Origin of the sequence: Leucobacter musarum subsp. musarum, assembly GCF_001273845.1 — a bacterium.
GTDB lineage: Bacteria > Actinomycetota > Actinomycetes > Actinomycetales > Microbacteriaceae > Leucobacter > Leucobacter musarum.
Genome location: NZ_JHBW01000065.1, coordinates 115,076 through 171,620 on the forward strand (window position 1 = coordinate 115,076; position 56,545 = coordinate 171,620).

The 56,545-nt window shown below is 68.1% G+C and carries 56 protein-coding genes (2 of these 56 cut by a window edge); 31 read left to right on the forward strand and 25 right to left on the reverse strand.

The window, feature by feature from the left end; all coding sequences use genetic code 11:
* On the reverse strand, positions 1–296 hold the 5' end (the start) of the coding sequence (locus CH42_RS03385) for an MFS transporter (protein ID WP_053351807.1). It extends 997 nt beyond the left edge of the window; only the first 296 of its 1,293 coding nucleotides appear in the window; it begins with the start codon at positions 294–296; the stop codon falls past the left edge of the window.
* A gap of 204 nt (positions 297–500) precedes the next feature.
* Between CH42_RS03385 and CH42_RS03395 the strand changes: the two genes are divergently transcribed.
* Both CH42_RS03395 and CH42_RS03400 read left to right on the forward strand, forming a co-directional pair.
* Positions 501–965, forward strand: coding sequence for an Lrp/AsnC family transcriptional regulator (locus CH42_RS03395; RefSeq protein ID WP_053351809.1), 465 nt, complete (start codon positions 501–503; stop codon positions 963–965).
* A 22-nt stretch (positions 966–987) separates the two neighbouring features.
* A complete protein-coding gene (locus CH42_RS03400; RefSeq protein WP_053351810.1) occupies positions 988–2,163 on the forward strand; it encodes an acyl-CoA dehydrogenase family protein in 1,176 nt (391 codons plus the stop codon).
* Between the two features lie 45 nt (positions 2,164–2,208).
* Here the strand turns inward: CH42_RS03400 and CH42_RS03405 are convergent, their stop codons facing one another.
* Entirely contained in the window at positions 2,209–2,718 is a 510-nt protein-coding gene (locus CH42_RS03405) for a GNAT family N-acetyltransferase (RefSeq protein WP_053351811.1), read from the reverse strand.
* Positions 2,719–2,981: 263 nt separating this feature from the next.
* Here CH42_RS03405 and CH42_RS03410 point away from each other — a divergent pair, with 263 nt between their 5' ends.
* Positions 2,982–4,358 (forward strand): M23 family metallopeptidase, encoded by a 1,377-nt coding sequence (locus tag CH42_RS03410; protein ID WP_082309272.1) that lies wholly within the window; start codon positions 2,982–2,984, stop codon positions 4,356–4,358.
* 96 nt (positions 4,359–4,454) lie between these two features.
* On the opposite strand, the gene ppa is transcribed toward CH42_RS03410, so the two are convergent.
* Positions 4,455–4,949, reverse strand: a complete 495-nt coding sequence (ppa, locus tag CH42_RS03415; protein ID WP_053351812.1) for an inorganic diphosphatase — start codon at positions 4,947–4,949, stop codon at positions 4,455–4,457.
* A 110-nt stretch (positions 4,950–5,059) separates the two neighbouring features.
* Here ppa and tilS point away from each other — a divergent pair, with 110 nt between their 5' ends.
* The 14 genes from tilS (at position 5,060) to CH42_RS03485 (ending at position 18,966) form a co-directional block, all read left to right on the forward strand.
* The gene (gene tilS / locus CH42_RS03420; RefSeq protein ID WP_053351813.1) at positions 5,060–6,145 is read left to right on the forward strand and encodes a tRNA lysidine(34) synthetase TilS; all 1,086 of its coding nucleotides are present in this window, start codon (positions 5,060–5,062) and stop codon (positions 6,143–6,145) included.
* Positions 6,146–6,149: 4 nt separating this feature from the next.
* Positions 6,150–6,707, forward strand: coding sequence for a hypoxanthine phosphoribosyltransferase (hpt, locus tag CH42_RS03425; RefSeq protein ID WP_053351814.1), 558 nt, complete (start codon positions 6,150–6,152; stop codon positions 6,705–6,707).
* A 159-nt stretch (positions 6,708–6,866) separates the two neighbouring features.
* A complete protein-coding gene (gene ftsH, locus CH42_RS03430) occupies positions 6,867–9,080 on the forward strand; it encodes an ATP-dependent zinc metalloprotease FtsH (RefSeq protein WP_053351815.1) in 2,214 nt (737 codons plus the stop codon).
* Positions 9,081–9,085: 5 nt separating this feature from the next.
* On the forward strand, positions 9,086–9,673 hold the full coding sequence (folE, locus tag CH42_RS03435; RefSeq protein ID WP_053351816.1) for a GTP cyclohydrolase I: 588 nt from the start codon (positions 9,086–9,088) through the stop codon (positions 9,671–9,673).
* Positions 9,670–10,980: a dihydropteroate synthase gene (gene folP, locus CH42_RS03440; protein ID WP_239683932.1), complete on the forward strand. Its 1,311-nt coding sequence runs from the start codon at positions 9,670–9,672 to the stop codon at positions 10,978–10,980. Before folE ends, folP begins: the two co-directional genes overlap by 4 nt.
* Positions 10,977–11,546, forward strand: coding sequence for a 2-amino-4-hydroxy-6-hydroxymethyldihydropteridine diphosphokinase (gene folK, locus CH42_RS03445; RefSeq protein ID WP_082309273.1), 570 nt, complete (start codon positions 10,977–10,979; stop codon positions 11,544–11,546). Before folP ends, folK begins: the two co-directional genes overlap by 4 nt.
* Positions 11,533–12,051 carry a DUF3180 family protein gene (locus tag CH42_RS03450; protein ID WP_053351817.1) on the forward strand — a complete coding sequence of 173 codons (519 nt, stop codon included), beginning with the start codon at positions 11,533–11,535 and terminating at the stop codon, positions 12,049–12,051. Before folK ends, CH42_RS03450 begins: the two co-directional genes overlap by 14 nt.
* A 106-nt stretch (positions 12,052–12,157) precedes the next feature.
* A complete protein-coding gene (locus CH42_RS03455; RefSeq protein ID WP_053351818.1) occupies positions 12,158–12,682 on the forward strand; it encodes a PH domain-containing protein in 525 nt (174 codons plus the stop codon).
* Complete coding sequence (locus tag CH42_RS03460) at positions 12,679–14,442, forward strand: PH domain-containing protein (protein WP_239683933.1); 1,764 nt, start codon at positions 12,679–12,681, stop codon at positions 14,440–14,442. The genes CH42_RS03455 and CH42_RS03460 overlap by 4 nt, the downstream gene beginning before the upstream one ends.
* Positions 14,439–15,143: a Rossmann-like and DUF2520 domain-containing protein gene (locus tag CH42_RS03465; RefSeq protein ID WP_053351819.1), complete on the forward strand. Its 705-nt coding sequence runs from the start codon at positions 14,439–14,441 to the stop codon at positions 15,141–15,143. Before CH42_RS03460 ends, CH42_RS03465 begins: the two co-directional genes overlap by 4 nt.
* Positions 15,144–15,198: 55 nt before the next feature.
* Complete coding sequence (gene lysS / locus CH42_RS03470) at positions 15,199–16,746, forward strand: lysine--tRNA ligase (RefSeq protein ID WP_053351820.1); 1,548 nt, start codon at positions 15,199–15,201, stop codon at positions 16,744–16,746.
* 55 nt (positions 16,747–16,801) lie between these two features.
* Positions 16,802–16,981 (forward strand): hypothetical protein, encoded by a 180-nt coding sequence (locus CH42_RS03475; protein ID WP_053351821.1) that lies wholly within the window; start codon positions 16,802–16,804, stop codon positions 16,979–16,981.
* A gap of 66 nt (positions 16,982–17,047) precedes the next feature.
* Positions 17,048–18,529: a cardiolipin synthase gene (gene cls, locus CH42_RS03480; protein WP_053351822.1), complete on the forward strand. Its 1,482-nt coding sequence runs from the start codon at positions 17,048–17,050 to the stop codon at positions 18,527–18,529.
* 77 nt (positions 18,530–18,606) lie between these two features.
* A complete protein-coding gene (locus CH42_RS03485; protein ID WP_156322456.1) occupies positions 18,607–18,966 on the forward strand; it encodes a YbjQ family protein in 360 nt (119 codons plus the stop codon).
* An 18-nt stretch (positions 18,967–18,984) separates the two neighbouring features.
* Here CH42_RS03485 and CH42_RS03490 read toward each other — a convergent pair whose 3' ends face one another.
* From CH42_RS03490 to CH42_RS03520, 7 genes are all read right to left on the reverse strand, one after another.
* Positions 18,985–19,590: a histidine phosphatase family protein gene (locus tag CH42_RS03490; protein WP_053351824.1), complete on the reverse strand. Its 606-nt coding sequence runs from the start codon at positions 19,588–19,590 to the stop codon at positions 18,985–18,987.
* A complete protein-coding gene (locus CH42_RS03495) occupies positions 19,587–20,738 on the reverse strand; it encodes an ABC transporter ATP-binding protein (RefSeq protein ID WP_053351825.1) in 1,152 nt (383 codons plus the stop codon). Before CH42_RS03495 ends, CH42_RS03490 begins: the two co-directional genes overlap by 4 nt.
* 8 nt (positions 20,739–20,746) lie before the next feature.
* Positions 20,747–22,438: an ABC transporter permease gene (locus CH42_RS03500; RefSeq protein ID WP_082309274.1), complete on the reverse strand. Its 1,692-nt coding sequence runs from the start codon at positions 22,436–22,438 to the stop codon at positions 20,747–20,749.
* Complete coding sequence (locus CH42_RS03505) at positions 22,422–23,450, reverse strand: ABC transporter substrate-binding protein (RefSeq protein ID WP_053351826.1); 1,029 nt, start codon at positions 23,448–23,450, stop codon at positions 22,422–22,424. Before CH42_RS03505 ends, CH42_RS03500 begins: the two co-directional genes overlap by 17 nt.
* Positions 23,440–24,255 carry a metallophosphoesterase family protein gene (locus CH42_RS03510; protein WP_053351827.1) on the reverse strand — a complete coding sequence of 272 codons (816 nt, stop codon included), beginning with the start codon at positions 24,253–24,255 and terminating at the stop codon, positions 23,440–23,442. The genes CH42_RS03505 and CH42_RS03510 overlap by 11 nt, the downstream gene beginning before the upstream one ends.
* A complete protein-coding gene (locus tag CH42_RS03515) occupies positions 24,252–24,971 on the reverse strand; it encodes a tyrosine-protein phosphatase (protein ID WP_053351828.1) in 720 nt (239 codons plus the stop codon). Before CH42_RS03515 ends, CH42_RS03510 begins: the two co-directional genes overlap by 4 nt.
* 155 nt (positions 24,972–25,126) lie before the next feature.
* Positions 25,127–26,011, reverse strand: coding sequence for a MurR/RpiR family transcriptional regulator (locus tag CH42_RS03520; protein ID WP_053352040.1), 885 nt, complete (start codon positions 26,009–26,011; stop codon positions 25,127–25,129).
* Between the two features lie 210 nt (positions 26,012–26,221).
* Between CH42_RS03520 and CH42_RS03525 the strand changes: the two genes are divergently transcribed.
* The 4 genes from CH42_RS03525 to CH42_RS16325 all read left to right on the forward strand — a co-directional run bounded on the left by CH42_RS03525 (position 26,222) and on the right by CH42_RS16325 (position 30,407).
* Positions 26,222–28,747, forward strand: coding sequence for an ATP-dependent Clp protease ATP-binding subunit (locus CH42_RS03525; RefSeq protein ID WP_053351829.1), 2,526 nt, complete (start codon positions 26,222–26,224; stop codon positions 28,745–28,747).
* A gap of 207 nt (positions 28,748–28,954) precedes the next feature.
* A complete protein-coding gene (locus CH42_RS03530; protein ID WP_053351830.1) occupies positions 28,955–29,473 on the forward strand; it encodes an amino-acid N-acetyltransferase in 519 nt (172 codons plus the stop codon).
* A 26-nt stretch (positions 29,474–29,499) separates the two neighbouring features.
* Positions 29,500–30,138: a hypothetical protein gene (locus CH42_RS03535; RefSeq protein WP_053351831.1), complete on the forward strand. Its 639-nt coding sequence runs from the start codon at positions 29,500–29,502 to the stop codon at positions 30,136–30,138.
* 86 nt (positions 30,139–30,224) lie between these two features.
* On the forward strand, positions 30,225–30,407 hold the full coding sequence (locus tag CH42_RS16325; protein ID WP_156316552.1) for a hypothetical protein: 183 nt from the start codon (positions 30,225–30,227) through the stop codon (positions 30,405–30,407).
* 36 nt (positions 30,408–30,443) lie between these two features.
* Here CH42_RS16325 and CH42_RS03540 read toward each other — a convergent pair whose 3' ends face one another.
* Positions 30,444–32,027, reverse strand: a complete 1,584-nt coding sequence (locus tag CH42_RS03540) for a PucR family transcriptional regulator (protein ID WP_053351832.1) — start codon at positions 32,025–32,027, stop codon at positions 30,444–30,446.
* Positions 32,028–32,166: 139 nt separating this feature from the next.
* Here CH42_RS03540 and CH42_RS03545 point away from each other — a divergent pair, with 139 nt between their 5' ends.
* From CH42_RS03545 to CH42_RS03565, 5 genes are all read left to right on the forward strand, one after another.
* Positions 32,167–33,399, forward strand: a complete 1,233-nt coding sequence (locus CH42_RS03545) for a CaiB/BaiF CoA transferase family protein (protein WP_075205236.1) — start codon at positions 32,167–32,169, stop codon at positions 33,397–33,399.
* Positions 33,400–33,472: 73 nt separating this feature from the next.
* Positions 33,473–34,636: an acyl-CoA dehydrogenase family protein gene (locus tag CH42_RS03550; RefSeq protein ID WP_053351833.1), complete on the forward strand. Its 1,164-nt coding sequence runs from the start codon at positions 33,473–33,475 to the stop codon at positions 34,634–34,636.
* A 203-nt stretch (positions 34,637–34,839) separates the two neighbouring features.
* Positions 34,840–35,277, forward strand: a complete 438-nt coding sequence (locus CH42_RS03555) for a GntR family transcriptional regulator (protein ID WP_075205222.1) — start codon at positions 34,840–34,842, stop codon at positions 35,275–35,277.
* A complete protein-coding gene (locus tag CH42_RS03560) occupies positions 35,274–36,434 on the forward strand; it encodes a DUF1648 domain-containing protein (RefSeq protein ID WP_053351834.1) in 1,161 nt (386 codons plus the stop codon). The genes CH42_RS03555 and CH42_RS03560 overlap by 4 nt, the downstream gene beginning before the upstream one ends.
* Positions 36,427–37,479: a CPBP family intramembrane glutamic endopeptidase gene (locus tag CH42_RS03565; RefSeq protein WP_075205223.1), complete on the forward strand. Its 1,053-nt coding sequence runs from the start codon at positions 36,427–36,429 to the stop codon at positions 37,477–37,479. Before CH42_RS03560 ends, CH42_RS03565 begins: the two co-directional genes overlap by 8 nt.
* On the opposite strand, the gene CH42_RS03570 is transcribed toward CH42_RS03565, so the two are convergent.
* The 6 genes from CH42_RS03570 to mtnA all read right to left on the reverse strand — a co-directional run bounded on the left by CH42_RS03570 (position 37,457) and on the right by mtnA (position 43,971).
* Positions 37,457–37,924 (reverse strand): cupin domain-containing protein, encoded by a 468-nt coding sequence (locus tag CH42_RS03570; RefSeq protein WP_053352042.1) that lies wholly within the window; start codon positions 37,922–37,924, stop codon positions 37,457–37,459. The two genes, CH42_RS03565 and CH42_RS03570, sit on opposite strands and share 23 nt — an antisense overlap.
* Entirely contained in the window at positions 37,924–38,838 is a 915-nt protein-coding gene (locus CH42_RS03575) for an ABC transporter permease (RefSeq protein ID WP_053351835.1), read from the reverse strand. The genes CH42_RS03570 and CH42_RS03575 overlap by 1 nt, the downstream gene beginning before the upstream one ends.
* Positions 38,835–40,112: an ABC transporter permease gene (locus CH42_RS03580; protein ID WP_075205224.1), complete on the reverse strand. Its 1,278-nt coding sequence runs from the start codon at positions 40,110–40,112 to the stop codon at positions 38,835–38,837. The genes CH42_RS03575 and CH42_RS03580 overlap by 4 nt, the downstream gene beginning before the upstream one ends.
* On the reverse strand, positions 40,109–41,710 hold the full coding sequence (locus CH42_RS03585) for an ABC transporter ATP-binding protein (RefSeq protein ID WP_053351836.1): 1,602 nt from the start codon (positions 41,708–41,710) through the stop codon (positions 40,109–40,111). Before CH42_RS03585 ends, CH42_RS03580 begins: the two co-directional genes overlap by 4 nt.
* Before the next feature lie 123 nt (positions 41,711–41,833).
* Entirely contained in the window at positions 41,834–42,889 is a 1,056-nt protein-coding gene (locus tag CH42_RS03590; RefSeq protein ID WP_053351837.1) for a BMP family ABC transporter substrate-binding protein, read from the reverse strand.
* A 38-nt stretch (positions 42,890–42,927) separates the two neighbouring features.
* Positions 42,928–43,971: an S-methyl-5-thioribose-1-phosphate isomerase gene (gene mtnA / locus CH42_RS03595; RefSeq protein ID WP_053352043.1), complete on the reverse strand. Its 1,044-nt coding sequence runs from the start codon at positions 43,969–43,971 to the stop codon at positions 42,928–42,930.
* A gap of 348 nt (positions 43,972–44,319) precedes the next feature.
* On the opposite strand from mtnA, the gene CH42_RS03600 reads away from it, so the two are divergent.
* Positions 44,320–45,720, forward strand: coding sequence for a PhoH family protein (locus CH42_RS03600; RefSeq protein ID WP_193392068.1), 1,401 nt, complete (start codon positions 44,320–44,322; stop codon positions 45,718–45,720).
* Positions 45,721–45,777: 57 nt separating this feature from the next.
* On the opposite strand, the gene CH42_RS03605 is transcribed toward CH42_RS03600, so the two are convergent.
* Complete coding sequence (locus CH42_RS03605; protein ID WP_053351839.1) at positions 45,778–46,272, reverse strand: tetratricopeptide repeat protein; 495 nt, start codon at positions 46,270–46,272, stop codon at positions 45,778–45,780.
* Positions 46,273–46,387: 115 nt separating this feature from the next.
* Between CH42_RS03605 and CH42_RS03610 the strand changes: the two genes are divergently transcribed.
* Entirely contained in the window at positions 46,388–47,011 is a 624-nt protein-coding gene (locus tag CH42_RS03610; protein WP_156322457.1) for a DUF4166 domain-containing protein, read from the forward strand.
* Positions 47,008–47,967, forward strand: a complete 960-nt coding sequence (locus CH42_RS03615) for an epimerase (RefSeq protein WP_053351841.1) — start codon at positions 47,008–47,010, stop codon at positions 47,965–47,967. The genes CH42_RS03610 and CH42_RS03615 overlap by 4 nt, the downstream gene beginning before the upstream one ends.
* Positions 47,968–48,069: 102 nt before the next feature.
* Here the strand turns inward: CH42_RS03615 and CH42_RS03620 are convergent, their stop codons facing one another.
* From CH42_RS03620 to CH42_RS03635, 4 genes are read right to left on the reverse strand one after another with little or no spacing between them, the layout of a single operon-like run.
* Positions 48,070–49,497, reverse strand: a complete 1,428-nt coding sequence (locus CH42_RS03620) for a class II fumarate hydratase (protein WP_275575610.1) — start codon at positions 49,495–49,497, stop codon at positions 48,070–48,072.
* A gap of 57 nt (positions 49,498–49,554) precedes the next feature.
* A complete protein-coding gene (locus CH42_RS03625; RefSeq protein WP_053351843.1) occupies positions 49,555–50,235 on the reverse strand; it encodes a carbonic anhydrase in 681 nt (226 codons plus the stop codon).
* Complete coding sequence (locus CH42_RS03630; protein ID WP_053351844.1) at positions 50,232–50,918, reverse strand: DUF4245 family protein; 687 nt, start codon at positions 50,916–50,918, stop codon at positions 50,232–50,234. Before CH42_RS03630 ends, CH42_RS03625 begins: the two co-directional genes overlap by 4 nt.
* A 3-nt stretch (positions 50,919–50,921) precedes the next feature.
* Positions 50,922–51,167 carry an exodeoxyribonuclease VII small subunit gene (locus CH42_RS03635; RefSeq protein ID WP_053351845.1) on the reverse strand — a complete coding sequence of 82 codons (246 nt, stop codon included), beginning with the start codon at positions 51,165–51,167 and terminating at the stop codon, positions 50,922–50,924.
* Positions 51,168–51,274: 107 nt separating this feature from the next.
* Here CH42_RS03635 and CH42_RS03640 point away from each other — a divergent pair, with 107 nt between their 5' ends.
* A complete protein-coding gene (locus CH42_RS03640; RefSeq protein ID WP_053351846.1) occupies positions 51,275–52,444 on the forward strand; it encodes a hypothetical protein in 1,170 nt (389 codons plus the stop codon).
* A gap of 44 nt (positions 52,445–52,488) precedes the next feature.
* On the opposite strand, the gene xseA is transcribed toward CH42_RS03640, so the two are convergent.
* Positions 52,489–53,724 carry an exodeoxyribonuclease VII large subunit gene (gene xseA, locus CH42_RS03645; RefSeq protein WP_053351847.1) on the reverse strand — a complete coding sequence of 412 codons (1,236 nt, stop codon included), beginning with the start codon at positions 53,722–53,724 and terminating at the stop codon, positions 52,489–52,491.
* Positions 53,725–53,891: 167 nt separating this feature from the next.
* Between xseA and CH42_RS03650 the strand changes: the two genes are divergently transcribed.
* A complete protein-coding gene (locus tag CH42_RS03650; protein WP_053352044.1) occupies positions 53,892–54,923 on the forward strand; it encodes a 4-hydroxy-3-methylbut-2-enyl diphosphate reductase in 1,032 nt (343 codons plus the stop codon).
* A gap of 110 nt (positions 54,924–55,033) precedes the next feature.
* Here the strand turns inward: CH42_RS03650 and CH42_RS03655 are convergent, their stop codons facing one another.
* On the reverse strand, positions 55,034–55,792 hold the full coding sequence (locus CH42_RS03655) for a DUF6264 family protein (RefSeq protein ID WP_053351848.1): 759 nt from the start codon (positions 55,790–55,792) through the stop codon (positions 55,034–55,036).
* Positions 55,792–56,545 carry the 3' portion of a class II fructose-bisphosphate aldolase gene (gene fbaA / locus CH42_RS03660; protein ID WP_053351849.1) on the reverse strand. Its footprint extends 275 nt past the window's final position, so only the last 754 of its 1,029 coding nucleotides appear in the window; its start codon lies beyond the right edge, outside the window; its stop codon occupies positions 55,792–55,794. The genes CH42_RS03655 and fbaA overlap by 1 nt, the downstream gene beginning before the upstream one ends.

A 56,545-nucleotide genomic window follows, 5' to 3' on the forward strand; every position in this document is an offset into this window, starting at 1 on the left:
GCGACGTGGCGAAACAGGAGCAGCCCGACGATCAGCGCGAGCACATAGCTCGAGAACGCGATCGTGACGCCGAGCGAGTCGATGCCCAACTGCGTCTCGAGCAGCGGGAACAGCGGCGTGCTGAGGTTGGCGCTCACCAGCAGTGTAAACAGTGCGAGTGCGGTGAGCAAGACCCGGGCGCGCGGTCGGTGCAGTGCCGGGTGGGGGAGGCCAGGGCGGGCCTGCCGGGAGGGGGCGTTCGGGGTGGTGAGCGCTGGGGTGCGGTGCGCGAGCGGCGCCGCGGGTGCCTGGGACATGGCGGTCTCCTTCTGCGAACGCAAGGGTGGCGCGTTCGGGTGTATCGCCCGCGGGGTGGTGCGGGAGGGATCCACGTGCGGCGGGGGTGTCCACCGGCACGTGTATGAGTTCATCGTATGCGAGTCGATCTGCGCAAGCGACGCGATCTGAATTGATCGATATGATCAATATTAAGAACATGAGTCGGGCAGAAAGTGGGCAATATGAGCGTCATTGACGCGACGGACCGGCGCATCCTGCATCTGCTTGATCAGGATGCTCGAATGCCGACCGCCATGATCGCGACGAAATTGGGCCTCGCGCGCGGCACCGTGCAGGCCCGGCTCGAGAAGCTGCGCGATTCGGGCGCCCTGCGTCTGCACAGTTCCCGCGTCGCACCCGCCGCTCTGGGGCGCCCCGTCGCCGCCAGTGTGCAGGTGGAACTCGACCAGCATCTGATCGGTGACGCGATCGCGGCGCTCGCCGGCATCCCGGAGGTGCTTGAGTGCTTCGCACCCGCCGGCAGCACCGACCTCTTGCTGCGCGTCGTCGCCCGAGACCCCGACGACCTGTACCGGGTGAGTGAAGAGATTCGCCTCTGCCCGGGCATTACCCGCACCTCGACGAGCCTCTTCTTGCGCGAGGTGATCCCGTATCGCGTGACCGGTTTGCTCGATGCCGGCAATTGAGCCTGGCTCATAGACTGGGTCCATGAATGATCGGGAGACCCGTCACGCCGAACTCGCCGAGCACTACCTGCCCGCCGACTTGCTCGCCCGCTTCCGTGCGCGCGCCGCTGAGTACGACCGCGAGAACCGGTTCTTCGACGAAGACCTCGCGGAGCTGATTGACCGCGGTTACTTGCAGGTCTTCGTGCCCGCCGAGTTCGGAGGCCCCTGCCTGACCCTCCACGAGGTGTCACGGTTGCAGCAGCGACTGGCCGGCGCGGCACCCGCGACGGCACTGGCCGTCAACATGCACCTGCTGTGCACGGGCGTTGCGGCGGCGCTGCTCGCCCGCGGTGACCGGTCCCTCGTGCGGGTACTCGACGGAGCGGGAGCCGGCGAGATCTTCGCATTCGGCATCAGCGAGCCCGGCAATGACTGGGTGCTGCAGGGCTCGAATACGGTGGCGGATCCCCAGCCCGACGGCAGCTACCGCCTGTCGGGGGTGAAGATCTTCACCTCGTTGTCGCCCGCCTGGACGCGCCTCATCGCGCACGGCCTCGACGCGAGCGACCCCGAGAGCCCGCAACTCGTCTTCGGGTTCATCGAGCGAGGCGACGCCGGCGTCACGGTCTCCGAGCACTGGGACGTGCTCGGCATGCGCGCGTCGCAGAGCCGCGCCACGACCCTCGACGCCGCAGTCATGCCGGCCGACCGGGTGGTGCGACGGGTGGAACCCGGCCGCGTGCCCGACCTGCTTACCTTCGCGATCGCCGCGCAGTTCCAGCTGCTCGTGGGCTCGGTCTACGCCGGCGTCGCCCGGCGCTGCCTGGAGCTGGGGGCCGAAGCGCTGCGCCGTCGCCGGTCGGCAGCCCGCGATCTGGCCCTGGCTGAGGCCCCCGAGTGGCGGGCGAGGATCGCCGAGGCCCACCGCGCATTCCTTTCGGTACCCGCACTCCTCGACAGCGCGACCCGCGACTTCGACGAGCAGATCGATCACGGTGCGGCGTGGCCGCTGAAGTTCGTGACCGCGCGCATTGCAGCCGGTGACGCCGCGCGGAGCGCCGCCGAGACGGCGCTCGCCTGCTCAGGCGGGGCAGGGTTCGACGGGGCGAGCGAGGCGAGCCGCCTCTACCGTGACGCCGCGGCCAGTCTCTTCCATCCGCCGAGCGCCGAGGCGGCACAAGCGATGTACGCCGCGGCACTGCTCGACGATCACTGACGTACGCCGCGCGGCCAGAGGCACCGTGCGGTTCACGGACTCCGATCAGGCGTCGAGCGGTGCGAGCCGATGTTCCATGCAGACGAGTCGCGGGCGCTCGTCCCAGGAGTCGACGCGGGTGAAACCACGGCGCTCGTAGAGCGCGATTGCGGGGGAGCGCCACTCCCACACCGACAGGCGCAGCGCCCGCGTGCCGATCGATCGGGCGTGGGTCGCGGCGGTGTCCACCAGCGCCGACGCGACGCCTCGACCTCGCGCGGCCGGATCAGCCCACAACCGTGTGAGCTCCGAGACGCCGGATCGCGGTGCCCTCAGCACGATGCACCCGACCGCGGTGCCGCGATCGATCGCCACGAGCACGCGATCATCCGCGAATGCGCGGGCGGGGTCGTGTACCTCGCGCCGATAGCGATCCGGCAACGCATCGACGTCTGCGACAGGCATTCCTTTTTCGCGCTCGGTCTCCAGGTGATAGTCGGCGAGCAGCGCTCGCAGCGCACGGTCGGCGTCGTCGGAACCGGGTGTCCACGTGAATACGATGATGTCAGCGGCCATACATCTAGCCTGCCGCACGTGCGTGACGTGCGCATTTCAGGAGAGGACGAGGCCCCTGCAGCGCGGCTGGGGCGAAAGTTTAGGCGACCGGCGACGCCGTTGTCGGCGGTCACCGGCCACGATAGCCCCACTTGTGACGGATGTGAACCCGATGCAATTGCACTGGTGACCGAATCGTTATCGGACGGCTCGCCTCGCCGAGATCGCGAGCGACGATGCTAGCGTATTCGTGGATAGCAGTCGAAGCAGGACGTGGGGGCAGGATGCGGAAACGACGGACGAGCGCGGTCAGGCGCCTGCTCGGGGCATTCGCCGTGTGCACGATTGCCGCGGGTGCGCTGGTCGGTGGGCAGCTCGGCGCTGCTCCGGCGCAGGCACTCGATCTCCCGACCTGGGACGACGTGCAGGCCGCCAAGCAGAACCAGTCGGCGGCTTCGGCCAAGGTGAAAGAGATCGAGAATCTCATCGCCGAGGGCGAGAAGGAGCTCGACCGTCTGCGGAATCTGCACGCCACCACGATCGACGATCTGCGCGCTGCCGAGGACGCGCTCGCCGCAGCTTCGGCGAAGGCCGACACGCTCGCGCAGCAGGCGGAGCAGAGTCGCAAGGACGCCGAAGACGCCGCCGATCGCGCGGGCGCGCTGGTCGCGCAGATGTACCGCTCAGGCGGGGTGGATCGCAGCGTCGAGATGTTCCTCGACGCCGACGGCAGCACCGCCGACGCGCTGCTCGATCGCATGGCGTCGATGTCGAAGGCGACCGAGCGCAACACCTCGCTCTCCCAGGAAGCCGAGCAGGCTTCGAACACCGCGGCCACGCTCGGCCAGCAGGCCGAATCCGCTGCGCAGGAGCGCGAGGAACTGCGCCAGGTGCAGGAGGAGAAGGAACAGGCCGCCGCAACGGCGGTCGCGGGTCAGGGTGAAAAGGTGCAGGCGCAAGAGGCGCAGCAGAAGACCCTCGAGACGCAGCTCGCGGCACTGAAAGACACGACGACCAAGACGGTCAAGGGCTACGAGGAGCGGCTCCGCATCGAAGAGGAGCAGCGCAAGGCCGAAGAAGAGCGCCTGCGCAAAGCAGCCGAAGCTGCGGCGAAGGCGGCTGCCGAAGAAGCGGCCCGCCAGGCCGAAGAGAACGCCAACAACGGCGGCGGTGGCGGTGGAGGCACCGGCGGTGGCTCTGGCGGCTCCGGCGGCGGCGACACCGGTGGCGGCTCTGGCGGTGGCGGTGGTGGCACCGGCGGGTCGAACGGCTGGGTCTACCCGACCTCGGGCTTCTACGTCTCCGAAGGCTTCCGCCCACCCGGGCGCCCCGACCACACGGGTATCGACCTCGCAACGAACTGCTGGACCCCGATCGTCGCCGCGGCTGCGGGCACGGTGCAGATGGTCTACTGGGACGGTGGCGGCGGTGGCAACATGGTCAACGTCAACCACACCAACGGCTGGCAGACCCGCTACGCGCACATGGTGCAGTGGGGCAGCGTGTATCAGGGGCAGTGGGTCGAAGCCGGCCAACTGCTCGGCTACGTCGGCTCGACCGGCGCGAGCACCGGGTGCCACCTCCACTTCGAGATGCGCCCGAACCAAGACAGCGGGTGGTACGACTTCGTCGACCCGGCCGGTGTGATGAGCTTCTACTAAGGAGCAATCGACGGGCAACGCAGAGGGGCTCGGGATCATGGTGATCCCGAGCCCCTCTGCGTGCGCGGCGAGGTACTCGCCGATGCCGCTCCTGGGTCAGTGGCCCTCGGTCTTCAGACGCTCCTGCGCCTCGACAATCAGTTGCTCGGCATCGGCTGCCGAACCCCACGCATCGACCTTGACCCACTTGTTCGGCTCAAGATCCTTGTAGTGCTCGAAGAAGTGCTCGATCTCCTTGCGGGTGTACTCGGGGATAGCGGCGACATCCTGGATGTGCGCCCAGCGCGGATCCTTGTGCTGCACCGCGATGACCTTGTCGTCGCCGCCGGCCTCATCGCTCATCTTGAGCACTCCGACGGGGCGCACCTTGACGCCGACGCCCGGGAACACCGGGTAATCGAGCAGCACGAGCACGTCGAGCGGATCGCCGTCTTCGCCCAGCGTCTCCTCGAAGAAGCCGTAGTCAGTCGGATAGACGAAGCCCGTGTAGAGCACGCGGTCGAGATAGACCCGTCCGGTCTCGTGATCGACCTCGTACTTGTTGCGGCTCCCCTTGGGGATCTCGATGACGGCATCGAATGCAGCGGCCATGCGCTCCTCCGTGCTTTCTGTGACGGGCCGCGTGACGGCCGTTGAGCATTTGCGCCCCCAGGCTACCCGAACGCGGGGGAGGCGGGCGCGGTGCCGGGTACGGTGGAGTCATGCTGCAGACCGACGTTCTTGCCACTCGTCACGCCGTGCGCCGTGCGCTGCAGGCCGAATTCGGGGCGCTCGATGCGGCCGCGAACGCCGCGAACGCGCCGCTCGTGCTCGTCGCACTGTCGGGCGGCGCCGACTCGCTGGCACTCGCGGCGGCGACGGCCTTCGTTGCCCCGCGTGCCGGGCTGCGGGCCGGGGCGGTCATCGTCGATCACGGTCTGCAACCGGGGTCTGCAGATGTGGCGTCGCGCGCCGCGCAGCAGGCCGCCGAGCTCGGCCTTGCGCCGGTGGTCGTGCGTCAGGCGAATGTCGAGGTGGTGCACGCGCGCGGTGACGGCCCCGAGGCCGCGGCTCGAGACGCCCGCTACGCGGAGTTCGCCGACGCTCTCGCCGAGACCGGAGCGTCTGTGCTGCTGACCGCGCACACCCGTGACGATCAGGCCGAGCAAGTGCTGCTGGGCCTTGCGCGAGGCTCGGGGGCGCGCAGTCTTGCCGGCATCCCGCCACGGCGCACGGTCGGTCACCGCATTCTGCTGCGGCCGTTTCTCGACGAATCGGCAGAAATCACCCGGGCGGTCACGGTCGGCGCCTGCCGCGAGGAAGGCCTCAAGGCGTGGCAGGATCCGCAGAACCTCGATCCGAGATTTACCCGCGTGCGGGTGCGCACCTCGGTGCTCCCGCACCTCGAGCGCGAACTCGGGCCGGGCGTCGCTGCGGCGCTCGCGCGGAGCGCAGATCTGGCCCGTGAAGATGCAGAGGCCTTCGACGTCATCATCGCCGAGCAGATCGAAGAGATCGTCGAACACGCCGAAGCGGGCATCGCCGTATCGGTGCGCGCCCTCGCCGCGAACCCGGCGGCGCTGCGTCACCGCATCATTCGTACAGTAGCGATGGCGGAGTTCGGCAGCGAACTCAGTCGTGAGCACACGCTCGCCATTGCCGCGCTGGTGACCGATTGGCGCGGACAGGGGCCGATCGAAGTGCCGGGCATCACCGTGACCCGATCCGGAGGGCGCATCGTGTACACCCGCAGGGTCGGATCGCCCCGCGACCGTGTCGCGGGCACCGGCGGCGCAGTGGAAGAATAGATGCATGGATGCGAAAGATCTGGGTAGTGACCTCTCCGTCGTACTGCACACCGAAGCCGAGCTGCACCAGCGACTCGCAGAGTTGGCCCGTGAAATCGAGGCCGATTACACCGAGGAGCCCCCGCTGCTCGTCGGCGTGCTGAAGGGCGCGGTCATGGTCATGGCCGACCTCGCGCGCGAGCTCCGATTCCACGCGCAGATGGACTGGATGGCGGTGTCGTCGTACGGCGCCAGCACCAAGTCGAGCGGCGTCGTGAAGATTCTCAAGGATCTCGACGCCGACATCACCGGCCGGGACGTGCTGATCGTCGAAGACATCATCGATTCGGGTCTGACACTGTCGTGGCTGAAGGAGAACCTGGAGAGCCGCGGGGCGAAGTCGGTGCGCATCTGCACGATGCTGCGCAAGCCCGAGGCGCTCAAGGTCGACGTCGACGTCGCCTATATCGGGTATGACATTCCCGTCGAGTTCGTCGTCGGTTACGGTCTCGACTACGCGGAGAACTACCGCAATCTTCGCGACGTCGCGGTGCTCGCACCGCACGTGTACGGCGGAGAGTAAGCCCGCGAGCGGCATCGAGGGCGTTGTTCGCGCGCCGATGCTGCTCCAACAGTGCGCCGAGAGCGGACAAGCCTCGTCGGCTCAGTCCGATGTCAGAGGCATTGGCTACGCTTACTCGTGCTGGATCTTCCCGGCACGTTCCTTCTGAAAGGTCCAGTCTTGGCAGAGAATTCGACGAAGAGCACCTCGAAGAGCCGTCGCTTGTTCCGCGGCCCGTTGCTCTACCTGATCCTCGCACCGGTCATCGTGCTGCTCGGGTGGTCGCTGCTCTCTGGCGGGAGCACGCGCGAAATTTCGACGGATCGCGGCCTCGATCTGCTTTCGAGCGGAAAGGCGCAGCACGCCGAGATCATCGACGGTGATCAGCGCGTCAACCTGAAGCTCGCGAAGGCCGACGAAAAGACCGGGTCGCAAGAGGTTTACTTCTACTACGTCGCGCCGCGCGGTGCCGACGTGGTTTCGGCGGTCGACGATGCGAAGCTCAAGGACGGCTTCACCGATCAGGTGCCTCAGGCGAACCCGATCTGGTCGATCCTGAGCTTCCTGCTGCCGCTCCTCATCATCGGTGTGCTGATCTGGTGGATGCTCTCGTCCATGCAGGGCGGCGGCCGAGGGGTCATGCAGTTCGGCAAGTCGAAGGCGAAGCTCGTCTCGAAAGAGACGCCGCAGGTCACGTTCGCGGATGTCGCCGGCGCCGATGAGGCCGTCGAAGAATTGCACGAGATCAAAGACTTCCTGCAAGACGCGACGCGCTTCCAGGCCGTCGGTGCGCGCATTCCGAAGGGCGTGCTGCTCTACGGCCCTCCCGGTACGGGCAAGACCCTGCTCGCCCGCGCAGTCGCGGGTGAGGCCGGAGTGCCCTTCTACTCGATTTCGGGCTCAGACTTCGTCGAAATGTTCGTGGGTGTCGGTGCCAGCCGTGTGCGCGATCTCTTCAAGGAGGCGAAGGCCAACGCGCCCGCCATTATCTTCGTCGACGAGATCGACGCGGTCGGCCAGCGCCGCGGCCAGGGTATGGGCGGCGGTCACGACGAGCGCGAGCAGACGCTGAACCAGCTGCTCGTCGAGATGGACGGCTTCGATCCCAAGACGAACGTGATCATGATCGCGGCGACGAACCGCCCCGACATGCTCGACCCGGCGCTGCTGCGCCCGGGCCGCTTCGACCGTCAGGTCGGCGTCGACGCCCCCGATATGCCGGGCCGACTCAAGATCCTGCAGGTGCACTCGAAGGGCAAGCCGCTTTCGAAGAACGTCGACCTTGAGGTCGTGGCGCGTAAAACCCCGGGCTTCTCGGGTGCTGATCTCGCGAATGTGCTCAACGAGGCGGCGCTGCTGACCGCTCGTTCAAACGCGCAGCTCATCGACAATCGCGCGCTCGACGAGGCGATCGACCGGTCGATCGCAGGCCCGCAGCGCCGCACTCGCCTGATGCGTGACCACGAGAAGTTGATCACGGCCTATCACGAGGGCGGGCACGCGCTCGTCGCCGCCGGGCTCAATCACACCGACCCGGTGACGAAGATCACGATTCTGCCTCGCGGTCGTGCACTCGGGTACACGATGGTGATTCCCCTCGAAGACAAGTACTCGGTCACTCGCAACGAGCTGCAAGACCAGCTCGCCTACGCGCTGGGCGGTCGTGTCGCCGAAGAACTGGTCTTCCACGACCCTACGACGGGTGCCGGCAACGACATCGAGAAGGCGACGGGCACTGCCCGCAAGATGGTCACCGAGTACGGCATGTCGGCGACCATCGGTCCGGTGAAGCTCGGGCAGGGGCAGCCGGGCGCCTTCATGGGCGAGTTCGGGCAGAACCGCGACTACTCCGAGGGCCTCGCGACGACCATCGACGCTGAAGTGCGCGAGCTCATGGAGCAGGCCCACAACGAGGCGTACGAAGTGCTCGTGAAGAACCGCGACATTCTCGACCGGCTCGCGCGCGAGCTGCTCGAGAAAGAAACGCTCGATCATATTCAGATCGCCGAGATCTTCCAAGACGTCGAGAAACTCGCCCCGCGCCCCACCTGGCTGTCGCACAACGGGCGCCCGGTCTCTGATCGCCCGCCGATCGAGGTGCCGGCCGCACTGCGCACCGACAACCGCCATGTCGGCGAGCCCGCACCTGCGGAGCCGTCGGATGCGGCTCCCGCGGAAGACGCCTCAACGCCCGACGCGCCGACGTATGACACTTCGGCGCCTCAGGCCTCGACTGCACCTCAGGGCGACTCCACAGCGTCGTCTCCTGAGAACCAGGCACCCGCGCCCTCGGCTCCGTCCGAACCGCAGGCACCCCTGGCTCCGGGCGAATCGAGTCAGCCGCCGCGCAACCTCGGCGTGCGCAGTGACGACGATCGCGACGACTCGAGGTAACGCGCATGGGGGAGACCGTGGATCGCGAGCGGATCGCTTCGGCGGTGCGCGAGCTCATCAGTGCGATCGGGGCGAACCCCGATAGCCCGGAGCTCGCGAGCACTCCGTTCCGTGTCGCCGACTCGTACGCCGAGTTCTTTGCCGGAATCGGCCGTGATCCGGCAGTGCTGCTCTCTGACTCGGTGCCGGTCGGCGATGACACTGGCGAACTGGTGCTCGTGCGCGACATCACGCTGCGTTCGATGTGCGAGCACCACCTGCTCCCGTTCCGCGGACGAGCTCACGTCGCGTATCGTCCGCGTGCGCGCGTCGTCGGCCTGAGCGCGATTCCGCGGGTTGTGGACACGCTCGCCGCGCGCCCCCAGATGCAGGAGCGGCTCGGCGAGCAGATCGCGCAAACGCTGCACGACGGCCTCGACCCCGAGGGGGTACTGGTCGTGCTCGAAGCCAGCCATGGCTGCGTCGCCGATCGTGGCGTGCGTCAGACCGAATCTCTCACGATCACGGTGGCATCGCGCGGGTCGCTCGCGGCCCCGGTCGAGCAGGCAGCCGTCTTCGCTCTGCTCGGCCGTTCCGAGAGCTCTGAGGCGTGAGCCCCGTCGACGCGGTCGCCGCCACGGTGGCACCGATCGTAATGGGCGTGCTCAACGTCACCCCCGATTCCTTCAGCGACGGAGGCCAGTTCCTCGCCGCCGATGCCGCGATTGCGCGCGGCCTCGAACTCGCGCGGAGCGGCGCCGACGTGGTCGATATCGGCGGCGAATCGACGCGGCCCGGAGCCGTCGCCGTCGCACCCGCCGAAGAACTGGAGCGCGTGCGTCCGGTCATCGCCGCCCTCGCATCGGCCGGCGTCGCAGTGTCGGTCGACACGCTGCACGCATCGACCGCGCGTGCCGCAGTCGAAGCCGGGGCGCGGTACATCAACGATGTCTCGGGCGGTCTCTTCGACGCCGACATGCTCGCGGTCGCCTCAGAGGCGAGCCGGCACCGCGCCGTGCATTTCATCATCGGCCACTGGCGCGGCATCCCCGACCCGGCGCACCTGCGATCGGACTACTCCGATGTGGTGCGCGACGTCTGCGAGGCACTCGCTGAGCGCGCCCGAGCAGCAATCGCGGCGGGAGTCGACGCCGCCCACATCGTGCTCGACCCGGGCCTCGGATTCGACAAGACCGCCGAGCAAGGTTGGCAGTTGCTCGCCCGGCTTGACCAACTGCGCGCTCTCGGGTTCCCGGTGCTCGTGGGAGCCTCGCGTAAGCGGATGCTGGGCGAGACCATCGAGTCGCTCGCCGCTCACGCGCCGGGCACCGAATCGACGCACCCGCGAGACCTGGCGACCGCCGTGGTGACTGCGCTCGCGGCGCAGGCCGGTGCCTGGGGAGTGCGTGTGCACGACGTGGTCGGTTCGCGTCAGGCGCTGGCCGTGCACGCGGCCTGGGAGTCCGGGCTGGGCACAGCCGGCCCACTGGCTCCACCGGCGCCGAGTCTCACGTCGAGCTCCGTGGCCGACGCAGTGGCGCACGCTGATCGCATCACGCTCATCGGCCTCGAAGTCTTCGCCCACCATGGAGTGTTCGATTTCGAGCGCGAGCAGGGTCAGCGATTCGTCATCGACGCAGAGGTCGCCGTCGATCTGGCGCCTGCGGCGGCGGGAGACGCCCTCGAACGCACCGTGCATTACGGCGAGCTCGCGGAAGCGATCGCAGCCGCGGTCGCCTCCGATCCGGTGGACCTGATCGAGACCGTCGCCGAACGTGTTGCCGCAGTGGCACTGGGCTTCTCGGCGGTGCGGTCGGCACGCATCACCGTACACAAGCCCGACGCGCCGATCACGGTGCCGTTTGTCGACGTCTCGGTGACCGTCGTGCGCGAGCGCTCTCGCAACGGAGAGCACGCATGATCGCCCAGGTGGTGCCCGTGCTGTTCGCCTTCGGAGCCAATCTCGGTGATCGTGGGGAGACGATTCGTGCGGCGCAGCGCGACCTCGCGGCGACGCCGGGCATCGATCACCTCGTGCCATCCGCGCTGCGCGAGACCATCGCGTTGACCGTGCACGGGCCTGACCCTGAGGCCCCGCGGTACCTCAACGGCGTGGCGACGGCATCGACGTCGCTCGATCCGCACACGCTGCTTGACCGTATGCAGGCGATCGAGGCCGCGCACGGGCGGGTGCGCGACGCGCGCTGGGGCGACCGCACGCTCGACATCGATCTGGTGCTCTTCGGGGGTCGCGTGATTCGCGACGATCGGCTCGAAGTGCCTCACCCCCGCGCGCACGAGCGCGACTTCGTGCTCGCCCCGTGGCTCGACCTCGACCCCAACGCCGTGCTCATGGGGCACGGTCGCGTCGCCGACCTCCTGGCGCGCATCGGCGACACCACGACGCCCGCGACGCACGCAGCGTCGTACGAGTCGAGCTCTTCCGTCATCGCGACCGAAACGGGGGAGCACCGTGCGCAAGATTGATCGCACCAATCCGCTCGCTATTGTCGCCGCTGCCGCCATGGGGGCGGCAGTCGGGCTCGTGGCGCAGTTCGCGCTCTCGAGCCGCGGCGCACCGCCGCTCGTGCCCCCGCTGTCGCTCGCGGCCTCACTCGCGATTCTGGCGGCGGTGCTGCTTATCTTCGGGCTTCGGCTGCACCGACAGGTGCGCAAGCGCCCGGGCGCGGTGAACCCGTTCCACGCCGTGCGCCTGCTGGTCACGGCACGCGCCGGGCAACTCGTCGGCGGGTGCTTCGGCGGCTTCGGTGCGGGGCTGCTGCTCTCGCTCGCCGGCCGCTCGATCGCTGCGCCGACCGCCACCTGGCTGCCGATGGTGTTCGTCGTCGTCGCGGCCGCCGCGCTCATCGCGTGCGCCGCGATTGCCGAGCATCTGTGCCGCGTGCCCCCGGGAGACGACGGCGCCGACGACGATTCAGGCATCGAACCTGGCCGTGGCCCGGCTGATCAGACGGCCTACCGCGAGCACTGACCCGCAGTGGAGAGCACTGACCCGAAGCGGTGAGCACTGACGCGCAGCGGCGAACGACCGCTTCGCGCCGCTGACTCCTCGACGGGTCGGGGCCTAAGCTGGGGGCATGACTCCGGATGGTGTGGATACGACTGAGACGTCGAGCGGTTGGCAGACCGAGCAGGTCGCCTGGAAGCGGGTTTCCCCGTCGTACGCCTGGGCCGACCTCGCGATGAATCTGCTCTTCGTCATCGCACTCGCGGCGGTGCTCGTGGTCATTCTGGTGCTGTCGCGCGGCGACGCCCCACTGTTCTTCCGCATCGCCTTGCCGGTGCTCATCGTCATTTTTCTGATCAACGCGATCTTCGCGTTCCGCCGGGTGCGCGCCATCGGGTATGTGCTGCGCGAAGACGACCTGCTCTTCCGCCGCGGCATCATGTTCGAGCGGGTCATCGCCGTACCCTACGGTCGGCTGCAGCTCGTCGATGTGACGCGTGGGCCGCTGCTGCGCGCGCTGGGGCTCGCAACCCTCAAGTTCGTCACCGCGTCTGCGGCGACCGGAGTGCACCTCCCGGGCCTGCCGCACGCCGAAGCCGAAGAGCTGCGCGACCGTCTGGTCTCGCTCGCGGAAGCGCGGAGGTCGGGCCTGTGACCCAGGAGTCCGACGGCGCCGTCGTCGATCCCTCGGTCGACGCGCGGTTGCCGGGCACCTCCGACGCCGACGGCTGGCGTCGCATGCATCCGCTCTCACCGCTGCTCCGCGGCGGCCTCGCCCTCATCGTCATCGCGGGCATTGTGATTGCGAACTTCCGCGATCACTTCGTGCAGTTCTTCTTCGCCGATCGCTTCGCGGTGCCCGGCGGGTCGGTCGATGTCTCGGGCGAGGGCGACCTCGTCGATGTGTACGAGTACCTCGCTGCGGAGGGGCTGCTGCTGCTCGTGCTCGGCGGCATCCTGCTCGTCATTCTGCTGATCGTGCTCTTCTCGTGGCTCGCGTGGCGGTTCGCGACCTACCGCATCACCGACGCCGCCGTCGAGGTGCGCAGCGGCGTGCTCTTCCGGTCGCACCGCCGCGCTCCGCTCGAGCGCATTCAGAGCGTGAACCTGCAGCGGTCGCTCCTCGCCCGCGCGTTGGGACTCACCAAGATCGAGGTCGTCACCGCGGGGCAGGGCGGCAAGGTCGAACTTTCTTACCTCGGGCATCGGGATGCCAAGACGGTACGCGAGCAGATATTGCAGGTGTCGGGGGCTCGACGTCGTGGCGGTCACACCGCTCAACGCGGCGTCGCAGACGTGAGTGGCCCGGCACCCGTCGGCTACGACGGCTTCGTCTACGACACCGCGGGCGATCCGGTGACGTCGCGCGCTCAAGACTTCATCGATGCCGATATCGACCCCGAAGCGCTGCGGGCCCACACACTGGTGACGGTGCCGATCGGCCGCCTCGCAGCGAGCATCGCGCTCGGCTGGGAGTCCGTGATCCTAGTCCTCCTGATCGTGGGCATCGTGATCGGCGGCGCGGTGCTCGAGGCGTTCCTGATCTTCGGTGTGATCCCGCTGATCATCGTGATGGTCAGCATCATGTTCGGCCAGCTCAACAAGGGCTTCAAGTTCACGCTCTCGCGCACCGACGATGCCGTGCGCACGGGCTCGGGTCTCACCGCGACGATGACCGAATCGATTCCGTTCGGCCGCATCCACGCGGTCGAGGCACGTCAGCCGCTCCTCTGGAGGCCGCTCGGCTGGTGGAAGGTGCGCATCACGACGGCGGGGCACTCGGTGGCCCAGGGCGGGCAGAATGCGACGCAGAACGTGGTGCTGCCGGTGGGCCGAGAAGCCGATGTGCTCCGTGTCATCGACACGCTGCTCCCGGGCGACGGTGATGCCGAAGCCGCGTTCGCCGCGCTGCGCGACGGGCTGACCGGGTCTGCCGCGAGCTACGTTCATGCGGGGCGCCGCTCGGCGACCGTGCTGCTCTGGGGGCGACGGCGAGCAGGTCTCAGCATTGCTGACGCCGAATTCGAGCATGCGTCGCTCCGGGTGCGTCGCGGCGTGCTGACCCGCTCGCTCTCGATCATGCCGATCTTGCGCGCGCAGTCGGTGCAGTTGCGGCGCCCGATGGTGCACCGCATGCTGGGGCTGGCAGCGATTCAGGCCCATACGGTGCTCGGGCCGGTGCGCATGGAGATGCGCGGCCTCGATCTCGATGCGGCTCGTTCGGTGTTCGACGAGCTCACAGCCACCGTGCTCCGCATTCAAGGCGGGGAGGCGTCGCGCATCATCGCGATGCGTGACGATGCCGAGTCGCAGGCAACGCAGGCACCGCAGGTCAACGAGATGCTGGAGTCGCCGGTGGTGCTCGAGACAGAGGCACAGCCGGAGGCGCCAGAGACCCCGGAGGCACCGCGGTGAACGCGGGTGCGCAGGCCTCCCGGCTCGGCATTGGCATCGTCGGTGCCGGCAGGGTCGGCCCGGTGCTGGCGCGAGCTCTGGCAGGCGCGGGTCACGCCATCGTCGCGATTCACGCCTCCGGTGAGGACGGGCGCGAGCGGGCCGAGTCGATGCTGCCGGGTGTGCCGCAGCTCGAAGTCGCTGAGGTCGTGCGGCGATCCGAACTCGTGCTGTTCGCCGTGCCGGGATCCGAGTTGCCCGATCTCATCGCGGGGCTCGCGGCGACGGGTGCCTGGCAGCCGGGCCAGCTCGCCATTCACACCGCGCCCGAGCACGGCATCGGCGTCTTCGCGCCGGCGCTCGCGGCCGGCGTGATTCCGCTCGCGTTGCACCCCGCAATGGTCTTCACCGGCACGAGCCTCGATCTGACTCGGCTCGCTGAGGCGACGGTCGCGGTCACCGCGCCGGCTCCCGTGCTGCCGATCGGGCAGGCGCTCGCGGTCGAAATGGGGGCCGAGCCCGTGATCGTCGCCGAGCAGGATCGCGCCGCGTACGCCGAATCGGTCGGTGCCGCGAGCGAATTCTCGCGAGCGATCGTGCGCAACGCGCTCGATGCCCTCCGCGGCCTGGGCATCGAGCACCCCGAACGCGTGGTCGGCGGGATCGTGCGAGCCGCCATCGAGGAAGAGCTGATCGCCGGGACGGCCGATCCGGAGGTCTGATCGCGGAAGCTAGGATGGACCGGTACGTCGACCCGATCCGGAGGATCCCGCCACAATGAGCGATCAGACCGCAGCACCCGCAGATTCCGCCCCCGAGGCGAGCGCCGAAGAGATCTTCGAGCAGAAGCGGGTGCGACTCGAGAAGCGCGATCGGCTGAACGCCGACGCCGACCTCGCGGGCGGAGCCTACCCGGTGTCGCTGCCGGTCACCACGACGATTCCGGCCGTCCGTGCCCAGTACAGGCATCTCGAAGAAACGCCCGACACGGCCTCGGGCGAGACCGTGGGCGTCGCGGGCCGCATCGTGTTCCAGCGCAACACGGGCAAGCTCTGCTTCGCATCGCTGCAGGCCGGAGACGGCACGCGCATCCAGGCAATGGTGAGCTTGGCGGAGGTGGGCGAGGAGTCGCTCGCACGCTACAAGGAGCTCACCGACCTCGGCGATCACCTGTTCATCAGCGGCGAGGTCGTCTCGAGCCGCCGCGGCGAGCTCTCGATCATGGTGCGCGAGTGGGCCATTGCGGCGAAGGCGATCGCACCGCTCCCGAACATGTACGCGGAGCTGAATGAAGAGACGCGCATTCGTCAGCGCTACCTCGACCTGATTCAACGTGAGCAGGCGCGCATCAACGTGGTCACCCGCGCCCGCACTATGGCGAGCCTGCGCCAGACCTTCGCCGAGCGCGACTTCATCGAGGTCGAAACCCCGATGCTGCAGACGATGCACGGAGGCGCCTCGGCGCGCCCGTTCGTGACGCAGTCGAACGCGTTCGACACCGAGCTCTACCTCCGCATCGCGCCCGAGCTCTACCTCAAGCGCGCGGCAGTGGGCGGCCTGGAGCGCGTCTTCGAGATTAACCGCAACTTCCGCAACGAGGGTGCCGATTCGACGCACAGCCCCGAGTTCGCGATGCTTGAGGCGTACGAGGCGTACTCCGATTACAACGGCATTGCCGACCTGACGCAGCTGCTCATCCAGAACGCCGCGCTGGCGGCCAACGCCCGCACTGAGCGTGCGGGGACGCACGTGGTGCAGTGGGCCGACGGCACGCTGTTCGACCTCGGCGGCGACTGGGATCGCATCTCGATGTACGGCACCCTTTCGGCGGCGGCCGGTCGAGAGATCACGCCCGACACCACCGTCGACGAGCTGCAGGCCATCGCTGACGCCGAGGGTGTCGAGGTGCATCTGCCGAACCACGGCAAGCTCGTCGAAGAGCTGTGGGAGCACTTCGTGAAGGGCGGCCTCGAGCGCCCGACGTTCGTCATGGACTTCCCTGTCGAGACGAGCCCGTTGACGCGCCACCACCGCTCCATTCCGGGCGTCGTCGAGAAGTGGGATCTTTACATCCGCGGGTTCGAGCTGGCGACGGGCTACTCCGAGCTGGTCGACCCGGTGGTGCAGCGCGAGCGCTTCGTGCAGCAGGCCGCCGAGGGCGCGCGCGGCGATGACGAAGCGATGCCGATCGACGAAGACTTCTTGCGTGCGCTCGAGCACGGCATGCCGCCGTCGGGTGGCATGGGCATGGGCATGGATCGCCTCCTGATGGCCCTGACCGGGCTCGGGATCCGCGAGACCATCCTCTTCCCGATCGTCAAGTAGCGAAGACGGGCCTGCCCGGGTTATTCCCGGGCAGGCCCGATACACTGGGGGCACTATGGACAACTGGTGGTTGAACGCGGTGTGGTCGCTCACGCCGACCGTGCTGATCGGGCTCTTCTTCTGGATGGTGCTGCGGCTCATCCTGCGCGCCGACCGCACGGAGCGCCGCGTGTACCAGCAGCTCGAAGACGAGGAGCGCGCGAAAGCCGGCCTGCCGTCGCGTCGTGAATCCTGAGAAGTCGCTGATCCCCGGTACAGTGATGCATAGCGCACCCGCGCGCTGATTCACGAGGGGGCCCGCATGGACATCGACTGGTTGGGCGTCAACTGGCCGTATGTCTGGACCTGGATCGTACTGGTCGTCGACAACGTCATCCGCGTCGTCGCGGTCTTCGTCGTGCCGCGCAACCGTCGCCCGACGGCCGGCATGGCTTGGTTGATGGCGATCTTCGCGCTCCCGGTGCCGGGCCTGCTGCTGTTCCTCATCATCGGCAGCAAGCGACTGCCGCGCTCGCGCGAACGCAAGCAGGAGGCGATCAACCAGTTCGTGGCGCAGATCGCCGACGAAGAGGAAGCGGATCTCGTCACCCCGCACGAGCGCCTGTTCCCCGGCCTCGACAGTGCCGTGAAGCTCGGCCGGTCGCTCGGTGCGCAGCCGATGCTGCAGGGCAACTCGGCCAGCATCTGCATCGACTACGAAGAGTCGTTCGCGCGCATGGCCGAGGCGATCCGCACCGCCAAAGAATACGTGCACGTCGAGTTCTACATTCTCGTGCACGACTCGACCACCGAGCCGGTGTTCGCCGCACTGCGCGAGGTCGCGGCCCGCGGCGTGAAGGTGCGCGTGCTGCTCGACCACATCTCGGCGGTGCGCAATCCGGGCGCCAAGCGCACCCGCAAGAGCCTCACCGACCTCGGTGCCGAGTGGGCGTACATGCTGCCCGTGCGCCCGTGGCGCGGCGAGTATCAGCGGCCCGATCTGCGCAACCACCGCAAGCTCATCGTCGTCGACGGCGAGATCGGGTTCATGGGGTCGCAGAACCTGGTTGACTCGAGCTACAACAAGCCGTCGAACCGCCGCCGCGGCCTGCACTGGAAAGATCTGATGGTGCGAGTCGAGGGGCCGATCGTGCTCGGGCTCGAAGCCGTGTTCCAGGGCGACTGGTACCTCGAGACCGGTAACTACCTCACCGAGCTCACGGGCGAGGCGGTCACGGTCGATCAGCCGGGCGAGCTCGATTGCCAGATCGTGCCGAGCGGGCCGGGGTACGCGGGCGAGAACAACCTGCAGGTGTTCGTTGCCCTGCTGTACACGGCTCAGCGCCGCATCAGCATCACGAGCCCATACTTCGTGCCCGACGGCTCCATCATGAACGCGGTGCGAGCGGCGACGGCCCGCGGGGTCGAGGTCGAACTCTTCGTCTCCGAGATCGGCGATCAGGCCGTGGTCTACCACGCCCAGCGCTCGTACTACGAAGAGTTGCTGCGGGCCGGCGTGCGCATCTGGATGTTCCGGCCGCCGTACATCTTGCACTCGAAGCACTTCACCATCGATGAAGAGGTCGCGGTCGTCGGTTCCTCGAACATGGATCAGCGATCCTTCGGCCTGAACATGGAGATTTCGATGGTGGTGCACGGTCGCGGCTTCGTCGACGATCTCGACGGCGTGAACGATTACTACCGCGAGAACTCCCGCGAACTGACGCTTGAGGAATGGGAGAAGCAGTCACTGCCCTCCCAGCTGCTCGACGGGATCGCCCGCCTCACGTCGGCGCTGCAGTAGGGCGATCGCTGCCGCGAGGTCTACGCTGAACTCGGCGGTCACGGCCGCCGAGTTCACACCGAATGAGGGGAATCATCGTGTTCGCAGTTACCACTAACGACGTCCCGGGGTACCGGATCACCCAGGTGCTCGGGGAGGTGATGGGTCTGACGGTGCGCTCAGCGAACTTCGGTCAGAACTTCACCGCCGGGTTCCGCGCGCTCGGCGGCGGCGAGATGCCCGAATACACCAAGGTGATCTACGAATCGCGCTGGGAGGTCATGAACCGCATGTGGGCCGAGGCTCAGTCGCGCGGCGCGAATGCCGTGGTGGCGATGCGCTTCGACTCGGGGTCCATCGGCAGCTTCACGGAGTTCTGCGCGTATGGCACCGCTGTCGTGATCGAGCCCATCGCGCCGCAGGCTCCCGCGAACCCCGCGCAGGTGCAGGGGCAGTAGTCGGGATCGGGCAGCGCCTTAGACGGCGTGCTGCATCGCGGGCGTACCGAGCCGGTCGACCGAGATGCGCGCACCCGACGCGCTGCCCTGATCGTCCTGCTCTGCGACCAGCCAGGCCTCGCCGTTCAAGATGCGGGGCGCTGGAGCGCCGCTGAGCTCGGTGAGCGCAGCGCGAATGAGCGCACCGTGGGCGACGACGATCGCTCCGGGCGTGTTTCGCAGCGTCCGGGCGAATGCGCTGGCCCCGCGCTGCGCGAGCGCGTCGAGCCCCTCGGCGTCATCGACGTCGAGCCCGGGCCATCGCGCCGACGCGTCGCTCACGAGGAGGCCCTCGGCTGAACCGAAATCGCGTTCGGTGACGTCGTCGACGATCTCGGGCTGCGGCAGACCGAGTCGCGCAGCGATGATGTCTGCAGTGGTGCGCGCGCGATCGAGCGGGGAAGCGATCACGCGGGTCCAGGGCCCGGTGTCGGCCAGGAGTTCAGCGATCTCCCCGGCCTGCGCGCGACCGCGCTCGTTCAGGGGGATGTCGGTCTGCCCTTGAATGCGGCGTCCGATGTTCCAGTCGGTCTCGCCGTGGCGCACCACGACGATCGAGGCTGTGGGGCGTGCGGGTTCGCTCATGCTCCCACGCTAGCCGGTTGCGTTCGCTCGTGGGCTGCTACGGGGCGTGCAAGTACCGCATCGCCGGTCTGAGATGCGGCGTCGTGCGGCGATGAGAACAGGGCGACGCGATCGATCTCGATGCGCACCCGGGTTCCGGCGGCACAGCGCACGCCACTTGCTCGGGAGCGGAGCTGCAGATCGCCCCAGGTGACCACCAGCTCGTCGCCCGAGCAGCCGAACAGCGACGACGTCACGGTCGCTTGCCCCGATGGGTCGGCAACCACGCGCACGTGCTCGGGTTGCACCGCAACCTCGCCCCGGCCCGCGGGGAGCCCCGGTGACGCGGGGATCCCGTTCGCCACAACCCGGTCGACGGGCACGCGGATGGGGAGTCCATCGGCGTGGAACTCGGAGCCGTCGAAGCGACCGGGCAGCACGGTCGCGTCCGAGATGAATCGAGCGACGAACGGCGAGGCCGGGCGCTCAAGCAGGTCGGCGGGCGCGCCAACCTGCTGCACCCTGCCGCCGTCGAGCACGACGACCCGATCGGCCAGCGCCAGGGCCTCGCTTCGGTCGTGCGTGACGTGCAGCACGGTCAGGCCGAGTTCGCGGGTGAGAGCGCGGAGGTCGAGGCGCAGGCGATCCCGCAGCGGTTCGTCGAGTGCCGAGAGCGCTTCGTCGAGCAGCAGCACCCGCGGCCGTGCGACGATCGCTCGGGCGATGGCGACGCGCTGGCGCTGGCCGCCCGACAGGGTTGCGGGGTTGCGGCGCTCGGCGCCCGGGAGCCCCACGAGTTCGAGCGCTTCGGCCACGCGGCGCGTGCGCTCGGCGCGGGCCACTCCGGCGCGGCGCAGCGGGTAGGCGATGTTGCGGCCGACGTTCCAGTGCGGCCACACGGCGTGCTGCTGGAACACCATGCCAAGCCCGCGGCGCTCCGGTTCGACGCTGCGGCCGGGCTGCGACACGACGGCATCGCCGATGCGCACGGTTCCGGCAGTGGGCGCGACGAACCCGGCGACGGTGCGCAGCAGCGTGGTCTTGCCCGAGCCCGACGGGCCCACGAGGGCGACGAACTCGCCGTCGCCGATTGCGAGGTCGACGTCGGCGAGGCCGAGGTGACCGCCGGGGTAGGCGAGGCTGACGGAGTCGAGGGTGACGGATGACACGGGGAGTCCTAACGCTGGGTGCGGGCGGTGAGTCCGAGACCGGCCAGGCCGACCACCGCGACGATGAGTGAGAGCGCTGACGAGGCGTTGTACGCGCCCGCCTGCTGCAGGTTGAAGATGACGACGCCGAGTGTCTGCGAGCCGGGCGAGAGCAGCAGCACGGAGAGCGTGAGTTCGCGCACCGCGGTGAGGGCGACGAGCGTCGCACCCGAGATCGCCGCGGGCACTGCCATGCGGCATGAAATGTCCCACAGTGCGCGCAGGCGGGAGGCGCCCGAGATGCGCGCGGCCTCCTCCGCAGTCGTCGGTGTCGCCGAGAGCGGTGCGTGCACGGACTGCACGACGAGCGCGAGGAACGACGTCAGGTACGCGCACAGGATGAGCCAGGGCGTGTTGGTGAGCCCGATGCGCGGTGCGATGACGAGCCAGGCGACGGCGATCACGAGGCCCGGGATCGCCTGGGGCAGTAGCGACAGGCCGAGCAGCGCCGCGTTGCCCCGAGCGCGGGTGCGGGTCACGAATGTGCCGATCCCGAGCCCGATGATGCCGCAGCCCAGCGCGGCGAGCGTCGCCAGCATGAGGGAGTTGCCGATGCCCTGCAGCGTGCCCGAGGCCGTCAGGGCGCGCTCGAAACTCGCGAGCGTAACGGTTTCGGGGGTGAGCGGAACGCCGGGGGCCGGCAGCACCGACTGGATTGCGAGCGTAATGAGGGGGAGCACCGTGACCGACAGCACGGCGATCGCGGTGAGGATCGCCGCAGGTATGCGGGCTCGGCCAAGCGGCAGCAGCGCGGGCGCGCCGGCCTGCGCGTCGAGCTCGACGCGGGTGCGCGCGCGGAGCAGGTCGACGACGACCCCGATGAGTGCGATCACGAGCAGCACGAAGCCGATTGCCGCCACGACCGCGAGCGGGTCTTCGACGGTGCCAGACTGCAGGTATCGGTAGACGAGGGTCGACAGGGTGACGTAGCGCTCGGGAAGCCCGATGATCGACGGAATGCCGAAGTCGGCCAGGTTCGACACCGCGATCAGGGTGAATGACGAGAGCATGGCGGGTCGCAGCAGCGGGGTCGTGACCTCCCACAGAGCACGGGGCGCGGAGGATCCGGCAATGCGCGCCGCCTGCTCGAGGTCGGCGGGCACACGCCGCAGTGCCGCGGTGACGATCATCATCGCGATCGGGTAGCTGTGCAGCGTGAGGAGGAAGATCACGCCGTCGCCGCCGTAGAGATTCCAGAGCGGGCCGCCGAAGTGCGTCGACCAGAACGTGTTGACCGTGGCGGAGGGCCCGAGCAGACTCAGCCACGCGATCGCGCCGACGAACGGCGGCATCAGCATGGGGCTCAACGCGATGAGCCGCATCGCACGGCGGCCCGGCAGGTCGGTGCGCTCCAGCAGCAGTGCCAGTGCGGTGCCGACGATCACGGCGAGCGCCCCCGAGACTCCCGCGGAGACGAGTGAGTTGCCGGCGGCGGTGAGCACATCGGGATCGCCGAGCGCCGACCAACCGCCGCCGCCGAGCGCGAGCACGACGATCGCGGTGATGGGGACGAGGATGAGGGCGGTGACGGCGCCCCACAGGGCGAGCCGGGCGATCGTGAATCCGTCGAACGGGCGTGCGCCGAAGCGCGGCCCGCGGGCCCGGCCGAAAGCGACCGAGCCCGCGGAGCCACGCTCCAGGGTGCTACTGGAAGAGGCCATTGAAGGTCTCGACGGCGTCGGCCTGCGAGGCGCGAATGGTCTCGAGGTCAGGGTTTAAGAAGTCGATGTCGGCGATGGCCGGCGCACCCTCGGGGCTGTCGACGTCCTCACGGATTGGCAGGTACGACTGCGATGCGGCGATCTCCTGGCCCTCCTGGCTGATGAGGAAGTCGACGAAGAGCTTCGACGCCTCGGCTTCATCCGTGTTCGCGAAGATGCCGACCGGCTGCGAGACGAACGGAACGCCCTCGCTCGGGTAGACGGCCTCGATCGGCGATCCCGCAGCGGCGAGGTCGCGCACCAGCGAATCGACGACGATGCCGACCGGACTGCTGCTGTCGGCCACGGCCTGCGACACCGGGCCGTTACTCTCGGCGATCAGCGGCTTGTTGGCGGCGAGGCCTTCGAGCCAGGTCTTGCCGAGCGACGCGTCGTCGAGCCAGACGGCGGCGTTGTAGGCCGCTGCGCCCGACACGTCGGGGTTCGGCATCGCGATCTTGCCGGCGTACTGCGCGTCGGTGAGGTCCTGCCACGACGTCGGTGCGTCGGTGATGACGTTCGTGTTCACCGCGATGACCGTGGGAATCAGGCGGGTGCCGACGTAGAAGTGCTCAGGGTCGACGAGGTCCTGCTGAATGGCGTCGGCCTCGGGCGAAGCGTACTCGAGCAGCAGGTCGCGCTCGGCGTAGTCCTCGAACGTGCCGGCGTCGGCAGCGAGCAGCAGGTCGGCGCCGATCTCGCCGGCCTTCTCCTCGGTCGCGATGCGCGCGGTGAGATCACCGGTGCCCGCGCGGAACACGTCGACGGTGATTTCGGGGTGGTGCTCGTTGAACGCGGCGATGACCGCGTCGATCTTCTCCTGCGGCTCCGAGGTGTAGAGCGTGATCGTGGATGCCTCGGCGGCATCCGATGCGTCGGACCCTGCGGCGTCTGCCGAAGCGGCGCACCCGGTGAGTGCGAGGGCCGAGAGGGCGAAGGCGGCGATGACGCCGGTGGTGCGGTTACGAGACATGAGTCGCTTTCTGTGCGGTGCTGCTGATGGGTTGGGTGAAGAGAGGTTCGGGGGAGGTCAGGGCGATGGTCGACGCGCTGACCCCGTCGCTCGTGAGCTGCACGAGCGAGAACATGGGTGAGTCGTGGCCGGCGACCGCGTCGGGGCCCGCATTCATCACCTGGTGGTAGGCGAGCGAGGGGCCGACGAAGACGGGGATGCCCCGGATCGATGCGGAGAGGCTGTGGTGGTAATGGCCCGCGAGGATCGCCCGCACGTCCGAGCCGACGAGCACGTCGAGCAGTGCATCGGCGTTCGCGAGGCCCTGGCGGCGCAGCGTCGGCAGCGGCGATGCGATCGGGGCGTGATGCAGGGCGACGATGGTGCCGCCCTCAGCGGGGGTCGCGAGCTCCTCAGAGAGCCATTCGAACTGGGCCTCGTCGAGGGTGCGGCGGTGCGAGTCGAGCCTGATGATGCGGGTGCCGTCGACGTGGTGAGCGCCGAAGTGCCCGGCCTCGTGCCAGGGGAGGGCGCGCGCCGCGATGGGGTCGTCGTGGTTGCCCAGCACCGTCAGCACGGGCACGCCCAGGCGATCCTCCAAGCGGCGGCACGCGGCCCCCACGGCGGCGTATGCCCCGGCATGCCCGCGCTCGATCAGATCGCCCGTGATCACGACCGCCTCCGGCGTGATGCCCGTTGAGCGAGCGTAATCGCCCACGCGCTCGATGCGCCCGACCCCGTCGACCGCGTCGTAGAGCAGCCCGCTGTCGGTCGCGTGCACATCGCTCAGGTGCAGCACCGTGAAGCGGCCGGTGTCGCGGCTCATGCGGCGGCCTCTGCATCGGGGCCGGTCGGGGCGGCGGTGCGGGATCGCGCCGCGCGCTGCTGCAGCGACGCCAGATGGCGCGGCTCCGCGCCGCGCGCGAGGAGGTATGCCCGCACCCCGCCGAGGGAATCGATCAGGTCGAGCGCCGATTCGAGAGCTTCAGCGGGGCTATCGAGGTGCAGGCGTTCAGCCGCGGCGCGATCCTCCGCGTTCAGTGCGAGCGCGTCGAGCTGTGCGGCGGCGATGGCCGCGCGCGCCGGGCGCACGGTTTCGCCGGAGCGCGCGTAGTCGGCGACCACTGCGCTTCGGGAGTCGCCCGCCGCAAGTCGCGCGAGTGCGATGACGAGGCCCGTGCGATCCTTACCCGCCGTGCAGTGCACGAGGGCGACCCCGGGGTGCTCGGCGATCGCCACGACGGCAGCGACGATGCGCGATGCGCGCTCGGTGACCAGCCCGGCATAGATCGACTCGAGCGACCCCGCGCTCGGCGGAGCCTGACCGTACAGCGGTGCTGAGTGCACCGGGAACCCGTGCGACCGCGGCCCGTGCTCGTCCGTCTCGCGCAGATCGATCACCAGATCGACCCCCAGCTCGCGCAGCACGCGCTCGCCGCCGGGCGCGAGGCCGTCGAGCGCCGCAGACCGTACGACCCAGGGCCGATCCGCGGAGCCGATGCCCCGGGTGTTGTAGCTGTCGTCGAGCGAAATGACGTGCACTGCGAAAATCCCCTGCCGGTTGCCGCCCGTTACATCGAGCGTGAAATGCGATTACATGAGCAGCATCTCGGGGCCGGGTGTCGCGTTCATGAACAGCGGGGAGCCTGCGCGTGACGGTCGCGAGAACCTCGCGAGATGCCCTGATCAGTGAGGATTTACGCGGTGGTTTCGGCGAGGGCGTCGGCCACGACTTCGCGCATCTCGAGCGTGTCGGAGGGGTCGGTGCGCAGGGCGACCTCGGCAACGAGTGCTTGCAGCAGCACGGAGTGACCGAGCCGGCTGAAGAACGGATCCACCGCGTGCTCGGTGCCGACAGCGCCGGTGCAGAGCGCGACATCCGCCAGGTCGGCGAGGGGAGAACGCGCGTAGCTGCCCACGGTGATGATGCACGCACCGCGGCGCCGCGCCGCGCGCACCGTGGCGAGCGTGTGCGCGTTCGCACCCGAATGGCTGAGCGCAAGGCAGACGTCGTCGTCGGTCACGCTGTGCGCGGCGAACTGCTGCGCGAGGATGTCGAGCGGTGCTTCGACCGGTCGCCCGACCGTTGAGAACCGCATCGCCGCATCTTGAAGCGGCGGCGCCGAGAACCCGTTCGCCGTGCACACAACCCGGCGGGCGCCGGCGAGCGCATCCGCTGCGCGGGTCAGTGCCGCTCGGTCGACCGTCTGCTGGCCGACGAGCAGCGCGACCCGGGCGCTCTCGAACACCCGATCGACGACGTCGCCTGCGGGAGCCTCGTGCGACGCGGCCGGTGCGGACTCCCGGGCGAGCTCGAGGCGAACATGCTGAAACCCACGGAACCCGAGTCTCTGGCAGGCCCGGATCACCGTCGCCGTCGACGTGCCCGCGGCGACCGCGAGCTCCTGCGTCGACCACTGAGGCACCTCCGCCGCCCGCTCCAGCATCACTCGCGCAACAGCCCCCTCGCTCGGGCCGAGGCCGCCGGCGAGCGCGCGGATCACCGCGAGCGCGGACCCCGACGGGAGTGCGGTCGCGGTGATGGAGTCGTCGGAACGTGCGTCGAGATCCGGTGCGGGCATGCGAACACGGTAGGCGGAGCCGGTGAACGCGAGGTGACCGGAGCGTGGCGAATCGACGGCGGCCGTCGGCACGCCCGCACCTGCCGAGCATCGGCGAGACGCTGCGTGTCACGCCTGCGGCGAACACGGCCCCGCGATCCCGCATCACCACGTAGCCTGTTCACATCGGCGGCGCCACTCCCGTGCTATGGCGTCGCAAGGAGGTAGGAGATGTTCGAGAGATTCACTGATCGTGCTCGCCGGGTCGTGGTGCTCGCCCAGGAAGAGGCGAAGATGCTCAACCACAACTACATCGGCACCGAGCACATTCTGCTCGGCCTCATCCACGAGGGTGAGGGCGTGGCGGCCAAGGCGCTCGAGCAGCTCGAGATCTCGCTCGATGCCGTGCGCGCGCAGGTGACCGACATCATCGGCACCGGGCAGCAGCCGCCGGCCGGCCACATCCCCTTCACGCCGCGCGCGAAGAAGGTGCTCGAGTTGAGCCTGCGCGAGGCGCTGCAGCTCGGCCACAACTACATCGGCACCGAGCACATCCTGCTCGGCCTGATCCGCGAGGGTGAGGGCGTCGCCGCCCAGGTGCTCGTGAAGCTCGGCGCCGACCTGAACCGCGTGCGCCAGACCGTAATCCAGCTGCTCTCCGGCTACCAGGCCGGCAAAGAGAGCGCGACCGTCGGTGCGCCCGAGACGGGTGGCGAGTCCAAGGGCTCGCAAGTGCTCGACCAGTTCGGTCGCAACCTGACCCAGGCCGCGCGCGAGGGCAAGCTCGACCCGGTCATCGGCCGCGAGAAAGAGGTCGAGCGGGTCATGCAGATCCTCTCGCGTCGCTCGAAGAACAACCCGGTGCTGATCGGCGAGCCCGGCGTCGGCAAGACCGCCGTCGTCGAGGGCCTCGCACAGGCGATCATCAAGGGCGAAGTGCCTGAGACGCTGAAGGACAAGCAGGTCTACGTGCTCGACCTCGGCTCGATGATCGCGGGCAGCCGGTACCGCGGCGACTTCGAGGAGCGCCTGAAGAAGGTCACCAAGGAGATCCGCAACCGCGGCGACATCATCATCTTTATCGACGAGATCCACACGCTCGTTGGCGCGGGTGCGGCCGAGGGTGCGATCGACGCGGCGAACATCCTGAAGCCGATGCTCGCACGCGGTGAGCTGCAGACCATCGGTGCGACCACGCTCGACGAGTACCGCAAGCACTTCGAGAAAGACGCGGCCCTCGAGCGCCGCTTCCAGTCGATCCAGGTCGCCGAGCCGTCGCTGCCGCACTCGATCAACATCCTCAAGGGGCTGCGCGATCGCTACGAGGCGCACCACAAGGTCTCCATCACCGACGGCGCCATCGTCGCCGCGGTGAACCTGGCCGACCGCTACGTGCAAGATCGCTTCCTGCCAGACAAGGCCATCGACCTGATCGACGAGGCCGGTGCACGCCTGCGCCTTTCGATCCTGTCGAGCCCGCCCGAGCTGCGCGAGTTCGACGAGAAGATCGCCGTCGTCCGCGCCGAGAAGGAGCAGGCGATCGAGGGGCAAGACTTCGAAGCCGCCGCGAACAAGCGCGACGAAGAGAAGAAGCTGATCGCGGAGCGTCTGCGCCTCGAGAAGCAGTGGCGCTCGGGCGACGTCGCGACGAAGGCCGAGGTTGACGAGGGGCTGATCGCCGAGGTGCTCGCGCAGGCCACCGGCATCCCCGTCTTCAAGCTGACGGAAGAGGAGACCTCGCGTCTTCGCTTCATGGAAGAGGCGCTGCACCAGCGCGTCATCGGTCAGAACGAGGCCATCTCGGCACTCGCCAAGACCATCCGTCGTCAGCGCGCGGGCCTCAAGGATCCGAAGCGCCCCTCGGGCTCGTTCATCTTCGCCGGCCCCACCGGCGTCGGCAAGACCGAGCTCGCCAAGGCGCTCGCGGAGTTCCTGTTCGACGATGAAGACGCGCTGATCTCGCTCGACATGTCGGAGTACGGCGAGAAGCACACCGTGTCGCGCCTCTTCGGTGCGCCTCCCGGGTTCGTCGGCTTCGAAGAGGGCGGCCAGCTCACGGAGAAGGTGCGTCGCAAGCCATTCTCGGTCGTGCTCTTCGACGAGATCGAGAAGGCCCACCCCGACATCTTCAACTCGCTGCTGCAGATCCTTGAAGAGGGGCGTCTCACCGACGGCCAGGGCCGCGTGATCGACTTCAAGAACACGGTCATCATCATGACGACGAACCTCGGTTCGACGGCCATCGCCGGTGGCCCCGTGGGCTTCCAGATCGAGGGCGACTCGTCGGTCGGCTACGACATGATGAAGGGCAAGGTGAACGAAGAGCTGAAGAAGCACTTCAAGCCCGAGTTCCTGAATCGCGTCGACGACACGATCGTGTTCCCGCAGCTCACCAAGCCGGAGCTGCTGCAGATCGTCGACCTCTTCGTGAAGCAGCTGAAAGACCGCCTGCTCGATCGCGACATGCACATCGAGATCTCGCAGCCGGCACGCGAGCGCCTCGCCGACGTCGGGTACGACCCCACGCTGGGTGCGCGTCCGCTGCGCCGTGCGATGCAGCGCGAGATCGAGGATCGCCTGTCCGAGCGCATCCTGAGCGCCGAGCTGCTGGCCGGCGACCTGGTGAAGGTCGACTTCGTGGACGGTCAGTTCACGTTCGAGACCGAGGCTCGCGCCGACCGCGACCCGAGCGCTGCCTCGGCATCGTCGGCCGCAGCCGTCGCGTCGACGGCTGCGACTCCCGGCACCACCGAGTAAGGTGCTGATCGCCTGAGGGCCCCGCTGCACTGCAGCGGGGCCCTCAGGCGCGTCTGGGTGCCCGCGGTTCTGCGAGCTCGTGCCCGCGCGGGCCTACGGGCACTCGTGCCTGAGGCACCGATTTAACGAAACGCATACAGTAATCTCCCGCTCCTGTATGTGTTTCGTTGAATCGGTGTTTGTGGTCGACCCGCCTAGACTGATGGGATGAATTCAGCTCCGCAGATCAGCATCCGGAGTGCGCGCACCGGAGACGTGCCGCACATGGTCGCACTGATGGAGCCCCTCGTTGCCCGACGTATTCTGCTCGGCAAAGACCTCGTCGATCTGTACGCGGCCGTGCCCGAGTTTCTCGTGGCGGTCGATGAGACCAATGCCGTGGTCGGCTACGGTGCCGTGCATGTGATGTGGGATCAGCTCGGCGAGGTGCGCACGCTCGGAGTCTCGGAGCAGCTACTCGGCTCGGGCGTCGGCCACCGCTTGCTCACCGCTCTGGAAGCGCGCGCCCGCGATCTCGGTCTCGCCCAGCTGTTCTGCCTCACCTTCGAGGTCGACTTCTTCACGAAGCACGGCTTCTCGAAGGTGGGCGAAAACACGGAGCTCGTGGCGGGCGAGGTGTACGCCGAGCTGCTGCGTTCGAGCGATGAGGGCGTCGCCGAGTTCCTGGACCTTGCCCGTGTGAAGCCGAACACGCTCGGCAACACGCGCATGCTCAAGCACCTCTGACCCTTCGCTGCGGATACGCTGGCGCCATGTCGACCACCCGAGAGCCTGGCGGAAACGCGCCGCAGACCCCTGACCGCCGGGTGTTCATTCGCCGACGCCTCATTGTGCTGGCCGTGTTTCTCGCGATCGTCGCGGTGATCGTGCTGATCATCGTGCGGCCCGGGTCGACGGGGGGCGCGCAAGATGCGAGCCAGGTCTCGGTGCCCAAAGATTTGGCGGGCGCTGACGCCCCCGATGACGACGAGACCGACGACGGCGAAGTACCCGTATGTGCGACCGGGCAGCTCGCGGTCACTCCGACGACCGATAAGAGCGAATACGCCGCAGGGGAGGAGCCGCAGCTCTCGCTAACGGTGGAGAACACCGGTGAAGCCGCCTGTTCGGCCGACCTGGGCAGCGCAGAGCTGCAGTTAGTTGTGGCGAGCGGGGCTGACGAGGTGTGGCGATCCGCCGACTGCCAGAAGAACCCTGAGCACCTCGCGGTGATCCTCGACCCCGGCAAAGCAATCGAGAGCGAGGCGATCGCCTGGGACCGCACGCGTTCGAGCACCGAAACCTGCGATATCACCCGCGATGCGGTGTCGGCAGAGGGTGCGTCGTACCACCTGCGTGCGGCTGCCGGGGGCGTGCAGGGCACCGGAACCGCACAGTTCCTCCTGTACTGATCGGCGGGACACGCCCGGGAAACCCGAGGCGCATCGCCGTACCGCAAATAGGTGCCACTTTCAGCTTCGCGGGAGTACTGTGAGGCATGACCAGAAATCATGTACCCAGCAACGGGCTCAAGGTGGAGATCACCGAGGGCACGAATGAAGCCGTCGCGGTCGACGAACTTATCGACGACCTACTCCATGGAGACATGCGTGGCGTATTGCATGCTCTGCACGAGCCCCACCCCGAGGCACCCGCCGTGCCCGAGGCCCCTGCTGTCTAAGTAGTCTGCATTGGATCGTTCGTGGGGCGAGCGCCGCTACCCCGCGAACGCATCTTCGACGCGGAGCGCGAACCAGAGCTCCGCGCGGTCATCGGGGTCGCCGAGCGACCGGCCGGTGATCCGTTCGATGCGCGCAATGCGGTCACGCAGCGTGTTGCGGTGAATACCCAGCGCGACTGACGCTGGCCCGCGCTGGCCGTCTGAGGCGAACACGGCGTAGAGCGTTTCGCGAAGTGCCGCCCGATCGATTTCGCTGACCTCGTCGGTCGACTGATCACCCGCCGCATTCGAACGCCGCAGCGAGAGTGTGCGGAGCACTGCGGCAGTCAGGCTGCGTTGCGCAGCATCGACGCCGCCCACGGCAGTCGGGTCGTGCAGTTCGAGCATGAGGTCGAGCAGAGGAGTATCGCGGTCCGCCCAGAGCACCACGGGTACGCGGGGGGATTCGTACAGCGGCGCCGTCGGAGAGAGCGCCCCGAGGCGGGCTGCGGCCGAGCGCCGACTCAGTGAGGCCGCGCTCGCGTCTGCGCCTCTGCCCACCACCGCGTCCAGGTTGAGCGCAGCGGCACGCTCCAATGCGACCTGTATGCCGGCCTCGTCATCGGCGACGATCTGCCATGCACGCGCGACTCCGGCGGCCGGGGCGTCGGCCGAATCACGTGCGATCAGCCGATCAATGCCTGAACGTGCGGATCGGTGCCACTGCGCAACGTCTTCAGCGGCACCCTGCACCGCCACCACGCGAACGCGCTCGGGCGCTGGGAGTTCGGGAGCGAGCACCGTGAGCATCGGGTCGAGCGGGCGCCCCCGCAGTGCTGCGTCCGCCGCGCGCTCCCAGCGCTCGCGCTCGCGCTCGGCATCTGCGCGATCACTGCTCAGCGCCAGCCCGAGCACCATGGCGCCGGCGGCGACGATCGATCGCCCCTCGGGCGATAACGCCGCACCGCCGGCGAGCGCGAGCCGGTGTCCGCCGGATGCGTCGAGATCGATCAATTCGACGTCGCCTGCGAAAACCTTGGCCGCCTGAGCATCGCCGCCGCGCCGCGCCGCGCGTGCAGGATCCAGTGCGGCAGCGAAACCGGCGGTGCTCGCCAATGTCGCCCCGTCGGAGGTCAGCACTGCGAAGTGCTTGCCCGTCGACTGGGCGAGACGCGCCAGCACCTGCGCGGGTTCCTGCTCGCTGCGGGCGCCCTCGAGTAACTGCCGCTGGGTCTGCAGCGCGTCGCGTGCCGCTTCGAGCTCATCTGCGCGCAGCAGGCCGGCCAGGGCCTTGCTCACCGCGATGAACGGCACGGGCAACGGCACTTCGAAGAGCGCAACGCGATACGCGCTCGCGGCCCGCACGAGCGCTGCCGGAACGGCATCGTGCGCGATGCCCACACCGAACCCGATTCCGGCGATCCGGGCTCGGCTGAGTCCGGCGACGAAATCGCGCCACCTCGGGTCATCGGCACCGAGCGCGAGGCCCGTCGTGAGAATGATCTCTCCGCCCTCGAGATAGGCGCCCAGATCGAGCAGTTCCGTGTTCGATACCCAGGAGATCTCCGGATCTCCGGCACCCGCCTGCACGAGTCGAAGCCCGAGGTCGGGGAGGGCGAGCAACTGGGAGAGTGCAACCATGGTGCGATTCTTGCACAGTCCATCAATCGGCCAGTGGGCACTCTGGCGCGCCGAGTGTTCAGTGACGGCACATACACTGGCGAGAGATGCACCGCGCCGGCCGTCGAGTTCGGCCGCGATCGATGACGAGGAGTTTCCGATGACCGGCCTGCCGCAGCACCCCGCCGAGCCGCAGCCCGCTGCGCCCGCCAAGCAGCCGGTGGGCGGCGCATTGCGGGGCATCCGCGTCGCCGACTTCTCACGTGTGCTCGCAGGCCCGCACGCCACGATGATTCTCGCCGACCTCGGCGCCGACGTCATCAAGATCGAGAGCCCCGAGGGAGACGGCACCCGGCAGTGGCGCCCCCCGGTGAACGCGGTCGGTCAGAGCACCTACTTCGCGGGCGTCAACCGCGGCAAGCGCTCCGTCGTCTGCGACCTGCGTGACGCGGAGGGTCTCGCCCGAGCCCGCGAACTCGCACTGAGCGCCGACGTCGTCATCGAGAACTTCAAGCCCGGCACCATGGAGAAGTTCGGGCTGGGCTACGCCGAGCTCGCCGCGGCCAACCCCGGCCTCGTCTACTGTTCAATCTCGGGCTTCGGCGACACCGCGGGCCGCGACCTCCCCGGATACGACTTGCTCGTCCAAGCGGTCGGCGGGCTCATGAGCATCACCGGTCAAGCCGATGCCAACGGCGGCGAACCCACGAAGGTCGGCGTCGCGCTCGTCGACATCCTCACCGGGCTCAACTCCGTGATCGGCATTCAGGCCGCGCTGCGTGCACGCGACGATGCGGGATCACCCGTCGCCGGTCAGGGTCAGCACGTCAAGGTGACGCTGCTCGGGTCGCTGCTCTCGGCGCTCGCCAATCAGGCGTCGTCGACGCTCGAAACCGGGGTTGCCCCTGAACGCATGGGCAACGCGCACCCGTCGATCGCTCCGTATGAAACCTTCCGCGCTGCCGACCAGTCGATCGCGCTCGCGGTGGGTACTGATGGGCAGTTCGCCCGGCTCTGCGCGGTGCTCGGCATCGACGAACTCGCGAACGACGAGCGATTCGCGACGAACCCGCAGCGAGTCGCCCATCGGGTCGAGCTGCGGGCGGCGATCGAGCGTGCACTGGCCGCGCGATCCGCCGCCGAATGGATCGACGCCTGCACCGCGGCGAACATCCCCGCAGGTCGCGTGAACTCGATCGCGCAGGCACTCGAACTCGCCGGAGAACTCGGGCTCGAGCCGGTCGCCGAAACCGCAGCGCGCGCCGAAGACGGCACCATGCAGACGCTGCGCTCGGTGGCGACCCCGATCTCGTTCTCCGCGACTCCCGCGCAGTACCAGGTTCCGCCGCCCGGGATCGGCGAGCACCAGGACGCCGCCTGGCTGCCGCGCTGAACGCAGCCAACGGATTCCGCGCCAGCCCACCCCTGCACATCTTCCGCACCACCTGCACCACTCGAGGAGCATCATGACCACCACCATCGACCAGCTGTTCGACGTCGCCGACTTCGTCACCGAGGAAGAACGCGAGTGGCAGCTGAAAGCGCGCGAATTCGCTCAGACGCGCATTCAGCCGATCATCGACCAGGCATTCGAAGACCGGCGCCTGCCGGTCGAGCTGCTGCCCGAGGTCGGCGAGTTCGGGGCGTTCGGCATGTACCTCGACGGATACGGGCTGAAGGGTGCCTCGTCGGTGGCCTACGGCCTGGTCGCCATGGAGTTCGAAGCCGTCGACTCGGGGTTCCGCACCGCGCTGTCGGTGCAGGGTTCGCTCGCGATGGGTGCGATCTACAAGTTCGGCTCCGAGGAGCAGAAGCAGCGCTGGTTGCCGCCGATGGGGCGCGGCGAAGCCATCGGGTTCTTCGGGCTCACCGAGCCGCAGGGGGGTTCGGATCCCAACACCATGCTCACCACCGCGCGCCGCGAGGGCGACACGTGGGTGCTCAACGGCAAGAAGCGCTGGATCGGCCTCGCAACGGTCGCAACGCTCGGCGTGATCTGGGCGAAAGACGAGGAGGGGATCGTGCGCGGCTTCATCGTGCCGACCGACACCCCCGGCTTCCAGGCCACCGCCATTGAGAACAAGCTGTCGATGCGCGCATCGCTGCAGACCGAGATCGTGCTCGACGACGTTCGCCTGCCTGCGGATGCGATCCTGCCCGGCTCGAAGGGGCTGTCGTCGCCGTTCAAGTGCCTGAACGAGGCGCGGTACGGCATCGCCTGGGGGGTCATGGGCGCGGCCCGCTCGTGCCTCGAGGTCGCGGTCGAGCGCTCGCAGACCCGCGAGGTGTTTGGCGCGCCGATCGGCGGCAAGCAGATCATCCAGGCGAAGCTCGCCGACATGTTCCTCGAGTACCAGAAGGGGCTGCTGCTCGCGCTGCACCTCGGGCGGTTGAAAGACGCCGGCACGCTCACCTACGGGCAGATCTCGGTCGGCAAGCTGAACAACGTGCGCGAGGCGATCAAGATCGCGGGCACCGCGCGCTCCATTCTGGGGGGCGACGGCATCACGTCAGAGTTCCCGGTCATGCGCCACATGGCGAACCTCGAGTCGGTGCGCACCTACGAGGGGACGGACGAGGTGCATCAGCTCGTGATCGGGCGCGAACTCACCGGTATCGCCGCGTTCTAGTCGAACGGCCATTCAACGGAAGATCTGCACTCAGAGGAGCCGATTCGCTTAACGCGATTCCTCTGGCTGCAGATCTTCCGCTGTGTGCCCGGGGTGGGACTGAGCCGCGTCGCGCCGGGCCGACACCACGGAAAACTCGTACGCACTCGTGCATGAATAGTTCTATTTGATATAGAGTTATTGATGGACGAGGGGAGTCGCGCATGTTGATCAGGGTCGACGAGGCGAGCGAGCGAGCGATCTACGCGCAGATCGCCGACGGAGTGCGCGGCGAGATCGCCGCGGGCAGGGTGTACCCGGGCGAGACGCTGCCACCAGCACGCACCCTCGCGATCGGGCTCGGTATCAATGTGCACACCGTGCTCCGCGCCTACCAGCAGCTGCGCGACGAAGGCATCATCGACCTGCGCCGCCGTCGCGGAGCCGTCGTCACTGCCGCGGCGGGAGCCATTTCCGACCTCGCCGGCGAGATCGCCGCACTGGTAAGCCGCGCGGCGACGGTCGGCATCTCGGCCGACACACTGGCGGCGTTAATCGCACGGTCGGAGTCGGGGCCGAAGTCTGACGCGGAGTCGCAGACGCCTGGGCCGGCGTCCCTGTTGGCTGACCCGGGCGACGGCAATGCGGAGGTCGCGGCATGACTCCTCGAGCGGAAGACCGCTACTTGCGCCCGGTGATCCCGAACGATGCACACCATGCCCTCGCCGTGCCCGCCTTCAGCCCCGATGATGCGCGCGACCTGCGGCGCGCCCTCACGGCCGCGCTCTGGGTAGGCCTGGTCGTACCCCTTGCGCTCACGGTGGTGACGACGCTCGTCATGCTGGCGTGGCTGCCGCGGTTGCCCGACCCGGCGGCAACGCACTGGTCGGGTGGAACCGGACCCGACGGGTTCGGTGCGGCCTGGTCGTTCCCCGCGACGAACGCGGGGCTTGGATTCGGGATCCCCGTGCTGTTCTGGGCAATCGTTCGTTTCGGTGGGCGCCGCGGTGCGCTTCCCCGATGGTCCGGCAATCAACGATTCCTGACCGCGTTCGGTCTTGGCACCGTGGTGTTCTTGGAAAGTCTCCTGCTGTTCTCCGTCGCCGTGCAGCTCGACCTGCACGACGCGCACGACGCGCCGGGGGTCGATGCCGCGGTCGGCGTCGGGTTCGGGGTGTGGGCGGTCGTCACACTGGCCGCGTGGTTCGTGCAGCCGAGCGTGCGTATCGCCGCCCCCGACCTCTTCGGCGTCGAACCACTCTCGCTCTCGGAGACAGAGCGCGCAGTGTGGGTGCGCGATGTGCGTCCGTCTCCGCTGTTTCTCGGGGTCGTCGGTGCGGCCAGTGCGATCTGCGTCGCAGCAGCGGTGTGGGTGTGGACACTCGGGGATGCCCTCTGGTGGATGAACGCGGGCATCGCGGTACTCGTCATTCTGCTGACTTTGTGCACCGCGTGGTTCCGGGTGCGGATTGACGCGAACGGACTGGAGGCGCGCTCGGCGCTCAGCTGGCCGGTTTTCCGGGTATCTGCGGCCGACGTCGAGTCGGTCGCCGCGGCGCCGATCGCGCCACTCGCAGACTTCGGCGGATGGGGGCTGCGTTGGGCTCCCGGACGTCTCGGCATCGTGATGCGCGCCGGGACGGGGTTGGTGGTGCACCGCCGATCGGGCTCGATGATCGGCATCAGCGTCGACGATGCCGAGACGGGGGCCGCGCTCCTTGCGGCCGCTGCGCACGCCGCGACATCCGAATCCGAACCCGCGGAACCGCCGCACCTGCACGCCGTCACCGACTCGACCGGGAGCCCCGAACATGACTGATCCGCTCGCACACCGCCCCGACCGCTTCGCCCGTGTGCCCTGGGGTGCGCTCGCGCTCTTCGTCGTCGTGTCGTTCGGGCTCGCCTGGCTCGTCGCGCTGCCGCTCTGGGTCAAGGACGCGAGCGAACCGGGCTATGCACTCCTCTTCACAGCCCTTGCAGCCGCGATGATGTTCACGCCGACGATCGGCGCCCTCGCGGCGGTGTTCATCGCCCGCGCACCACGTGGTGAACGCCTGCGCCTGCTCGGCATCTGGCCGCTGCGCCCGGCGAAACGGGTGGTCTGGTTCGTCGTTGCGGCGCTCTTCGCACCGCCCGTCATCACGCTCGCCACCATTGGCGTCGCCGCCCTCTTTGGGTGGGTGCGGCTCGATCTCGTGCACTACTCCGGTTACGCAGAGCTGCTCGATCAACAGCTCGCATCGGTGAGCCCCGACACCGCTGAGATCGCTCGCCAGAGCCTGCCGCCGATCGGACTGCTCGTCTGGCTGCAGATCATCACGATTCCGTTGCTCGCCCCGATCAACGCCGTGTTCGCTCTGGGGGAGGAGCTCGGCTGGCGCGGCTGGCTACTCCCTGCATTGCGGCCGCTCGGCACCTGGCCGGCGCTGGCGGTCAGCGGTGCGCTCTGGGGCCTGTGGCACTCGCCGGTGATTCTGCTGGGTTACAATTTCGGGCTGCTCGACTGGCGCGGCGTCGCACTTATGGTGATTGGGTGCGTGTTCTGGGGTGCGCTACTCGGGTGGACGCGCCTACGCACCGGATCGGTGTGGCCCGCCGTGTTCGGTCACGCCGCTCTGAACGCGTCGGCGGGCATGGCCGCGATGCTTGCGGCAGCCGGCGCCCCCGTCGACCCGGTGCTCGTGATGCCGCTCGGGGTCGCGGGGTGGCTGGTGCTCGCGGTGATCTTGCTGGTGCTCGTGCTCACCGGGCAGTTCGGTCAGGATCGCCAGCCCGAGCTGGCACCGAAGCGTCCGAAGGCGGTGTGGCAGCCTACCCAGCCAGAGGCGATGCCCGAGACGACTACGCCGACGCGGGGCGCGTGAGCTCTGCGATGCGCTGCGCCGCCTCGGGGTAGCGGCGCTGCAGCTCCTGGCGCTCTCCGAGTTCGAAGCCGTTCCACTCGAACGGGGGCGACATCGTGGTGCCGACGAGGCTCCAGGAGCCGAGTGACGAGGAACCCTGCATGACGCCGGGTGCGACGACGGCTTGCGGCAGCTGCCCCGCTTCGCGATCTGGCCCGAGGATGCGCTCTTCACTGCGCCCGTCGGGGTGCAGCAGGAGCAGTCGCAGCGGGTCACCGGCGTACCAGTGGTACACCTCGACCGACGCGAGCGCGTGCAGCGCTGAGAAGTCGGGGTCTGCCAGCAGGTAGTAGATCGCGCTGGAGTGCTCGTCCAGGTGCATGCGACGGAACAATCCACCCTCGTGCTCGAGGGGTTCGAGCTGGAGGTGATACACCCACCGCGCAGCTTCAGCGGGAAGCTGCATCACGCGAGTGCGGCTTCGCGGGTCTTGCGGAAGCGCTTGCTCAGCAGGATCAGCACGATGAGGGTGACCACATACGGGCCGGCATCGGTGAGCTGCTGCGGCAGACCGAACGATTGCAGACGGAAGCCGATGGCATCGGCGAAGCCGAAGAGCAGCGCGGCACCGAGCACGCCGACCGGGTGCGCGCGGGCGAGCATGACGGCGACCACCGCGATCCAGCCGCGCCCCGCCGACATGTTCTCGGTGAACTGCACGACGTTGCCGAGTGCGAGCTGCGCGCCACCGAGGCCTGCGAGGGCGCCCGAGGCGAGTACCGCGCCGAGTTGGTAGCGCTGCGGGTCGACGCCCATCGTCGCGGCGGCGAGCGGACGCTCCCCGACGCCGCGCAGACGCAGGCCGAGCGGGGTGCGGAAGAGCACGATCCACAGGGTCGGCACGAGGAGGAGCGCGAGGTAGCCCAGCGGGGTGAGCGAGAAGAGCACACCGATCCAGGGGATGTCGGCCAGCACGGGGATGCGCCAGACCGGAATGCCGACGATACCCGGGTTCTGGAACACGCCCTGCACGTCGAAGATCGCGACGAGCAGGAAGCTGGTCACGCCGACGGCGAGGATGTTCATCGCGACGGCGAGCACGATCGGATCGCCCTTGCGATACACCGCTCCGTAGCCGAGGATCAGCGAGAAGAGCGCCCCCGCGAGCATGGCGACGATGGTGCCCACGATCCAACTGTGCGCGAAGTACGACGCCGCGACGGCGGAGAATGCACCGACGAGCAGCATGCCCTCGAGGCCGATGTTGAAGATGCCGGCGCGCTCCGCGAGCATGCCACCCAGGGCGGCGAGCAGAATCGGGATGAGGGAGCGCAGCACTGAGCCGATCAGGTCTTGGTCGAAGAGTTCCAGCAGATTCATCGTGCCGACTCCTGGGTCTCAGCGGGCTCCGTCGTCGCGGGAGCGGTTGCGGAAGTAGTGGCGGCGGCCGTGTCGGCGGCGCCGGGAACGGGAGCATGCGGGGCTGCGAGCGCCGATTCGGCGAGCGGCGGGCCGTCGAGCGGTGGACCGTCTTTCGCGGGGGCCGTCCCGCCGCGCTTCCGGAAGCGGGGGAGTGCGACGCGGAACGCGAGCAGGATGATGACGAGCGCCTGGATGACCGCCGCGATCTGCGGTGACAGCCCGAGCTCGCGACCCATCGCGTCGCTGCCCACCATGATGGCGGCGAAGAACAGGCCCGCGATAACGATGCCGATGGGGCGGTACAGGGCGAGCAGGGTGACCAGCAGCGCGGTCCACGCGAAGTTCGTCTGTACGAAGTACCCCTCGATGAGGCGAGTGCTCGGGGCGCCGATGATCAGCATGAGCCCGAACATGCCGGCGATACCGCCCGAGAGTGCCATGGTGCGGGTGACCAGCGGGCCGGGCTTGACGCCGCCGTAGCGCACGAACTCGGCATTCTGACCGCTGAGACCGGCTTCGAAGCCGTACCGCGTGCGGCGGTTGACGAAGATTGCCGCGATGACGACGATGATCATGATGACGAGTGACCAGTTCACGCCGGTGAGCACGGCCGTGATCGGGCTCGTTGGGCCCAGTGAATTGCGGAGTGACTCGGCGAGGCCGGAGTCGCGCGGAACGATCATGTTGAGCTGCACCTCGGGGCGCAGCTGCTGCGAAGCTACCTGATCGGTGCTCGGGTCCTTGAGCTGGAATCGGATCAACCATGACGAGAAGTAGCGCGCCGGGTAGTTCAGCAGCAGCGTCGAGAGCAGAATCGGGACCCCGAGCAGATTCTGCAGCAGGGCCGAGATAAGCCCCCAGAGTGCGCCGACGGCGATCGCGACGATGAAGGCCAGCGGCACGACCAGGAACGCCGGGCCGGGCAGGTAGATGGCGACGATGCCGCCGGCGAGGGCGCCGAGACCGGCTTGACCCTCGGTGCCGAGATTGAGCACGCCGGCACGGAACGCCACGGCGATCGCGATGCCGATACCGATGATCGGCACGGCGCGGGCGAGCGTGTTGGCGAGCCCCACACCTGACCCGAATGAGCCGTTGACCATCGCGGCGTAGCCGCTCAGCGGGTCGACGCCCGCGATGAGCATGAAGCAGGCGCCGATGAGCAGTGCCAGCACGACCGACACCGGGATCGGCCCGGCAAGCCAGCTCCCGGCCTTGCGAGCGACGTTCATCGGGCGACCCCATTCTGATCGGAAGCGGTTGCGGATGCCGTGCCGGAGTCGGCGCGCAAGGCGGCAAATGCGCCGGGGCGGTGCCGTTCTTCGGGCTCGTGGCCGGCCATGTACAGACCCAGCAGGGCCTCGGTGGCCTCTGCTTTCGGCACCTCGGCGACGACGCGGCCCTCGAACATCACGAGGATGCGCGAAGACAGCGACAGAATCTCGCTGAGTTCGGCAGAGATGAGCAGCAGTGCGCCGCCGCCATCGCGATACTCGCAGAGCTCGCGATGAATGGACTCGATCGCGCCGATATCGACGCCTCGCGTCGGCTGTTCGGCGATGAGCACGGGCGAGCCGTAGTCGAGCTCGCGAGCGACGACGACCTTCTGCAGGTTGCCGCCGGAGAGCGTGCCGACGGGCGTCGAGGGCCCGGCGATCTTCACCCCGAAGCGACTGATGAGTCGCTTCGCGTGCTCGAGCATGGCAGCGCGAGAGAGGAGCCCGCCGTTGAGAATCGGGGCGCTGCGGTGGTGGCCGAGCGCGAGGTTGTCGATCGCGTCTGCGGAGCCCGCACTGCCGACGGCGTGCCGATCTTCTGGAATATACGCGATGCCGCCGTCGCGTCGCTGCGCGATCGAGGCTCCACTGAGATCGCGATCCGCGACCGATACCGAACCCGAGGTCGCCTTGCGCATGCCGATGACGGCCTCGGCGAGCTCGACTTGACCGTTGCCGGCCACGCCGGCGATGCCGACGACCTCGCCGCGGCGCACGAAGAGGCTCGCCGCGCTGACCGCGTCGCGTTCGCCAGAACCCGGAACGGTGAGTTCGGTGACATCGAGGACGACGTCACCAGGATCGTGGGCGGGTGGCGGCGTCGAAAGATCGACGTCGCGCCCGGTCATGTGCCGCGTGATCTCTGCGGGCGAGCTCTCGGCGGTGACGAGCTGCGCAACGTTGCGCCCGTCGCGGAGCACAGTGACGCGGTCAGAGATCGCCATGACCTCGCCGAGCTTGTGCGTGATGAGAATGATGGTGCGACCGTCGGCCTTGAGCGCGCGCAGCACCTCGAAGAGGCGCTCGGTTTCTTGCGGGGTGAGCACCGCGGTGGGCTCGTCGAGAATCAGCACGCGGGCTTCACGGTAGAGCGCTTTCACGATCTCGACGCGCTGGAGCACGCCGACGGGCACTGAGTCGACGCGGGCGGTGGGGTCGAGCGACAGGCCGTACTTTTCTGCGATCTCCGCGACTTTGCGGTTCGCCGCCTGTCGGTCGATGAGCCCGCGCTTCGTGGGCTCGCTGCGAAACACCACGTTCTCGGCGATCGTGAGCGACGGGAAGAGCTTGAACGACTGGAACACCATGCCGATGCCGGCATCGATGGCGTCGAGGGGGGAGGAGAGGGTGCGACGCGCACCACGAACGTAGATTTCGCCCTCGTCGGGCTGGTAGACGCCCGCGAGCTGCGACATCAGAATCGACTTGCCGGCGCCGTTCTCGCCCATGAGCGCATGGATCTCGCCGGATTCGACCTCGAAGTCGACATTGTCGTCGGCGAGCACACCGGGGAAACGCTTGGTGATGCCGCGCATCGAGACTTCGGCGACCATGCTCGCTCCTTCTGACGGGTTGTGAACGGAACTCGCCAATCGAGCGAGCGCAGGGAGTCGACACCCAGGCTACTGCGTCGGGTGCCGACTCCGCTGCGCTCGATCGACCGGCGGAGGGGGTGCTTAGGCGAGGGGGTCGGTGACCTTGATCTTGCCCGAGACGATGTCGTCGCGCGTCTGCTTGACCTTGTCGAGCACCTCGGTGTTCTCGACGACGGTGCACTGCGAATCCGCGGCGTCATCGGTGAGGCTGACGATCGTCATGCCCTCTTCCTTGAGGCCGAACGAGGTCGTCGCATCCTTCGAGCTGGTGCCGTCCTCGATTTCGCCGACGACGGTCTCGATGACCTTGTTGACCGACTTCACGGTGCCGTCGACGACGGAGCCGGGAGCGATCGGGCACTGGTTCGCGTCGACGCCGTAGGTCGAGAAGCCCTTCTCGGCCGCGGCCTCGATGATGCCGCCGTTCGATGCAGCGCCGACGGCGAACACCTGATCGACACCGGTTGCTGCGAAGGCGAGTGCCTGCTCCTTGCCGCGTGCCGGATCGGCGAATGGGTTGTCGCCACCGATGACCTGCGGAGCCACGGCGTCCACGTCGGGGTTGACGCTCTTGGCGCCCTCGGCGAAGCCGTCCGAGTACTTCTTGAGCAGATCGTTGTCGACCGAGATGACTGAGCCGACCTTGTTGGCCTGCGTCAGGAGACCGGCCTCGACGCCGAGGAGGTACGAGGGCTCCTGCTCACGGAAGGTCGCCTGGTAGAGGTTCTCGGGTGCGCCGTCGACGAAGGTGTCGATGAGGAGGAACTTCTGCTGCGGGTTCTGCTCGGCGAGCTCCTTGGCAACGTCGCCGAACTGGAAGCCGAGCATCACGACGACCTCGGGTGCCTTGGCGATCGCGGTCTCGAGGTTCGAGCGACGGGTCGCGTCATCCTTCGACTCGTACGTCGTCGAGGTGCCCTCGAAGGTCTTCGCGACCGACTCGATGCCGACCTTGCCCGACTTCAGAAACTCGTTCTGGCCGATCGGGTCGCTCGTGATGTAGATGAAGTTGGGGCCGTCGCTGGCCGCTTCATCAGCGGACGAACCGCCGCCACCGGAGCATGCGGTGAGCAGCAGGGCGGCCGAAGCCGCGCCCGCGACGAGAGCCGCACGAACGCGGCGCTGGGTGAAGAACATGGGTGTTCCTTTCGAACGGAAGGGGGATGGGATAGAGCTTACGAGCGCAGCGCTTCGAGCGACACACTGCCGGGGGACTCGCCACGGCCGGGCAGGATCACCCGTCGTTCCGTCACGATGGCCGTGATGAGCTCGTGGGGCGTCACATCGAATGCGGGGTTCACCGCTCCGATACCGTCGGGGGCCGTGCGCACGCCGCCGAAACCGGCAACCTCGTCGACCCCGCGATCCTCGATCTCGATGTCGGCGCCGCTCGCGGTGCGCATGTCGATGGTCGATTCGGGGGCGACGACGATGAACGGCACGCCGGCGTGCTGCGCCGCGAGTGCGAGGGAGAATGAACCGATTTTATTGGCGGAGTCACCGTTCGCCGCGATGCGGTCGGCGCCGATGAACACGGCGTCGGCGATCCCGCGCGAGAGTAGGAACGGGCCGGCCGAGTCGATCAGGAGCCGGAAGGGTGCCTCCATGCGCTGCAGTTCCCAGGCGGTGAGGCGTGCACCCTGCAGCAGGGGGCGGGTTTCGAGCGGGAAGGCCTCCTCGAGGGAGCCCTGCTCGAGCAGTGTCTGGATCACGCCGAGCGCCGTGCCGCGCTCGACGGTGGCGAGGCTGCCCGTGTTGCAGATGGTCATGACGCGCACGCGATCCTTCCCGGTGAGCTCGCGCGTCAGATCAGCGCCGCGCAGGCCCATCGAGATGCACGCCGCAATGTCTTCATCGCGGATCAGCAGCGCTTCGGCGAGGATCGCCTCGGCGCCGGCATCGAGCTTCGTCAACGCGCGATCGACGCCCCACGAGAGGTTGACCGCTGTGGGGCGCGCTTCGCGCAGGATCAGCGCCTGGCGACGCACCTCGTCGCGATCGAGCTCGTCGTCGCCGTGCTCGGCGGCCACGCTCGCGGCGATGAGGGCGACGCCGAGTGCGCCGGCGACGCCGAGTGCCGGGGCGCCACGCACCGCGAGCCGCTGGATGTCGTCGATCAGCTCCGGAAGCTCGGTGATGCGACGCATCTCGACCCGCTGGGGGAGGAGCGTCTGATCAATGAGTTCGATGGCTCCGTCGACCCAGTCGATCGTGCGCAAGCGGTGCTCCTTATTCGTGACGGGATTCGCCGAGAGGGAGGTGCAGAGGTCCCCACCCCAGACTGCGGTATCGCAGCCATCAGAATACCCGACGGCGGGGCCATGCAGCACCCGCTGTGGAACTCCCACAATCACGCTCGATTCAGTGCCCTGACGCGATTCGTTGACATACGCGACACGAAGCGTTCACAGATCGCAATGCGTGTCTTGTCGCGGGAATCGCGTCGCGCGGCGTAGCGTGTGACGCATCGGGCAGGGTGCCCGATCGAGGAGGCCGGTCGGTCACCACCTCGGAGCTACTGGCCAACTCGCTGAGTCGGGGCCCTGCCCCGGAGCAGAGGAGCCATCGTGGCTGAGATCCATCACTCCGCATCACCCTCGCCGGTCGTCCCAGGACCGGATGCTCACTCGTCGGCGACCCAGTCGCCGAGTTCGCCCGAGTTGTTCGGCGACACCCTGCAGGCCCAGCGCACCTACGTGCTCGACACGTCGGTCTTGCTCAGCGATCCCGCGGCACTGTTCCGCTTCGCTGAGCACAGCGTGGTCCTCCCGATCGTCGTCGTGATGGAACTCGAGAAGAAGCGCCACGATCCCGAACTCGGCTACTTCGCGCGGCGGGCGCTGCGCATTCTCGACGAGATGCGCGACAAGCACCTGCGACTCGACTTCCCGGTGCCGGTCGGCGACGCGGGCGGATCGGTGCGCGTCGAGCTCAACCACAGCAGCATGGATGGGCTGCCGAGCGGCATGCGCCTCGGCGACAACGACACCCGGATTCTGGCGGTGGCTCAGAACCTGGCCTCCGAGGGACTCGACGTCACGGTCATCTCGAAAGACATGCCGATGCGCCTCAAGGCCGCGGCGCTCGGGCTCGGCTCCGAGGAGTACCGGGCCGAACTCGCTCGTGACGATGCATACACCGGCATCGCCTCGGTCGAGCTCGACGAAGATCAGATGAAGCACCTCTGGGAAGATGACCGCATCGACGACGTCGAGGGTGCCGCAGGCCTGCCGTTCGGCACCGGCCTCGTGCTCACCTCGCCTCGCGGGTCTGCGCTCGGTCGCGTCGACGGCGATCGCTCGCTGCATGTCGTGCGGGGGGATCGCGAGGTCTTCGGCGTCTCGGGCCGCAGCGCGGAGCAGCGTCTCGCGATCGACCTGCTGCTTGATCCGCAGATCGGCATCGTCTCGCTCGGCGGCAGCGCCGGTACGGGCAAATCGGCCCTGGCACTCGCAGCGGGCCTGGAAGCGGTGCTCGAGCGCCGACAGCACCGCAAGGTCATGGTGTTCCGGCCGCTGTACGCGGTGGGCGGTCAGGACCTCGGCTACCTGCCGGGCGACCACCAGGAAAAGATGAACCCCTGGGCCCAGGCGGTCTTCGACACGCTTGGGTCGATCGTCTCGGAGAACGTGCTGGACGAGGTCGTCGCGCGCGATCTCGTCGAGGTGCTGCCGCTCACACACATCCGCGGGCGCTCACTGCACGACGCCTTCGTGATCGTCGACGAGGCGCAGTCGCTCGAGCGGGGTGTGCTGCTCACCATGCTCTCGCGCATCGGACAGAACTCGCGCGTGGTGCTGACGCATGATGTCGCGCAGCGCGACAACCTGCGGGTCGGCCGCTACGACGGCATCGCCGCGGTGATCGAGAAGCTCAAGGGCCACCGCCTCTTCGGGCACGTGACACTGACGCGCTCCGAGCGCAGTGAGATCGCCGCGCTCGTGACCGATCTGCTCGACACCCCGTAAGGCGCCGGTCGAGGGTCGGGTGCGGCTTCGGCCTCGCCCGGCCCTCGGCTGTTGGGGCTATGCCTCGTGCGTGTCTGACGCGCGCACCTCGGCGGCGTAGCCGCGAAGTGATCGGTGGTAGCGCGGAAGCGTCGGCACCAGAGCCTCCAACGCAACGGCCAGGGCAGCGCCGGGGCGACCCGCTGAGTGCAGTGCAAGGGCGAGGAATGCGGCCCGTGCCGACCCGAGATCGGGGTGATCGGCGCCGTTTTCGAGCATTGCGACGGCCTCGTCGAAGCGACCGAGATTGCGCAGCGTCGAGGCGAATTGAATGTCGAGTTCCGCGCGTGCTCGGCCCGATAGGCCCAGCTCGACCGCGCGGGCGTAGAGCACTGCGGCCTCGGCCTCCAGGCCCGCAGAATCGTGCGCACCGCCGAGTTCGAATGGGCCACGAGGGTCGTCGTCGGAAAGCTCTGCGACGAGCGCAGCGATTCGATCGATTACCGCGTTCGGAGACGCATCATCATCCGCCCACACCGCATCGATGCGAGTCTGCCAGTCTGAAGTTTCCACGGGTTCCGCTCCGTTCACGAAAGTTGAATCTCACTCCTGTTAGCTTGGAAGTGTGTCGCCGCACCAACCGCCGGAACCGAGCTCGCCGTATGCGCGCGCGTTGGGGGCGCTTCGGGTGACGAGCGGACGCTTGGAAAGCGCCTCGGGCGGCGTCGGTGCACTCCACCCGACGCTACAGCAGTACTTCGCGACAATACCCGAAGGGTACGTCGGGCGCGGTCGCGGTGTGTTCGATCGCGTCGGCACACCGCGCCGCTGGTTGCATCCTGTGCTCCGTCTGCTCGAGCGTCGCGGCGTGGTGCGCGCCACCTGGGCGCGCGACGTCCCGTTCACGGTAGAGAACCGCACGATCTCGGGTCGTGCAGTTGGGCGCCGAAATCTCGAACTGCCGGATGGGCCTTGGCAGATGCGCGACTCCGTCGGTCTGAATGCGCAGGGTCGGCTCGTCGACGAGATCGGTGAACCGGCGACAGTTGTGGCGAGTTTCGACCTGAGCGCGGGCGCTGACGGCGTTCGACTGGTCAGTCGCGACGTCGGCCTGGTGCTCTTCAGTCACCGGGGCGACCGACGTCGCGTACTGCGGCTGCCGAGGGCGATCGCACCCGTGGTGCGTTTGCACGAACGCTTCGACGCCCTGGCGCAGCGGCAACGCGTCGACGTCACCATCGACGTTCCGTTCTTCGGGCGGGTGTACGAATACGGCGGTGCGTTCACGTACTGCATCGAGGAGGAGCAATGAGCGAGGGTCGGGTCGTCATTGGCGGCGCATCGGGGTTCATGGGGCAGTATCTGCAGCGGCACTTCCGCGCGGCTGGGCGCGAGGTCGTCACGATCTCGCGGAGCGGGGCAGACCGCGCCTGGGGCGACGCCGACGGTATTGCGGCGGCGGTCGACGGGGCCGCACTCGTGGTCGGGCTCGCCGGGAAGAGCGTCAACTGTCGATACACGCCTGCGAACCGCGCCGAGATCTTCAGGTCGCGTCTCGACACCACGGCGCAGCTCAGTCGCGCCATCGCCGAGGCAGCGTCGCCCCCGCCCGTGTGGGTGAACTCCTCGACCGCGACGATCTACCGGCATGCAGAAGACCGCCCGATGACTGAGCGCACCGGCGAAATCGGCACCGGGTTCTCGGTTGACGTCGCGACGGCATGGGAGGAGGCGCTGTTCGCTGATGAGCTTCCGCACACGCGCCGCATCGCACTGCGCAGTGCCATCGTGATCGGAGATGGTGGGGTGCTCGGACCGCTCCAGCGTCTCGCGCGACTCGGACTCGGCGGGCCGCAGTTCGACGGGCCCTGGCCCGTGTCGCGCCGCCGCCGCGAGGCCGGAACTGCACACTTCCCAGGTGCCCGTTGCGGCACCCAGCGCTTCAGCTGGGTGCACCTCGACGACGTGGCACGCATCATCGACTTCGTCGAAGAACACGCTGATATCTCGGGACCCGTGAACGCCGCAGCGCCGAACCCGGTCGACAATCAGGAGTTCATGCGCACCGTCCGCCACATCGTCGGCGTACCGTTCGGGCCGCCGCTGCCACGATGGATGCTGGAACTGGGGGCGATCGGCATTCGCACCGAGACAGAGCTCGTGCTCAAAAGTCGCTGGGTGCTGCCGGGCGTGCTCGATGATGCGGGGTTCGTCTTCGCGCACCCCGAGCTCGAGCCCGCGCTGCGCGAGACCCTCGCCCGCACCTGAGCCTCGCGCTTGCCGCGACGGCGCCGCTTCGCCGCACACGTCAACGGGCCCGGGATCGCCTGATCCCGGGCCCGTGTCACCCGTGGTGCGGGTGGTGACGAATTACTTGGCGACGCCTGGGTGGGTCATCGACAGCAGATCGAGTGCCTGATCGAGATCGGCTTCGGTGACCTCGCCGCGCTCGACGTAGCCGAGATCGACCACGGCTTCGCGCACGGTGATGCCCTTCTTCACCGAGTGCTTCGCGATCTTCGCTGCCGCTTCGTAGCCGATGAGGCGGTTGAGCGGCGTCACGGTCGACGGGCTCATGCCGGCGAGTGCTGCGGCGCGCTCGAGGTTCGCTTCGAGACCGTCGACGGTCTTGTCGGCGAGTACGATCGAAGCGTTCGAGAGCAGTCGGATCGACTCGAGCAGCGCGGTGCCCATCACGGGGATCTGCACGTTGAGTTCGAACGCACCCGAAGCGCCGGCCCAGGCGATGGTCGCGTCGTTGCCGATGACCCGAGCGCAGACCATGAGCACGGCTTCCGGAATCACGGGGTTGACCTTGCCCGGCATGATCGACGAGCCCGGCTGCAGATCGGGGATGTGCAGCTCGGCGAGACCGGTGTTCGGGCCCGAACCCATCCAACGGATGTCGTTGTTGATCTTGGTCAGCGACACGGCGATGGTGCGCAGGGCGCCCGACGCCTCGACGAGACCATCACGGTTCGCCTGTGCCTCGAAGTGGTTGCGGGCCTCGGTGATCGGGAGGCCGCTTGACTGCGCGATCTCAGCGATGACCTTCTCCGGGAAACCGAGCGGGGTGTTGATGCCGGTGCCGACTGCGGTGCCGCCCTGGGGCACCTCGGCGACGCGGGGGAGGGCGGCGTCGATGCGCTCGATGCCGTAGCGGATCTGTGCGGCGAAACCACCGAACTCCTGGCCGAGGGTGACCGGCGTCGCATCCATGAGGTGCGTGCGGCCCGACTTCACGGCGGTCTTCCAGAGTTCAGCCTTTGCCTCGAATGCCTCGGCGAGGTGCGCGAGGGCCGGCTTCAGCTGCTCGATGAGGGCCCCGGTCACGGCGATGTGCACCGATGTCGGGAAGACGTCGTTCGACGACTGCGATGCGTTCACGTGATCGTTCGGGTGCACGGGTGCACCGAGGTGGCGCGACGCGAGCGTGGCGAGCACCTCATTGGTATTCATGTTCGACGACGTGCCCGAACCGGTCTGGTAGGTGTCGACCGGGAACTGGTCGTGGTGCTCGCCGGCGATGATCTCATCGGCTGCGGCGACGATCGCCTGCGCGATCGGTGCCTCGAGAATGCCGAGTTCGCCGTTGGCGATGGCGGCGGCGCGTTTGATGCGCGCAAGGGCCACGATCTGTGCCGGCTCGAGTCCCTTGCCCGAGATGGGGAAGTTCTCGACGGCGCGCTGGGTCTGGGCTGCGTAGAGCGCATTCTTGGGAACGCGCACCTCGCCCATGGTGTCGTGCTCGATGCGGTACTCGGTCTCGGCGCCGGCGGCGCTGCGATCTTCGGTCACAATCATCCTTCGTTTCGTGGATACTGCTCGGGGTCGGAGAAAGTCGTGGGCTGCGGCTCAGCCGGCGATGGGGGCACCGGCGGCGATATCGAGGTGCCCGACCGCGCTCACCGCGACGGCTTGGCCCTCGGCCAGACGGTACTGGCAGCCGACGATGCCGAGCGTGCCGGCGGCGACGGCGTCGCTGATGATGCGGGAGCTGCGCAGCAGCTGATTCACGGTCGCAGCGAGGTGCACGCGGCCGACGGCGTCGGCGTCGATCGTCGATGCGTCGACGTACGGCGTATCGCGATGCTCGCGGAGCCAGAGCTCCTGCACCGACGGCAGAATCGGTGCGAGTGTGTTCTCGACGGCCGTCGGAACGGCGGCCGGGTTCTGCTCCATCTGCCCGATCGCGGCCGCGACCGCGCCGCAGGAATCGTGCGCGAGAACGACGATGACCGCGACGCCGAGGTTGGCGACGGCGTATTCCATCGACGCCGTGATCGACTCGGCGACCACGTGGCCCATGTTGCGGGCGATGAAGAGGTCGCCGAGGCCGGCGTCGAAGATGATCTCTGCCGAGAGCCGCGAGTCCGAGCAGCCGAAGAGGGCAGCGTCAGGATCTTGCCCCTTGGCCAACTCGTGACGTCGCTCGACATCTTGGCGGGGGTGCTGCGGCCCGCCTGCGATGAAGCGCTGATTGCCGTCGACGAGGGCATTCCACGCCTGCTGCGGCGTGACTCTGGGGGCGGTCATGCGGTTCCCTTCGGGGTGTCGAGCGACTCGGCGACCTGGATCGCGAGTTCGCGGAGAGTAGCTGAGGAGTCGGTGCCGTAGACGAGGATCGTGTCGCCGTTCCACGTGGTCTGCAGGCCGAAGAGCATGTTCGATTCGTCGGGGTTGCGATCGGAGTGATCGTACGTCACCCAGTCGAGGCCGCCGAGCGTCTCAGCTCCAGTGGGAGACTGCTGCTCGAGCTGCTGCGACACCCAGACGTCGTCGACCGGGCTCCCGTCTGCGGTGAAACCCTGCACGACGGCGGCGTACGATTCGATGCGCGTCGCCTCGTCGACCGTGGTGTAGTTGATCTGCCAAGAGGTCACGTCGCCGCTGCGGCGCAGCCCGGCCTGTTTCGCCTTCCACGCTGCCGGAACTTCTGGAGCGGCGAGGTCGCGACCCGCGCTGGGGGATGCTTCGACCGCCGCGGTCTGCACGTTGATGCTCTGCTCCGCGAAGGTATTCGCGCCGCCGCGAGGCACGGCCAGGAAGATCACGAGCACGAGGCCGAGGCTCACGAGCAGCGAGAGCACCAGGTTGTTCACCGTTTTGCGCTCGCGGTAGAGCCGGCTGTCGCGCGACTTGCGCGCCGAGGTCTCCGCTGCGGTCTCGGGGCGCCCGAGCTCGGCGACGATGACCGGGGGTTTCTGCTTCTTGGCCATCGGTTACGCGTCGTGCTCCGGTGAAGCGCCCGCTTCGCCCGCGGAGGTGCGCGCAGCTTCGAGGCGCTTTCGGGCTCCGAGCAACCACTCTTCGCACCGTGCAGCGAGCGCTTCGCCGCGCTCCCAGAGCTGCAGCGACTCCTCGAGGGTCGCACCGCCCTGCTCGAGGCGGCCGACCACCTGAATGAGTTCGTCGCGCGCTTCCTCGTAACCGAGGGCGGCGGGATCCGGAAGCACCGTATCTGCCATGAGCTTCAGTCTACCCGCCGCCACCGACACGAACGCCCAGGGGGGATACGCTGCGCGACCGCGTGGGAGTTCGTGTGCGACGGTGCCGACGCCCGTAGGCTGGATGCATGTTCAGACTGCTGTTCTTCGTCGGTGTCGGATTGGTCGTCGGAGGCATCATCGTCATGGTGGTCGGACCGCCCGGGGCGGGGGTTTGGGCCCTGCCCGTGGGCCTGACGCTCGCGATTCTCTGCGGCACGTTCGTGCTCATCGGGAAGTCGTTGCGTGGCGTGCACCTGCCGAGCAATGAGGTCATCGCAGCCGCTCGGAATGCCGGGAGGCTGGGGGTGGCACGCGTCGATGCGCTCCGTCAGACCGGCACGCAGATCAACGATCAACCGCTCTGCGAGATCGATCTCACGGTGCAGCCGCGATCCGGAGCCGCGTTTCGCACCTCGCTGCGCGAAATCGTACCGATCACGCAGATTCCGGCCGTGCAACCAGGCGCGCGTCGGGTCGTCGCGAATCTGACGGTGGAGGGTCCGGAGCTCGCGCTTCTCCCGGATGATGCTTCTGGTGACCCGTGGCGCGATATCGAAATTCCTGACGCAGCGCATGCCGGCCCGGTGCGCGTCGGTGGTGGCGGCGTCATTCGCGCTGACGGTACTCGCCGCGGCCCGATCATCGGCATGGGCAAGCGCGGGCGCCCGCTGCGCATCGCACTCTTCGCCGTCGCTGCTGCGGTCGCCGCTGTCGCGGTGGTACTGCCATACAATGTGGCCGTGCTGCAGACCGTTTCGGCTCTGCAGCAGGGGCGGTTGCACCCGGACTACCGCGACCCCGAGCCGCTGGGCCAGGCGATCACCGCGCTGCAGGAGGCGATCGGTCACGATCAGCTCATCAGCGCGATCGTGACCGATGAGTTCGTCATCGTTGAAGCGCCACTCGCGCCGGGCGAGAATGCGACCGACCGCTGGATTTATCGCGGGGGCGGTGTCACCCATGATGGGGCCGCCTCTATTCAGCCCGAGACACCGCTCGAAGCGTTCTCGATCACCGATGTCGATTGGGACCGGCTCGCCCCCGCAGCGAAGCGGGCCAGCATCGAAGCCGGGATCGAAGCGATCGACGATCTCAGCTTCTCGGTCGGGCGTTCGACCGACTCGGACACCTCATCGGAGACGTTCGGCCGAGCCGTCGGGCCCGTGGTCGTGAACTTCAGCGTCTCTGACGACTACCGTTCGGTGTCGTTCCGTATGAACGGCGACGGCTCCGGGTTTGAAACGCTCGGCGGCTGACCGACCTCACCGGCGTGAGGCCCGTCGCGCACGTGTCGCGACGCTCAGACTCCGCTCGACACCGCGCCGAGCCGACCGCCCGCCAGTGACAGGCGGATGGTCGTGCCGGTCGGCGCCGCCTCAGGGGCACGAAGCACGTCGCCGGCTTCGCCTGCATCGTTGACCACCTGGGCGATCGCATATCCGCGTTCCAGTGTGGCCTGCGGCGAGAGCGCGGTCAGTCGAGCGCGGGTCTCAGCCAGGGTGCGGGATCGGTCTTCCACTGCACGATCGGCCAGCTCTGCGCCCCGCGCGATCCACCGCACGAGTTCTTCAGCTCGCTCATCGACCAGCCGGTCTGGGGCGGCGAGCACGGGTCGGCCTCTGAGCTGGGCAATGCGATCGGTTTCGTGCGCGAGCAGTTGACCGACCCGTGTGCTGAGTCGGGCACGCGCCTGATCGAGCCCCGCGAGCTCCTCGCCGACGTCGGGCACGATGCGTTTCGCGGCGTCGGTGGGCGTCGATGCGCGCAGATCGGCGACCTCATCGAGCAACGGCCGGTCTGCTTCATGACCGATCGCACTGACGATCGGGGTCGTCGCGGCGCTCGCCGCCCGCACGACGCGCTCGTCGCTGAACGGCAGAAGGTTCTGGAAATCGCCGCCGCCGCGCGCCACCACGATGATGTCGACGTCGGGATCGCGATCCAGCGCCTCAATACCCGCGGTCACCTCGCTGGCCGCACGGTCGCCTTGCACGGCAGCGTAGTGCAGCTTGAACTGCACTCCGGGCCACCGCAGCGTCGCATTGCGGATGACGTCTTTCTCGGCGTCAGAATCTTTGCCCGTGATCAGGCCGATGAGGTTCGGCAGAAATGGAAGACGTTGCTTGCGCTCGACGGCGAACAGCCCTTCTGACTGCAAATGACGACGCAGCCGTTCAAGTCGCTCGAGCAACTCGCCGATGCCGACGTGCGAGAGGTCAAAGACCTGTACGGTGAGCGAGCCGCCCTTGACCCAGAAGTTCGGCTTCACCAGCGCGACCACGCGGTCGCCCTGCGCGAAGTCGCTCGTCAGGCGCTGCGCGACCGAACGCCAGACCGTGAAACTCACCGTCGCGTCCTGCTGCAGGTCGCGAAGCTTGCCGTAGACGTGGCCGCCCCGCAGCTGCCACTGCGTGATCTCACCCTCGATCCACACCTGCCCGAGTCGATCGATCCAGGCCGCGATCTTCTCGCTCATCTGGGCGACCGGCCACGGCGCATCACGCGTGGCCGGAGCTTGAGCAGGTGCCTCTGTCATGCGAATCAGCCTATCCGTCGGTACCGACATTCGGGGGAGCTGGCGGCCCGCAGGGCCAGCATGAGTCGCGGCGGAAGCGCGCAGGGAGCGGCGGTAGAATCTCAGCCATGAACGACACGCGGGCGCAGCACCAGCGCACCATCGGCGCGCCCGTCGTGACTCTTGCGATGCCGCGCCTGCGCCGTGAGGCCGGGCGGTTGCGCGATCGCCCCGTCGACGGCATGAAGAAGGTGCTGCTCGCCGCTCCCCGCGGATACTGCGCGGGAGTCGATCGTGCGGTCGTCGCCGTCGAGAAAGCCCTCGTGCGTTACGGCGCTCCCGTTTACGTACGCAAACAGATCGTGCACAACGTGCATGTCGTGCGCACGCTCGAGAAGATGGGCGCGATTTTTGTCGATGAGGTCGATGAAGTGCCTGAGGGCGCGCACGTCGTCTTCTCGGCGCACGGAGTGTCGCCGGCCGTGGTGCACGAGGCCGCTGATCGCGGGCTTCACGCGATCGACGCGACCTGCCCGCTCGTGACCAAGGTGCATCGCGAGGCGGTGCGGTTTGCGAAGCAGGATCTCGAAATTCTGCTCATCGGGCACGAAGGCCACGAAGAGGTCGAGGGCACGGCGGGCGAGGCTCCCGAGCGCATCACGATCGTGAATTCGCCCGATGATGTCGACAGCCTTGAGGTGGCCGACCCGGATCGGCTCGTCTGGCTCTCACAGACCACCTTGTCGGTCGACGAGACGATGGAGACCGTGCGCCGGTTGCGCGCGCGCTTTCCCAATCTGCAAGATCCACCGAGCGACGATATTTGCTACGCCACGCAGAACCGCCAAGTCGCGATCAAGCAGATCGCCCCGCAGGCCGACCTCGTGATCGTCGTCGGATCCGCCAACTCCTCGAACTCGGTGCGCTTGAAAGAAGTCGCGCTCGAGTGCGGCGCCCGGGCGGCCTATCGCGTGGACTTCGCGAGCGAGGTGCGTCAGGAATGGCTCGACGGTGTGCGCACCGTCGGCGTGACGAGCGGCGCATCGGTGCCCGAAGTACTCGTGCAAGAGCTGCTCGACGATCTCGCCGACGCGGGCTACGCCGATGTCGAGGCCGCGGTGTCGGCCGAGGAAGACCTCGTCTTCTCGCTGCCGAAGGAGTTGCGGCAAGACGCCTCGGGCAACCGCGATGCCCGGGCGCTCGGCGGCCGTGTGCGCTGACTCGTCTGAAATCGGCGCACTCACGGCGAACGGCGAGACACGCTCTGCTCGTGAAACGCGCTGTGCCCCCGACGCGACGGCATCGAGGGCACAGCGAAGAGCAGCGCTGGTTACGGCTGCGACATGTTCTCGAAGTAGTCGAGAATCTTGCCGGTCGAACTCGGGTCTGACGCCGCGTTCACCAGTTCGGGCACATTGAACATCATCACCGTCGTGAGCACGATCGTGCCGATCACAGCGATGGCGCCCGCGGTCAACGGCACCCAGAATGTGAGCTTTCCGGCGCGCATGCGCTGGATCGAGAAGATGAGCGAGACGGCATACAGCGCGATCACGACGATCGCCGAGATCGTGCCGAGCGAGCCGATCCATGCCGGTACAGAGAAATCTTCGAGCTCGAGCGCCGAGCCGACGAGCGAGAAGCTCGCCGAGATACTCATGAGCGAGCCCGCGATCTGCAGTGCGCCGAACGCCCCGAGAACGAGCAAGATGATCGTGAACACGCGATCCACCGTGCGTGACTTCGGTGCGCCAGGCGTCGCCGGTGCAACCTGCTGCAGGGGCTGTGCTGTCTGCGGTTGCTGCGGCGCAGCGGCGCGATACGGCTCAGGATCGCCTGGACGACCAGTGGTCGGGGGCTTCGGGGCAGCTGCCGCCTGCGGCTCGGAACCCGCCTGATCGCCGCGCACGCCGAGGTTGTGCGGCACTCCCGGCCCGGGGTGTGCACCACCGCGGGGCTCTGCCGACTGCTGGAGTGCTGCGCCCTCGGTGGTCTCCGGCTTCCACTCCCAGCCCTCGGGCGCGAGCTCTCCGTATGCGGGAAGCGGGCGCTCCGCGGGGCGACCGGATTCGTCGTGCGGGGTCGTCACTACGCGCTCACCGACTTCCCGGCCGAGCCGAGCTGCTGCGCGGCCAGCGCGACGCGTTCGGCCATCGCCGACTCGGTGACCTTGCCCCAGGCGCGGGGGTCGTACACCTTCTTGTTGCCGACCTCGCCATCGATCTTCAGTACGCCGTCGTAGTTCTTGAGAATGTAGTCGGCGAGCGAGCGCGTGAACGCGTACTGCGTGTCGGTGTCGATGTTCATCTTGATCACGCCGTTGCGCACCGCCTCGGCGATCTCTTCGGGCGTGGAGCCCGAGCCGCCGTGGAAGACGAGGTCGAGCGGCTTTTCGCCGACGCCGTACTTCGACTGCAGGCCCTGTTGAATCTCTGCGAGGAGCTCGGGTCGCAGCGAGACGCCGCCGGGCTTGTAGACGCCGTGCACGTTGCCGAAGGTGAGCGCGGTCAGGTAGCGGCCCTGCTCGCCGAGGCCCAGCGCCTCCACCGTGGCGACGGCATCGTCGAGCGTCGTGTAGAGCTGATCGTTGATCTCGTGGCTCACGCCGTCTTCTTCGCCGCCGACGACGCCGATCTCGACCTCGAGGATGACGTTAATCGCCGCGAGGCGGGGGAGCAGCTCCTGCGCGATCTGCAGGTTCTCCTCCAGCGGCACGGCCGAGCCGTCCCACATGTGCGACTGGAAGTAGGGGAGTCCGCCGTTCTTGACGCGCTCCTCGCTGGCCGCGACGAGCGGCAGGAGGAAGTCGTCGAGGGCGTTCTTCGGGCAGTGGTCGGTGTGC

Coding starts and splice junctions, on each gene's coding strand:
- cls (WP_053351822.1), top strand. CDS start 17,048: ATGGACATCGACTGGTTGGGCGTCAACTGGCCGTATGTCTGGACCTGG.
- CH42_RS03510 (WP_053351827.1), bottom strand. CDS start 24,255: ATGAGCCGCGACACCGGCCGCTTCACGGTGCTGCACCTGAGCGATGTG.
- xseA (WP_053351847.1), bottom strand. CDS start 53,724: ATGACAGAGGCACCTGCTCAAGCTCCGGCCACGCGTGATGCGCCGTGG.
- CH42_RS03570 (WP_053352042.1), bottom strand. CDS start 37,924: ATGCAGCTTCCCGCTGAAGCTGCGCGGTGGGTGTATCACCTCCAGCTC.
- CH42_RS03535 (WP_053351831.1), top strand. CDS start 29,500: ATGTCGACCACCCGAGAGCCTGGCGGAAACGCGCCGCAGACCCCTGAC.
- CH42_RS03395 (WP_053351809.1), top strand. CDS start 501: ATGAGCGTCATTGACGCGACGGACCGGCGCATCCTGCATCTGCTTGAT.
- CH42_RS03525 (WP_053351829.1), top strand. CDS start 26,222: ATGTTCGAGAGATTCACTGATCGTGCTCGCCGGGTCGTGGTGCTCGCC.
- CH42_RS03520 (WP_053352040.1), bottom strand. CDS start 26,011: ATGCCCGCACCGGATCTCGACGCACGTTCCGACGACTCCATCACCGCG.
- CH42_RS03590 (WP_053351837.1), bottom strand. CDS start 42,889: ATGTTCTTCACCCAGCGCCGCGTTCGTGCGGCTCTCGTCGCGGGCGCG.
- CH42_RS03530 (WP_053351830.1), top strand. CDS start 28,955: ATGAATTCAGCTCCGCAGATCAGCATCCGGAGTGCGCGCACCGGAGAC.
- CH42_RS03615 (WP_053351841.1), top strand. CDS start 47,008: ATGAGCGAGGGTCGGGTCGTCATTGGCGGCGCATCGGGGTTCATGGGG.
- CH42_RS03625 (WP_053351843.1), bottom strand. CDS start 50,235: ATGACCGCCCCCAGAGTCACGCCGCAGCAGGCGTGGAATGCCCTCGTC.
- hpt (WP_053351814.1), top strand. CDS start 6,150: ATGGATGCGAAAGATCTGGGTAGTGACCTCTCCGTCGTACTGCACACC.
- CH42_RS03630 (WP_053351844.1), bottom strand. CDS start 50,918: ATGGCCAAGAAGCAGAAACCCCCGGTCATCGTCGCCGAGCTCGGGCGC.
- CH42_RS03560 (WP_053351834.1), top strand. CDS start 35,274: ATGACTCCTCGAGCGGAAGACCGCTACTTGCGCCCGGTGATCCCGAAC.
- CH42_RS03490 (WP_053351824.1), bottom strand. CDS start 19,590: ATGAGCGAACCCGCACGCCCCACAGCCTCGATCGTCGTGGTGCGCCAC.
- CH42_RS03550 (WP_053351833.1), top strand. CDS start 33,473: ATGACCACCACCATCGACCAGCTGTTCGACGTCGCCGACTTCGTCACC.
- CH42_RS03640 (WP_053351846.1), top strand. CDS start 51,275: ATGTTCAGACTGCTGTTCTTCGTCGGTGTCGGATTGGTCGTCGGAGGC.
- CH42_RS03545 (WP_075205236.1), top strand. CDS start 32,167: ATGACCGGCCTGCCGCAGCACCCCGCCGAGCCGCAGCCCGCTGCGCCC.
- folE (WP_053351816.1), top strand. CDS start 9,086: ATGGGGGAGACCGTGGATCGCGAGCGGATCGCTTCGGCGGTGCGCGAG.
- tilS (WP_053351813.1), top strand. CDS start 5,060: ATGCTGCAGACCGACGTTCTTGCCACTCGTCACGCCGTGCGCCGTGCG.
- CH42_RS03585 (WP_053351836.1), bottom strand. CDS start 41,710: ATGGTCGCCGAAGTCTCGATGCGCGGCATCACCAAGCGTTTCCCCGGT.
- CH42_RS03650 (WP_053352044.1), top strand. CDS start 53,892: ATGCCGCGCCTGCGCCGTGAGGCCGGGCGGTTGCGCGATCGCCCCGTC.
- CH42_RS03455 (WP_053351818.1), top strand. CDS start 12,158: ATGACTCCGGATGGTGTGGATACGACTGAGACGTCGAGCGGTTGGCAG.
- CH42_RS03410 (WP_082309272.1), top strand. CDS start 2,982: ATGCGGAAACGACGGACGAGCGCGGTCAGGCGCCTGCTCGGGGCATTC.
- CH42_RS03580 (WP_075205224.1), bottom strand. CDS start 40,112: ATGAACGTCGCTCGCAAGGCCGGGAGCTGGCTTGCCGGGCCGATCCCG.
- CH42_RS03500 (WP_082309274.1), bottom strand. CDS start 22,438: ATGGCCTCTTCCAGTAGCACCCTGGAGCGTGGCTCCGCGGGCTCGGTC.
- lysS (WP_053351820.1), top strand. CDS start 15,199: ATGAGCGATCAGACCGCAGCACCCGCAGATTCCGCCCCCGAGGCGAGC.
- CH42_RS16325 (WP_156316552.1), top strand. CDS start 30,225: ATGACCAGAAATCATGTACCCAGCAACGGGCTCAAGGTGGAGATCACC.
- CH42_RS03635 (WP_053351845.1), bottom strand. CDS start 51,167: ATGGCAGATACGGTGCTTCCGGATCCCGCCGCCCTCGGTTACGAGGAA.
- CH42_RS03505 (WP_053351826.1), bottom strand. CDS start 23,450: ATGTCTCGTAACCGCACCACCGGCGTCATCGCCGCCTTCGCCCTCTCG.
- CH42_RS03400 (WP_053351810.1), top strand. CDS start 988: ATGAATGATCGGGAGACCCGTCACGCCGAACTCGCCGAGCACTACCTG.
- CH42_RS03475 (WP_053351821.1), top strand. CDS start 16,802: ATGGACAACTGGTGGTTGAACGCGGTGTGGTCGCTCACGCCGACCGTG.
- CH42_RS03405 (WP_053351811.1), bottom strand. CDS start 2,718: ATGGCCGCTGACATCATCGTATTCACGTGGACACCCGGTTCCGACGAC.
- ppa (WP_053351812.1), bottom strand. CDS start 4,949: ATGGCCGCTGCATTCGATGCCGTCATCGAGATCCCCAAGGGGAGCCGC.
- CH42_RS03540 (WP_053351832.1), bottom strand. CDS start 32,027: ATGGTTGCACTCTCCCAGTTGCTCGCCCTCCCCGACCTCGGGCTTCGA.
- CH42_RS03555 (WP_075205222.1), top strand. CDS start 34,840: ATGTTGATCAGGGTCGACGAGGCGAGCGAGCGAGCGATCTACGCGCAG.
- CH42_RS03575 (WP_053351835.1), bottom strand. CDS start 38,838: ATGAATCTGCTGGAACTCTTCGACCAAGACCTGATCGGCTCAGTGCTG.
- CH42_RS03565 (WP_075205223.1), top strand. CDS start 36,427: ATGACTGATCCGCTCGCACACCGCCCCGACCGCTTCGCCCGTGTGCCC.
- folK (WP_082309273.1), top strand. CDS start 10,977: ATGATCGCCCAGGTGGTGCCCGTGCTGTTCGCCTTCGGAGCCAATCTC.